The organism is Desmonostoc vinosum (assembly GCF_059505385.1).
Genome location: NZ_JCACKM010000267.1, coordinates 1 through 57,671, shown reverse-complemented (window position 1 = coordinate 57,671; position 57,671 = coordinate 1). Strand labels below are relative to the sequence as shown.

The window sequence follows — 57,671 nt, the reverse complement described above, 5'->3', positions numbered from 1 at the left end:
TCTCAAGCCTTGCTTGTAGCGCGGGTGGAACTTCACCGAAGCGTTTTTGCAAGACCCTGATTAACTGCCGTGCCGCACCTTGCTGGAGACCTTGCTGGAGACCTATTTGCTCACCTTCAGTAAGGATTTGTTGATACCAAGGCGATTCTTGCAATACTGCCATATCCCACCTCATGATTTGTTGCACTAATGGCGTGTCTAACACAAAGCTAGCAAAAAATGCTAGCAATGATTCCAACTGGTTCATCTGTATATCTGCTCGCAGTACCTTTACTGCCTGCCGAATCACGGACGCTTCATTACCTCCTCGCAGGACTGGCACAAATGGTAGCAACGAGGGTATTGGTTGCCGAAACACGATCTCAGCATCGATTTCCCATAAATTAATGACGCGATAATCTTGGATAGCACGCAATCCCATAAATTCTTGCTCGTAACTGTTGACAACAGTTAAGGTAGGAGGGGGCGGTAAAATGTTGATCAGTACTGGATAAATCGGCAGTTTATAGCGTTCTTGAGCTAGTGCTGTATATGCTCTCATACGTAGAGGCATATATTTTGTGTAACGCAACTGTAGTTCGTTAAGCACCAAAAAATCCCCGTGGTTAGCGCTGTATGCTTTAACTAACACATCTGTTTCGCGGCTAATCCACTGAAACTCGGAACCGAGAATTTCTTTCGCTACAACATCAGGATGTTGTGTTACCCATTGCACCCAAGCATCAGGAGCTAGACTAATAAGTCTCTTACCACCGATATCTGCTGCTTTTACCACAGAATTTTTGCTAATAGTAATAGTCTTAAATAATACATTATAAATTTGCCTTTTTAATACAGATAAAACCTAGCTTAGGCGCTAGGGTTATTTCTCACAATTTGCTTTCAATAATTTAACTGATGTCCATTAATAACTATTTATGGTTATATAACTTTTAAAGGATGAAATAATCAAAGGATTCTCATGGTCAAGTCTTTGGATACCCCGCAAGCTGAGTTACTGAAACCAGGTGTGAAAACGCCTGTACAGGAAACATTATTAACACCAAGGTTTTATACAACCGATTTTGATGCTGTGGCGCAATTAGATATTTCGGCACAGGATAGTGAGTTACAGGCAATTGTAGAGGAACTTAGAGCAGATTATAATCGCCATCACTTTGTACGAGATGAAGAGTTTCAGCAGTGTTGGGATCACATTGATGGAGAAACACGCCTCGCTTTTATTGACTTTTTAGAACGTTCCTGTACTTCAGAGTTTTCAGGTTTTCTATTGTTCAAAGAGTTATCGCGCCGCCTAAAGAATCGTAACCCAATTTTGGCGGAAGCCTTTAATTTTATGGCTAGGGATGAGGCACGCCACGCGGGATTTTTGAATAAAGCAATGGCAGATTTTAATCTTTCCCTAGACTTAAGTTATTTAACTAAAAATCGTACTTATACATTCTTTCCGCCAGAGTGGATTATTTACACGGTTTATCTATCTGAGAAAATTGGCTACTGGCGCTATATTTTGGTATATCGTCACATGGAAAAACATCCAGAACATCAAATTTATCCCTTGTTTCGCAAGTTTGAGAGTTGGTGTCAGGATGAGAATCGACATGGGGATTTCTTCAATGCACTTTTGCGATCGCAACCTCAACTATGGAATAATTGGCAAGCACGATTATGGGTGCGTTTCTTTTTGCTGAGTGTGTTTGCTACCCATACGTTGACAGTATTTGAGCGAGCAAAGTTTTATCAGTCGATTGGTATAGATCCGCGTGAGTACAATACCAGAGTGATTGAAGAGACAAATAATACCGCTGCACGGGCGTTTCCTTTGAATTTGAATACAAGTCACCCTGAGTTTTTCCAACGGTTAGAGCAGTGTTCAGATCTTAATGTGAAACTGGCAGAAATTAATCAGAGCGATCGCCCCAAAGCTATCAAGTTCTGCCAAAAATTGCCCATCATTGCATCGATAATTGGGCATCTATTGCGGGTTTACCTCATTAAACCCATTGATGCCGAATCATTAAGAGGTGCAGTTCATTAATTTTGAGCAATAAATGAATAAATCGCTCCAGGTGCAGAGAACGCAGAGGAACACGGGGACTTCCAAATAAAAAAATATCCAAAAAACTGACGCAAAAACCCTCTCTCTTTCTCATGACTCTGTGGTTAGAGTTTGGTAGGGTGCGTTATGGACGGCAGTCTAACGCACCGTAAATCTTTGGTGGTGTGTTATCGCGCCAGCGTAACGCACCCTACTGGCGTGGCACTGTGGTTAGTTTATTTGGATAGTTTACTTGTTGAAAATCTCAGGAAAACAAAACAGAGACGAAAATCTTTAACCAAATTCCGCAACCAAATCATAGAATTTTGGTGTCCTAGTAATCCGTAAGGTTATGCGGTTTTTGACACACAATCGTTTTTGGTTACTTCTAGCTCTTTGCGTCATTGTAGTTGTAGCATGTACACCATTTTTAGAAAAACGTCCTCAGGAAACTACTTTACACAATGCGATCATCTTTGTTGCTGATGGGCTGCGTCCAACATCAATCAATGCCACTGATACTCCGATGTTGCAGGAAATTAGAGACAAGGGTGTAACTTTTGTCAATAGCCACTCTTTATTTCCTACTTTTACAACTGCTAATGCATCCGCGATCGCTACTGGCCACTATCTAGGCGATACAGGAGACTTTAGCAATACTATCAAAGTTAATGCTCCCGTCAAAAGTGCCAAAAATAGCTTAGTCCCCTTCCTAGAAAATAATGCCGTTCTCAAGGAGGTGAACAAACAGTTTGGTGCTAATTATCTTAACGAAACCAGCTTACTAGCGATCGCCAAAAACAAAGGTTTCAGCACAGCAGCAGTCGGAAAAATCGGCCCAGTTTTGATTCAAGATGTGACTCAAGACAAAGGCGAACCAACCATCATCTTTGATGATGCCACTGGCACACCGACAGGAATTGCTCTCAGTCAAGAAATTACTACACTACTAAGCAAAAATTCACTACCCCTAACAACACCATCGCGGGGAGACAATGGCAAAGCCGGCGACAGCAAGATCCCAGGGACAAAAGTTGCTAATGTAGCGCAGCAGCAATATTTTGCTGATGTCACCAATCAGGTAATTTTGCCATTATTCAAACAGCGACAAAAACCATTTGTATTGGTTTATTGGTCTCGTGACCCTGATGGTACACAGCACAACCACGGCGACAGCCTAAACAAACTCGTTCCTGGCATCAACGGCCCCACAGTTCAAGCAGCGCGTCAAAATGTTGACAAGAACTTGGCACAAATTCGTACCACACTCAAAAAATTAGGCTTAGAAGCAACCACCAATATATTTGTTACTGCTGACCACGGCTTCTCGACTATCAGTAAAGAAAGTAAAACTAGTTATGCAGCTACCCTAAGTTATGCAGATGTGCCAAAAGGGTTTTTACCTCCGGGTTTTGTGGCGATAGATTTAGCACATGATTTGCAATTGTCTTTATTTGACCCAGATAACCAAAATGCCCCTGTTAATCCAACTCAGGGGCATTTTTCTAGAAACGGTGTTATCGGTAAAGACCCCAGAAAGCCTGATGTAATTGTCGCTGCTAATGGTGGATCTGATTTGCTCTACTTGCTGAATAAGACTAAAAACAAAGCTGGTACTCAAAAGATTGTTAATTTGTTGCTCAAGCAAGATTATGTCAGCGGCTTGTTTGTAGATGATAATTTGGGTGCGATTCCTGGGACTTTACCATTGAGTGCAATTAAGCTTAGGGGAACTGCGCGAACGCCAATACCTTCAATTGTGGTTAACTTCCGCTCCTTTGATACAGGTTGCGGTAATCCTACGGCATGTGGGATAGAAGTGGCAGATACGGGATTGCAACAAGGTCAAGGAATCCACGGTAGTTTTAGTCGTGCTGATACATATAATACAATGGCTGCGATCGGCCCTGATTTCAAGCAGGGGTATCAAGACCAAGCCGCGGTGAGCAATGCAGATGTCATGCCGACTTTGGCACAGGTGCTGAAATTAAAGTTAACTGCACAAGGTAAGTTAGTTGGGCGGGTATTGAGTGAAGCTTTAGTTGGTGGAGCTGATAATCTGAAGTCTCAAGCTCAAACTTTAGAGTCTCAACCTGCTGCTAACGGTATCAAAACTATCCTCAAATATCAAACAGTGGGGGAAACTCGCTATTTTGATACAGCAGGATTTCCTGGTCGGACTCTAGGACTGTGAACTACGGTCAAGACATTAACTAGTACCCGAAAAAATTGGGTATTCGTCATCCATCCCCATCGAATGAGTACCTTGAAGATGGGGACTTCCGCGAAGCGTTAATGACATCGGGAGTGGGAAACTCTGTGGGCTTAAATTTCTCAGCTTCATGTGTTAGGAATTAACATAAAGCAGTCATCAGCTTTGCTCAGAGGCAGGAAAGGGTGGGTGGTTTTTCTCGCCTGCTCCCTGCTCCCCTGATTTTTCACAATTACGGCTGGGTATAGGGGTGGATAAGAAGAACAATGAGGACTTACACATGAAATTTGCTTTTCGTCTCCAGGAAAGATCGTTTAAGCTATCTGAAAGATTATTTAATTTGTGGTTAAGAGGCGGTAGTGTGCCTAAACATATTAGTTTAATTTCTCTTCTAGTTGTCTGTAGTTTGTGGAGTACGCCACAAGCAGCGCACGCACAGGCATTAATTCCTCATACTCTGCAACTTGATGCAGCGAAGTTAGAAAAGCAAGGATTGAGTTTGGCGCAAGAAGCAGCTCAATTAGCTCAGTTTCAGCAGGTGGAGTTAGCTATACCACGAGCGCGGTTAGCTACTCAACTGGCCCCGAAAATTGATAAGGTGTGGCTGCTGTTAGGTGGATTGCAATTGCAAACTAAAGAGTATGATGCTGCGATCGCTTCTTTAAAACAAGCACAATCCCTAAATCCCAAAAATGCTGATATTCTGTTTGCTTTGGGTTCAGTTAATTTTCAACAAAAAAATTATCAAGCAGCTATTGCCAACTATCAAGAGGGTTTAAAGTTAAAACCCAACGACCCAGAGGCATTGTTTGATGTCGGAAATGCTTACTTTGTTCTCGGTAAATTACCAGAGGCGATCGCACAATACAATCAGGCTGTTTCTCAAAATAAAAAATTCTGGCCGGCAATTAATAACATTGGCTTAATTAACTATGAACAGGGTGATGTCGCCGGAGCAATTAAGCAATGGCAAACTGCGCTCACTCTTGAGAAACAAGCCGCAGAGCCTTTATTGGCTTTGGGAGTAGCACTGTATACAAAAGGCGATCAAAAACAAGGTTTGGCAATGGGAGAAGCCGCACTCCGCATCGATCAACGCTATGCTAGTTTAGATTTTCTCAAACAAAATCTCTGGGGCGATCGCTTACTATCTGATACGAAAAAATTCCTCGAATTACCTCGTATTCAAGCGGCTTTACAGCAACCACAGAACTCATCAGCTCCGAGTCAACAGCCCACTCAGTAAGAGTAAAATTTTACTCAACACACTGCTATGCTCACAGCACTCTCATAACTCTACTCTTGCTACTTGCCGAAAACACCACTTTTATAGTACATATATACTGGTAACACAGGAATTAGTACCAAGAGGTGGAAGTAACACCAATTCGCAATTTAGAAATCTAGATACCGCAAGACAACCTTTTTGGAGAATTGGTATAACCAGTATCGTTAGCAGCCAGAGAAAAGTTAGAGTTCACAAGCGCCATAGCTTTCTGCTCGAACGGTTGAGTAATCGTCAATGCTAATGCAGTTGATGGCAGTTGTCATAACTTGAGCGATCAAAGTTATGCACTGCCTGCTTTGTCAATGGTCGTTTGTGGGTAGAAGTGCCAGAATCTGGTCAACAAACTGTTGGTGGTCAACAACTGGTTTAGAAATGTAGCCATCAGCACCGCTTTGCTTGAGAAAGTTCTCGCGATCGCCTTCCATAGCATGTGCTGTCACCAAAATCACAGGTAAGTTTGCTGTTTTTGGATCAGATTTCAACATTTGTGTAATTTTGATGCCATCAACAGATTTACCTTGATAAACACTTCTAGAAAGAGAAACATCCATTAAAATGAGGTCTGCTTCACCTGATTGGGCGATTTCTATCACTTCTTCGACATTTTCAGTGTGTTTCACATCCAAACCACCGCGCTTGGACAAAATCTTGGAAAAAACCCGCGCATTAATCAGATCATCTTCGACAATCAAAACTGTTTTCATGAGAATTTTACATATAAGGGTGAGGGGGATTCAATGAATTTAAAGAATTTAAAATTCATCTGGGAAAGTTCTGAGTAGAAAAAACCAACTCTTAGACTTTCCCCAAAGGTCAAAATTAGAAAACATAACCATGGGAAGTATCCTACTAGCTACTGAAGTGTATGCAAACTCAAGTAAGAGCAGATTACCATCAGATTACAAAAGCTAGCTGCCTCCTTTTTAGTCGTCAATGTGCATCCCCGTCATCAAGGATAATACTACTGCTCCTTAGCTAGCGACTAACAAGATTTTGTTAGTAATCCCATTTCATCCGTTATGCTGTGTTTGCTACAGTGTCCACTTTCGGCGGTTTTTGTGTAATTGAAATTCAGGGAAAAAACTCATGGCAAAACAGTTAAACCTTCTCTCGACGGGACAGGTAATTACAACAGCCTTGCATACAGAGATGCAACGGTCGTACTTGGAATATGCCATGAGCGTAATTGTCGGGCGAGCATTACCAGACGTGCGCGATGGCTTAAAACCAGTTCATCGTCGTATTTTATACGCAATGCATGAACTCGGTTTAACACCAGATAGACCTTATCGTAAGTGCGCCCGTGTGGTGGGAGATGTACTCGGTAAGTATCATCCGCACGGTGATCAAGCAGTTTATGATGCTTTGGTGAGGCTGGTGCAAGAATTTTCTAGCCGCTATCCTTTGCTTGCCGGACATGGTAACTTTGGCAGCGTTGATAATGATCCACCAGCGGCGATGCGCTACACAGAAACGCGTCTTGCAGCCATCAGCCACGAGGGAATGCTGACGGAAATTGGTGATGAAACTGTGGAATTTGCGGGTAACTTCGATAATTCTCAGCAAGAACCAACAGTGCTACCTGCTCAATTACCGTTCCTGCTGCTCAATGGCTGCACTGGAATCGCGGTGGGGATGGCGACAAATATTCCCCCACACAACTTAGGGGAAGTAGTTGATGGGTTGATTGCTTTAATTGATCAGCCAGATTTACCAGATGAAAAGTTATTCGGGTTAATTTCCGGGCCAGATTTTCCTACTGGTGGTGAGATTGTGGGTGACTCAGGAATACGAGAGGCTTACACCACAGGTAAAGGCGGAATTTTGCTGCGGGGAGTCGCCCAACTCGAAGAGATTGCACCTGTGAGGGGGAGTAAGCGGCGGACAGCAATTATTGTTACAGAGTTGCCTTATCAAGTTAATAAAGCGGGTTGGATTGAGAAAGTAGCAGATTTAGTCAATCAAGGTCGCTTACAAGGAATTTCTGATATTCGGGATGAAAGCGATCGCGACGGGATGCGGGTAGTAATTGAACTCAAACGCGATACCAATCCGCAAGAAATTCTTGGGCATTTATATCATTTAACTGCCTTACAAACAACCTTTGGGGCAATTTTGTTGTGTTTGGTGGATGGACAACCTCGCCAATTAAGCTTACGTCAATTGCTGCAAGAGTTTTTAAATTTCCGAGAACAGACGCTCAATCGTCGCTACAGTTATGAATTGGGCAAGGCGGAAAGTCGGTTGCAGATAGTAGAAGGTTTGCTGAAGGCTTTATCCCATTTAGACGAGGTAATTGAAATTTTGCGGCATTCTCCCGATGGGAGTACGGCAAAAATTACTCTTTGTAGCCGACTTGATTTGAATGAAGTCCAAGCGGATGCGATTCTGTCTATGCCGTTACGCCGGCTGACAAGTTTAGAACAACAAAACTTACAGCAGGAGTTTGCCCAACTCACCGAGCAAATCGATTTGTTGCGGCGATTACTCAGCGATCGCCGGGAATTACTCAAGGGGCTGAAAAAAGATTTGCGATCGCTCAAGCGCAAATACAGCGATTCACGGCGGACAAAAATTATCGAGGAGCAGAAGATAGAGGAGCAAAAAAGCAGAGGATCAGAAAAAGAGGAACGCTCCAAGTCTCCAACTCCAGATCCAAAATCAGAACAGCCACCAGAAGAGGTAGTATTAGAATTTACTCAGCGTGGGTATGTGCGCCGTCTTCAGGCTTCAGGGAAAAAACCGAAAGCAGAAAACGGTTTACACGATCATGACTTCATCATCCAGAGCGAGTCAACTGCCACAGATAAGGAGCTGTTCGTACTAACCAGTGGTGGTAAAGTCTATCCAATTCAGGTAGGCGATATTCCCCCAACTACTGGACGTTCGCCACGAGGAACACCACTGATAACGATGCTTAGTAATACTGCTCAAGGCGCTCAAGAAGCTGTGATTAGACGCTTTTTACTGCCAGAGGATTTAGAAACTACTCAAATGATTCTCTTGACAAGGCAGGGAAGAATTAAGCGCTTGGCTTTGGAGGAATTTGCTGGCTTGAGTCGTCGCGGTATCACAATTTTGAAGCTCAAAGATGATGATGAATTGTTATTTACTCAGTTTGCTACTGCCAAAGAACACCTAATTTTAGCGAGTTCCGGTGGACGCTTATTGAGGTTTGCGGTCAATGACCAAGAATTGCCAGTGATGGGGCGAACTGCGATGGGACTGCAAGCATTAAGACTAGGTAAACAGCAGCAAATGGTTGGCTGTTTAGCTGTGAGTGCAGGAGATAATTTATTGCTAGTGACTGAAGAAGGATATGCCAAGCGTTTGCCAGTGAGTCAGTTAAAACCAGCTAGCCGCGATAATTTCGGCATTCAAGCGCTCAAATTTGTTAGCAAAACCGACAACCTCGCAGCTATGGTCATGGCGAATGGTGAGGTAGCTCTTGTAACTAATAAAGAGCGGGTAGTCCGCTTATTTGTGGAAACAGTGCCGATTTTAGGCAGAGATGGTAAGGGAGAAAGCATCATCCAACTCAACCGTGATGAAAAAATTATCACTGTCGCTGATGTGCGATCGCAATCAAGTTAATGTTCAACTTGCGACCAGCCACAATCCAAGACTTAGAGGTGCTTGTGCAACTGCGCCTTGAACTTCTCAGTGAAGTTGAGGACATCAAAGACGAGACTGATACCATAGCATTAGCAGCAGCAATCCGCAGTTATTTGGCCCAAAAAATACCATCGGATGATTTTCTTGCTTGGATAGCTGAGGTAAATAAACAAGTTGTTGCCACTGGCGGTTTAGTATTTTTCACACGACCCCCTTACAACGGCAATTTTTTAGGTTTAGAAGCTTATTTAATGAATGTCTACACAATTCCAGCATGGCGAAGACAGGGAATTGCTACAGCACTATTAAAAGAAATTCTAAGTTTTGTCAAAACAACTGAGGTCAGACGCCTATGGCTTCACGCCACCGAAGATGGGCAATATCTCTATAAAAAGCTTGGGTTTATCTCAACAACAAAAGAGATGGAAATTCTCTTTATGCTAAAATAATTGATATAAACTCTCATTAAGTAATTCGTAATTCGTAATTCAGTTTTGTAATGGGGCACTCTTACCCAGTCCCCAATCCACTAGGTCTATCTCAGGGTAGATGTTTTATATTGGCTTTTATCAGTTATTTATTTTTAAGTCAAGCTCCGTTAATAAAATTACAAATAACTTGTTGCATTTATGAAAAAATTGTTATATTTAATTTACATAAGACAATAAAACTTAGCAAACATTTTTGGGAGTGCGAACCATGACAAACGCAACCACTGCAAGAGTAACTACACCTGTAGTTGAGGATCGTAACGCTTGGCGTTGGGGCTTTACCCCCCAAGCAGAGATATGGAACGGTCGCCTAGCAATGATTGGCTTTTTAGCAGCAGCTTTGATTGAATTGTTTTCTGGTGAAGGCTTCCTACATTTTTGGGGCATTTTATAAGCATTAGGATACAAAATGACCCATAAACAGAAAAACCTGGAGTGACTATCTACTACCAGGTTTTTTACTTAAGGTTGCTTTGCATTAATTTTTAATTTTCAGTTTTTACCGTTTGCTGTGCTTCTTCTATAATTTTGCGGGCTTTGTCAACACACTCTTCACAAATATGTATATTGTTTGGCCCAGCAACTAAATATTTGACTTCCTCGCTACTTTTACGGCAGAAAGAGCAGTGAAGCTTTTTTTGACTGACACTTGGGGTAGTTGTAGTAGCAGACACATCAAACTCCTAATCTTAACGATTCGGTAAAAATAATAATTGGTGAGAACATGACATGAGCATATCCCCACCAACTAAAATTAATGATTACCGAATATATTCCTTGAGGACGCTGTTACGATTTGGGTGGCGTAACTTGCGGAGTGCTTTCGCCTCAATTTGCCGAATCCGTTCGCGGGTGACGTTGAAAATTTGTCCTATTTCCTCTAAGGTCTTCATGCGACCGTCATCTAAGCCGTAGCGGAGTCGGAGTACATCGCGTTCGCGGGGGCTGAGACTGTCGAGAACTTTTTCTAGGTCTTCACGCAGCAGGTTTTTAGAAACTTGATCTTCTGGGGTTTCGCCATCGGACTCAATAAAATCGCCTAAGCGCGAGTCTTCTTCTTTCCCAATAGGCGTTTCTAATGAAATAGGTAACTGGGCGGATTTAGCAATGAACCGCAATTTCTCGATGGTCATTTCCATGCGAGTAGCGATTTCTTCTTCGGTAGGTTTGCGCCCCATTTCTTGAGACAGCAACTTGGTAGTTTTCTTGATCCGCGAGATAGTTTCGTAGAGGTGAACTGGTAGGCGGATGGTGCGGGATTGATCAGCGATCGCTCGTGTAATTGCTTGACGAATCCACCATGTAGCGTATGTAGAGAATTTATAACCTTTTTCGTGGTCAAATTTTTCAGCAGCACGAATCAAACCTAAACTGCCTTCTTGAATTAAGTCTTGGAAGGACAAGCCGCGATTCATGTACTTCTTAGCAATTGAAACCACAAGTCGCAGGTTGGACTGCACCATCTTATCTTTCGCCCTGCGACCTACATGCAGACGATAACGAAAAGCTGGTAAAGGCAGCTGCACCGCTTCCGCCCATTCACTGTCTTGAGGATCGCGTTCTAACTGCTCATAAAGTCTTTCACGCACCCTTTCTAATTCAAGTAAATCAGCGATTTTTCGCGCTAATTCAATTTCTTCGTCTGCCCGCAACAGCCGAATTCTACCAATTTCTTGTAAGTAAAGCCGAATCGAGTCTTCAGTGTAATGCTTTTTCTTGCTTTGTGTCCGACGACGCGATTTAGCGGCTTTTCCAGACTTTGCGTCGTCCTCATCAGACTGAGGCTCTAAAAACTCATCAATTTCACCTTCATCGCTAATCAGCAAGTCCTCTTCATCTCCGATTAAGAGTTCTTCCAACTCGAGCTCAGGCTGATTTATCATTTCTAGGTCAGGCTGATATATGCTTTCGAGTACGTTGTTAGCCTGGTTCATGCCGCGTTCCTCATGCTCCTTGCAGAATCAATTACTCAAGATGTGTTTACTGCTCTTATATGCGAGCTAATTACCAACCGAAAACAAAGTTTTTAGCTTTTTTGCTAATTATATTCTCGGAAGTTTTGTACCTCTTGAATGAGGTATTTCTTACTTTAGTGTAAGCCACCACTTAAGGTTACTCGCTCACTTTAGTAAAGGCTTCATGTGTTTATTGCACACAAATTTTAGCTGATTGGTCTCAAAAAAGACTCGTCTTACATCGAAAAAATTATTACTTCATACAAACAGATTAAGAGTACTAGTAGATTTTCCTGTAAAGACTGTTCCGATTGTAGCCTGTTTCACAGAAATTGCACTCTTTTGGTGTGTTAATCATGAAGTCATTAAGTAGGTTAAAGCCACTTGTACCAAAAAGACATTAGCAACGGTAGTTGTACCCTTAAATTTTTCTCAAACTTTCCCTAATTGTGGCAGCGTTGTCATTAAATTAAAAGGTAGAACTGCACTTGCATGATTTTAGGTATTATAAAAAACATTTATTACCTAGACCCCATGCACTTTATGTTAATTCAGCTAAGAACTATTAATCCATTTATTTTTACATTTCCTTCATAAATTATTCAGCCCATAGGGCAAAACGTTGCTTTAGCGTTGTTTAGATACAACAAAAGCGTTGGTAGTTGCTATGGTTGACAGTCAACTTTTGCTGTGCCAGTCACCTTAACTAGGGAGCTGAGGCTATGGCAGCATCGGTCTGAATAAAGAGCAGTTGAGATTTAACTAGTCCAGTCTTATTCACACATTAGCGCACTGTTGAGATTTCAACCCTATGAAACTTGACAAACTGTTTTTATTGTATACAACGATATTTTAATCAATACAAAAAGAATTGGGCAGTAGAGATTATTGATGTTATCCTACTGAAAAAAAGTACATTTGATACATACAACATCATCAGCGTTAATGCAGCATTACATGAAGATATTAGCAAGTTTTTAGCCGCTTTGTAGCTATAAGTATTAAAGTCACAACTTTAAATACAAATAATTTAGAGGCTTGGTTTATAAACTTACCCTGAAGTTTTTACGCGTGATTTTGTAAAAACTAGTACTTAGTATTTCAGTATTTTTTATTTTTTTAGGAAAGTGAAAAATTCTAGGCATACACACTTAAGTGCCATTTGGTAGATGACATTGAGCTTTGCTCTCCAAGCATAACAAATACATTTATCACTGGTGGGCAAGATTGATGAAACTAAAATTAGGTTGAATAATTAATTGTTTAAAAGCTTGACAATATGCAAATTATATGAATGCTTATATAGCTATATTTGTGCAAAGGGTGTCAGGGAAAGGTGGGTGATTTTTCTCCCTTACTCCCCTGCTTGTTTATTTTGGGGTAGCGTTGAGACTGGCGGCAAAATTGGGTGGCAGAATCACCTGGTCATTGCTGGCTGGGATATCAGGCTGAGTTACCCTAGCATTGTTAAGTGTAATTGCATTTGCGGCGCTATCAACCGTTATTTTGGCGGAACTACCTTCAAGAGTTTTGACTTGTCCAGATGTCAATTGTTTGGAGGTAATTCGACCAGGTATGACGTGGTAGGCAAGAAGTTTGCTATGTACGGGGATGTATGAAAGACAAAAAAGGTAATGGATAAAAGGTTTTTACCTAATTACTCATTACCTATTATCAACCTCATAATTCATCAGGTATTGATATTAAATGTCTAAATCGGTGAAGTTGAGTTTAGAACCGTAGGTTTCGATAAATTCGCGTCTAGGTGCGACACGATCGCCCATTAAAATGGTAAAAATGCGATCGGCTTCTGCGGCATCTTCAATTTCTACTTGCTTGAGGGTGCGCCTTGCTGGATCCATTGTGGTTTCCCAGAGTTGTACAGGCATCATTTCACCCAAGCCTTTGAAGCGCTGGATGTTGTAGTTGGCGTTGCTGGGAAACTTGGCTATTTCTTGTTGCAATTCGCGGTCATCATAGCAATATTTTGGTTCACTACGTCCTCGTTCTAATTTGTATAGTGGGGGACAAGCAATATATATAAAGCCTTGTTCGATGAGCGATCGCTGATAGCGATAAAAGAATGTTAACAGCAGTGTGCGAATGTGTGCCCCATCGACATCGGCGTCGGTCATGATGACTATGCGGTGATAGCGGAGTTGGGAAGCATCAAATTCTTCACCCTTAACACCCAAACCAAGTGCTGTAATTAAGGCTTGCACCTCGTTATTTTTGTAGATTTTGGCGTCGTCGGTTTTTTCAATGTTAAGGATTTTACCACGTAGGGGCAAAATAGCTTGAGTGCGGCGATCGCGTCCTTGTTTGGCACTCCCACCTGCGGAGTCGCCTTCTACAATATAGATTTCTGATTCGCTGGGGTCACGAGAACTACAATCAGCCAATTTACCAGGTAATGGCGAAGATTCCAGTACTGATTTTCGCCGCACTAACTCTCGTGCATGACGAGCTGCTTCTGCGGCTTTGAAAGCTTGGATGGCTTTATCTAAAATAGAATCAGCAATGCCGGGGTGAAATTCTAGGTATTCGGTAAGCACTTCTCCCACTAGAGAATCGACAATCCCTCTAACTTCAGTGTTACCGAGTTTAGTCTTGGTTTGTCCTTCAAATTCTGGGTCGGGGACTTTGACGGAAATAACGGCTGTCAAACCTTCGCGGACGTGTTCACCGCTGAGGTTGGGTTCATTGTCTTTGATTTTATTGCGTTTGCGGGCGATCGCATTTAATGTTCGAGTCAGAACCGCTTTCAAACCTTCTAGGTGCGTTCCACCATCAACGGTACGAATATTATTGGCAAAGCCCAACACATTATCTGTGTAAGCGTCAGTACACCATTGTAAAGATACCTCTATTTGAACGTTGTTGCGTTCTCCTTGGACATAAATAATTTCCTCATGCAGCGGTTGCTTTTCGCGGTTCATGTAGGCAATATATTCGCGAATACCACCCTTGTATTCATAGGATTCTACCTTGGGCGTATCGCTTTTGAGTACTTCTAGACGATGGTCTGTAAAAGTAATTTTGACTCCAGCATTTAAATATGCTAATTCTCGGAGACGACTTGATAAAGTAATGTAATCAAACTCAGTACCAGTCGTGAAGATTTGCACATCTGGCTTGAAGGTGACTGAAGTTCCGGTTCTGGCTTCTTTGTCAGGCTTGGCTTGTAGTTCAGTAACTGGGACACCCCGCTCATAACGCTGGGTATGAACTTTTTTATCTCGCCAAACAGTAACTTCTACAATCTCAGATAGGGCGTTAACTACGGAAATACCAACCCCGTGTAATCCTCCAGAAACTTTGTAGCCGCCGCCGCCAAACTTACCACCAGCGTGCAATACGGTTAAGACAGTTTCCAAAGCCGATTTCCCCGTGCGCGAGTGAGTATCGGTGGGAATGCCCCGACCATCATCTGTTACGGTTACAGAACCATCGGCGTTGAGATCTACTTCTATGTGAGTGCAGTAACCTGCTAAAGCCTCATCAATAGAATTGTCTACCACCTCGTAAACTAAATGGTGGAGTCCTCTAGGGCCAGTGGAACCGATGTACATCCCTGGTCGTTTGCGGACGGCTTCCAGACCTTCCAGAACTTGAATCTGATCGGCACTGTAACTGCTCGTCATGAAAATTCTCCTGCTGCGTCGTGGGGTTAAAATCGCCCAAAGGCAAATAAAAGTCAAATCACTCCAAAATTGTAGCACAAAAGCCTTGGTGGCGTCTGTAGGGCAATTTTATGGGAGGTTTATGTGGGGGTTGGAGTGGAGGAGTAGGGAGGAGCCACTGCGGTCTTGGGGTCTCCCCAAGTGGAGCAACTGCCGTCAAGTGGCGTTAGGGAGTAGGGAAATAACCATTAATAACTAAACAAATGACCAATGATTAAACTAATTGTGATTTGTGGGGCAACGGCGACGGGGAAATCGGGGTTGGCTTTGGCTTTGGCGATGCGGTTGGGTTGTGTGATTTTGAGTGCTGATTCCCGTCAAGTGTACCGCAAGTTTAATATTGGTACAGCAAAACCAACCATAACTGAACAAAAATTAGTACCGCACTATTTAATAGATATCTGCGATCCTAGAGACACGATGACGGTAGCAGACTACCAAGAGCAAGCACAAGCCTTAATCGCATCTATTCCTGTGTCGCCTCTGTTTTTAGTTGGGGGTACTGGTTTATACATACGTTCGATTGTTCAAGGCATGAAGATCCCTAGAGTTGCACCACAGATGGAATTGCGATCGCAACTCGAATCTTTAGATCAAATTCAACTCTACGCAATGTTACAACAAGTTGATCCCGTTGCAACACAAAAAATTCATCCTCACGATTCTGTGCGGACTTTGCGGGCGTTGGAGGTATTTTATGTAACGGGATATTCTATTTCTCAACAGCAAGGGGAAAATCCACCAAATTACCCAATTTTGCAAATTGGCTTGGATTGTGATGTTGCCAAGTTAGGCGAGCTTATTCACAAGCGCACTGAGCAAATGATAGCAAATGGTTTAGTTGCTGAGGTGGAATATATTTACCAAGAATATGGTGCTGATTTGCCTTTATTAAATACCTTGGGTTATCAAGAAATCAAGCAATATTTAGCAGGGGATATTTCTTTAAATCAGGCAAAAGAATTAATCGTTTTACATACACGGCAATTTGCTAAGCGACAGCGTACTTGGTTTCGAGCATATCCACAAATTGAGTGGTTTGATGCAGATAATTCTGATTTATTAAATCAAGTTTGGCAAAGAATAAATGAGTTTATCGGTTGCCCTAGCGCATGACAATTTTTTGCTCACGCCAAGACGCAAAGGTAAAAAGTTATTTGCGTCTTGATAAGTGTTTTAAATAATTCGTAATGACGCGACGCTCCTATGTCGCTCTAAGCGAAGCTATGCCGTAGGCTTTACGCTAACGCTATCGAGGACTCGCTACCGCTACGCTAACGTAATTCGTAATTAAAGAGTATCGGGATCAATGCCCATAGCTCGTAATCTTTGTGCGAGTAATTGGGTACGTTGTTCTGCCTGTTCGGCACGCTGGCGTTCCTGTTCGGCACGTTCATCTCCAGTTGACAAAACAGTATTATCTTGGTAGCACCAGCGCAACCAAGTATCTTGCCTGCCTTCAAATTCACCTTGCCACAGAGTTATACCCAAACCAACTTGTTCTAACCAAGTTTCCGAAGTTTCAAAGTAGCGTCTTCCCCTAAGTTCATAGACACGCAGTACTTTTTCTCCTAATTGCTGATTTGGGTCATATACGATATAGTAACTAGCGCGCATGTGTTCATAAATTTGCAGTTTTTTTCCTAGTTCATCACCTTCTTGATTAGAAACAATTTCGATGACAACTTCTGGAGGTTTGCCAAACCGCCAAACCATATAACAACGATTTTGTTTTGCCCACCAATTTTCAGGCGCTTGGACATCTAAGCTGAGAAAAATATCAGGCACAATTGCAGGCTGTTCGTCTGCATGATAAACACCAACATTAGCTGCTGCTAAAAATATCTGGTTTTTTAAAGAACTGTAAAGAGAACCAACTAACAGACGTTGTTGTTTTTCAGATGCAAAATTGTCCACAGGTGTATCGTCTTCGGTGACTAGCTGGTTGGCATCTGGTACATAGTAATCATCATCATTGATTAAAAGTTGCTCAACCATGATTTTATCCAGTATTTGAGGGCGTTATTTTTATATTAGTTTAAATTTATTTATTACTTGAGAGTCTGATTGAGTGGGAAATCAAAGGATGCGATCGCCTAGTCATGGCATAGTAGCAAAGTCGAGATAATGCGACAATAGTAATCACAATGATTAACCATACCTGTAACAAAACTATGACAGACGCAAACAAAAATTAATCCCTTACTTGTACTGGATTTCAGAAATTTGTGATCATCTACCTTAACTATAAAAAACTATGCTTACCCAAGATAAAAAACAACGCAACTGGCAACCAATAATTAAAGCATTCGAGGCTGTACTTGGCAAAAATGGTGTAGTGCAACGTCGTGAAGAATTAATTACTTACGAATGTGATGGTTTAACTAGCTATCGCCAACGTCCAGCTGTGGTGGTGTTACCTAGAACTACAGAACAAGTTGCCCAAGTGGTAAAAATATGCAACCAATATTCTGTCCCTTTCATCGCCCGTGGTTCTGGTACTGGCTTATCTGGCGGTGCGTTGCCATTAGAAGATTCTGTTTTAATTGTGACTTCCTTGATGCGGCAAATCCTGAATGTTGATTTGGACAATCAGCGTGTTATAGTCCAACCAGGAGTAATTAATAGTTGGGTAACACAAACTGTTAGTGGTGCTGGATTTTACTACGCACCCGACCCCTCTAGTCAGATTATTTGTTCTATTGGGGGCAACATTGCCGAAAATTCTGGTGGAGTACATTGTCTGAAATATGGTGTTACTACTAACCACGTTTTAGGATTGAAAATTGTCACACCTGAAGGAGAAATTGTTGATTTGGGTGGACAAATACCGGAAATGCCGGGTTATGACTTAACAGGTATTTTCGTAGGTTCTGAAGGGACTTTAGGTATTGCGACAGAAATTACTTTGCGAATTCTCAGAAGCGCAGAATCAATTTGCGTACTGTTGGCAGATTTTACTAGTATTGAAGCTGCTGGAGCGAGTGTTTCGGATATCATCAGCGCTGGGATTATTCCTGGTGGTATGGAAATGATGGATAACATTAGCATTAATGCTGTTGAAGATGTTGTTGCAACTAATTGTTATCCCCGCGATGCGACTGCGATTTTATTAGTAGAAATCGATGGCTTAGAAGTAGAAGTTGCCGTCAATAAACAACGTATTACTAAAATTTGTAAAGAAAATGGAGCGCGTAATATCACCAGTGCTAGTGATCCAGAAACTAGATTGAAATTGTGGAAAGGACGCAAAGCTGCGTTTGCAGCTGCGGGACATTTGAGTCCAGATTATTATGTGCAAGATGGTGTTATTCCTCGGACTCAATTACCTTATGTTCTGCAAGAAATTGAAAATCTCAGTCAAAAATATGGTTATGCGATCGCTAATGTTTTTCATGCTGGCGATGGCAATCTTCACCCCCTAATTCTTTTTGACAATTCTGTACCTGGGGCATTAGAAAAAGTCGAAGAAGTTGGTGGAGAAATTCTCAAACTTTGTGTAAAAGTCGGTGGCAGTATTTCTGGTGAACACGGCATTGGTGCCGATAAAAAGTGCTACATGCCAAATATGTTTAGCCCTGCTGATTTAGAAACTATGCAATGGGTGCGGCAAGTATTTAATCCCAAAGGTTTGGCAAACCCAGAAAAGATATTTCCTACTCCACGGACTTGTGGTGAATCAGCAAATGCATTAAGTGTCAAGCAGTTTGAAGGAGTAGAAAGATTTTAAGCAATAAAAATGCCAGATAAGTAGAGACGCGCCATGGCATGTTTCTACTTATCAAAACCTATTGGTCTAAATAGTGGTATCGCGGCGATCAATAATAGTTACTGGTGAGTTATTTTCAGCTGTCCTAGCAGGGTTATTGTGATTAATTTCAGCAGCATTGGGTGAGTCAAAAATACTAAACTGCTGAATATCCCGATTTCTCAAAATAGTTTCAGCACGTCGTACTTCTTCATTGGTACCTTTGATAATTACTAAATAATCACCACGGGATAATCCCTCATTGTAAACTCTGGCTTGTTCTTCAGACATTTCTAAACCCGTCAGCCCACCCAACAACCCACCAGCCGCTGCGCCAATACCGGCACCAGCAGCGGTTGTAGCCAGGGTAGAGGCTATTTCACCAGCGAATAGTATCGGCCCTACACCAGGAATCGCTAAGGTACTTAAACCCACAATTAAACCAGTTATACCTCCTAATACAGTACCTGTAACGGCTCCAGTAGCAGCTTTTTCATCGGCTGGATTAGTGAACTCTGGTGAGGAAACATCACGATTCTTAGCAATTACAGAAACTCTATCCATCGGAAAACTAGCATCTTTGAGCGCGGAGAGTACATACTCTACATCACTACGTTGAGAAAATAAGCCAACTGCTCGCTGACGATCGCTCACAACCATTTTTTTCGCCTTTGTTTAGAGAAAACAATCAAGAAAGCACAAAATAAATACTTTTCCTTCTTTACTATTTGCGTCTAAATTTGTTTAACTTTCATCGACCGCAGGTGTAAGCTATGTATCTATCGGTAGATGGTTTATGTGAGAAACTGGTTAGTAGAAATTGGAAATTGGGAATTAAGAGAACGCGAGGAGTGTAAATGAAAGTTTCTCCGCGTCCCCGCGTCTTCCCCCGATATCAGGGGAAATTGCCCCTAAAATGTTCGGTTCTACGCCTGTCACTAGTACACAAATAACTATAACCTCGTATTAGTAGCAAAATGCCTACCTTAAATGCTGTTAGTCGCTCTTCAATTAAGGGGTAAAAACCTGTGTACGAATGGATATTGCCAAGTTTGAGCGAAATTTTAGCTGAAAGTCAAGCAAGTGTGACTGAATGTTTACCTGTCAAAGCAGAGCGACAGTGGCGTGTAAGTCTGGCAGCTACAGAGCATCTGCTACTGAATACTTTAGCAACTGATTCAGCCGATACAACTCAGGGGTTAGTCTTAACTGCACCAGCACCATTATTTAGTCAGCCAGAACTAACTCAAAGTTTACAAACAGTAACTTTTACAGCCAAACCATTTAACCCGTTGGCACTGATGCCTTTTCAGATGCCAACAGCGATCGCTACAGCAGATGATATTCCCCAAGAGTCGGTACTGCCTTTACTACCTGCCGATCCTCTGGCGTCTGAACAGTTTTGCTTGGTGTTCACAAATAAATTTAGATTAGTGCTAGTTTTAGCAGAACACAAGAACGGTAAAAAAGTATTTTCATTTTCCTTTGAGCCGGAAGTAGTTCAGCAAGCATGGCGATCGCTTGGCGCACGCGTTATACTAACTAACCCAGAATATTTTGCTGAACTGGATACATTAATACAAAATTATTGTCCAGTAGCACCAGATTACCGTATAGTCATGCAGTTTAGCCGACTACTCCTTGAGGAAGTATCAGAGGACTGGGGACTAGGGACTGGGGATTGGGGACTAGGAAGAGGTAGAGCGGAAGGAAACAGGGAGCAGGGAGCAGAGAATTATGTTCTATCACCTACTACTGCTAGTTACTCTGTTTGTTCCCCAATTCTCCATGAGCTGAGCGAAGTTGTACCCCTACGGGGAAGCAAGCTACGTGAAGCGTCTGCGACAGGAGAAGCCCAATCCTCAGTACCCGATGTAGAATTACTCCAAGCTTTTGCTCACGAAGTTCGCACTCCTCTAACAACGATTCGGACTATGACTCGCCTACTCCTGAAACGAAGAGATTTGCCTGCAAATGTGATTAGTCGTTTAGAAATTATCGATCACGAGTGTACCGAGCAAATTGATCGCATGGAGTTGCTGTTTAAAGCGGCGGAACTGGAAACTAGCGCTGCTGTTAAATCTTCAAAAACTCAACTCACACCGATGTCTTTAGATCAAGTGTTGCAACAAAGCATTCCTCGTTGGCAGCAAGCAGCACAGCGGCGGAACCTGACGCTGGATGTTGTTTTACCTCAACAACTGCCCACGGTAGTGAGCAACCCCACTATGCTAGATCGGGTATTAACGGGTTTGATGGAGAATTTTACCCGCAGTTTACCCTCTGGTAGCCACATTCAAGTCCAGGTTATCCCAGCAGGCGATCAACTCAAGTTACAGTTATCGCCCCAGCCTCACTGCAAAGACACAAGCAAAACGTCCACATCTGCAACACCAATTCGCAAAGCCCTTGGTCAATTACTGATGTTCCAACCAGAAACAGGTACGATTAGTTTAAATATCTCTGCAACCAAGCATCTATTTCAAGCGATCGGTGGGAAGTTGATTGTACGTCAACGTCCACACAATGGTGAGGTATTAACTATTTTCCTACCTTTAGAAGTTAACAATTAAGTAATTCGTAATGACGCTCGAGGACTCGCTACCGCTGACGCTTGAGGACTCGCTAACGCTAACGTAATTCGTAATTAAATTTTGTAATGGGGATGGACTTTTGCAAGAAGTCTACTGACAGATTATTGCTTTGAAATGAAGGTACAGATTTTGGTGAGTAAAACCACAGGCGATCGCCACCTCACTCTGTATCAACAAAACGACTAGTGGTAGTTTGGAGTTATCTACCATCGCTGACTTGTGTCGTTGGCTATTCTTGACAAGTTAGCTGTTCTTGAATTGAAGCACAACGAAATGTCAGCCACACGTCAGTCCTGGTCTAACCTTCAGCCTATGCCTGCTCAACGCTCTGCGCTTTCCCTACAACGAGAATTTACAGAGCAGGAGTATGAACTTATCTGCCGTGGCTTGATTCCAGAGCGTATGGAAGATAAGTGGTTTATCTTCGTTGAGGGGGATACCCTTTACATGCATCGAAGTTGGACAGGATATTGTATTTATCGACTCAGTTTCATCAGAGATGACACAATATACGTAGTAGGCGATGCCTTCGTCAATCGCGATACCAGCCAGTATTCTGGAATTGACGATCGCTACGATGAAAGATTGGTGATGTTTCTCATTGATAGCTTGCTGCTTGGAGAACACTCCCCGTTACCGATCACGGCTCATGTGCCAGCAGGCATTGCTACAGAACTGCATCTTCACCATGTTGTAGGGGCGGGGCAAAGAGCAGAAGAAATACCAAAGGAGATCACAATCTTGGGAATACTGGGGTGGTTGTGGCGGTGGCTGCTATGGCTCGTCAAGAACTGATTACTCAATAATTCGTAATTCGTAATTCATAATTCGTAATTAAAAAAGGAATCGCAAAATGTCCTCTTTATGTGAATGGTATGCTGTTGGCTTTGATGACAGTGCGATCGCGTTGCAAGTGAATCCACCAAACGGTATCGCTTGGCAAGAGACGATTCAATGGGAGCGAATTATCCGGGTCTGCTTTCAGACTGGAGACTGGTCAGAGTCGGATGTCATTTATATCTTCACAGACGAGCGACCAGAAAGTTATGTCATTCCAACTGAAGCCCAGGGTGGACAAGCATTATGGTACAAAATCCTAGAGCGAAAGTTATTTGATGCCGAACTGGCTATTGAGGCAGCGACAACGACAAACGAGCTGTTTTGTTATCCACTTTTCACATTACCCACGTTAGAGAATCGCTAAGGCATCAAGTAAAAATAAGTAGTGCGAGCATCTTGCTCGCGCGGGCAAGATGCCCGCACTACAAATATTAAATTGTTCAACTTATTTTTACACGAATCCTAAGCGAGTAAAACCAGGGAGATGACTATGAATCCTGATCAAAGGCTTTCTGACATCCGTTACGACCTCAAGACTGCACTGGATAGCGAGGAAGAATATCTCGAAGAGGGTGCGATGGGTACTTATTGGCCGAAGTCATACGCTACGTATGCAGCCGAACAACTCAAAAGTTTGTTCAAAGCTTCTGAGCCAACCACCGCAGAAATTGCTTGTTGTGTGGAAGCGATCTCTGATCCTGAACGAATCAGCAAAGGCAGATCTAAAAAATTGCTGCTCCAGCTTGGAGAACAAAGCCGCCCCATTCTCGATGCACTTGCCAATTCAACCGACCCTCAACTCCGCATTTTTGCCGTCGAAACTGCCAATACATCCGTCAATCCGTCATACTTCAATCCTCTGTACTGGGGTATAAATTTAGAGCAGCAGCTACTCAACGACCCAGACGAAAATGTCCGAATTGCCACAATCTTAGCTTTGAAGCCGGCGATCGCTCATAATGCCAGATATATACAAATGAGTCTTCAAAAACGTATCAACAATGGGATGACCAATTTATTTCACCAGCTTCTTGCTCGACTGAATGATACTTCAGCAAAGGTGCGTACCGCAGCAGCAGAAGTTCTGTGTGTTTGGAAAACTGCTATATAAACCCTAAAAAAGTCTAGACATTTACAGGACTTACTTCAATGGGAGCATGGGAGCGGTTATCCCTCAGTAAGCTTTCACGATCAAGCCATATCAACTTAGAACAACCTCCACAATGGTTGTGTTGCGTTCTTAGAGGTTGTTTGAAAAGTCTAAATTAATACTAACCCCGGCGATTAGAAATCGCGACTATACAGACAAAACCCACCTCCGTGTTTTCTACGGAGGTGGACTTCGCTTGTGTAGTAGCGAATTATATTCACCCAAAACTTTTAAAACATCCTCTTAATTACGAATTACGTTAGCGTTAGCGTTAGCGAAGCGGTAGCGAGTCCTCGAGCGTCAGCGGTAGCGAGGTACGAGCGTCATTACGAATTACGAATTACGAATTATTCATTGTCGCTCCTTGAGTGTCTTTAATACTTGGCAATTGCACTGTAAAACTAGAGCCTTCATGTAGTTTACTCTTAACAAAAATAGAACCACCACAACGTAAAAGTACCTGCTGTACTATGGTTAATCCCAAGCCAGCACCGCCATGATCTTCTGTTACACCTGTACGTACTCGGTAAAAGCGGTCAAAAATTTTGGGAATTTCGTTTTCGGCAATGCCTATGCCCGTGTCGCGAAATTCCAATTGAACATAATCGCCATGAACGCGGGCACGCACCCATACTTGACCACCGTTAGGGGTAAATTTAATACTGTTGTGCAATAAATTAATGACAATTTGCCGCAGTCCGCCACTGATACACTGAACGGCAGGAAGTTCTGTGGGTACAGTGTAGGCTAGCATAATTCCTTTTTCTTGAGCTACAGGTTGGTAAGTGCTGACTACTCCAGGTACAATATCGCAAAGACGTACTGACTCTAAGGTTGTCTCATCTAAACTACGCTCTAACTGTACTAAATCCAATAAACCCGTAATCAAAGAATTTTGGCGATCGCACTGAGTATTTAGCATCTGTAAATAACGCTGTCGCTGTGGGGGTTTAAGATTAGGAGAATTCAACAACGAGAGCGCTGTCTTCATGTGGGTTATGGGTGTACGCAGTTCCTGACAGACATTTTTTAAGTACTCATCTTTGATTTGCTCTTTATTTTGTAAGTCTTGATTTTTTTGCTCCAATTTAGTAATCCGTGCGGTCATGATTTGACGATTAATTTCGTCTTGTCGCTGGAGTTGTTTTGCTAACAATTGAGTTATTAATGCTGGTTCTGGCGCACTAGGGCAAATAAAATCAGCAGGTACGATTGGGGATGCCGCTGGTACAGTTGCTTGTTGCATACCATTTAGTACTTGCTGAATTATTCTGCCATCAACGGTCGTAAGCATCAGCAATTTTTGGGTTTGATTATTTCCCTCTTCAACGGGTTGGTTTTTATTTTTTTTCGACGGCCGATGAGCTAAAATTAAACTGCTAAATTGTGGCGACAACACCATCAAAAAGTATTCCCGCTGTAATTGACTTTGTTGTGGTAAAAGAATGTGGACATAAGGAAGAGATGAAGGGGATAAAGCAGATGAGGAAGTATTTTCTTCCCTTGCTTGTTGATCCTCTACCGCTTCCTTATCTTCCTCTTTCTGAGTTTCTTCAACTTGACAACTATAAATCAGGCTAGACACACCAACTGAGAGTTTATAGCGTGTTAGTTCTGATTGCCAAATTTTTTCTGGTGGTAGCTTCACCCACAAAGTTGCTGCAATCTGCTGTTCAATGAGTAAATCAATATGAACTCTCAGCAGCGATAGCAGAGTAGGAAGACTGACAGACAGTGGTTGAGGAGGCGCTTGCACTCCCAAAGCCAACTGATAAATTGACAGATCCTTAGCCAGAGTAAAATTCATGATTCCAGCAAAATAAGGAACATAGAGAAGGATGAAGCAAGAAAGGTGCTGATTTAGATTTTCACCTGTATGTGTGTATTTTTTCCAAAATATCCATGTAAATACACATGGGGAATTGGGAATGGGGAATTGGGAATAGTCATTTGTCATTGTTTATTCTCCGCGTCCCCGCGTCCCCGCGTCCCCCTCATTTTTGAATTTTGAATTGTTACCCCCTCACTCCTAACCCTTAGCCTGTAGGGCATCACGCGCATGTTCTCGGTCGTCGAAGTGGATTTTTTCGGTACCAAGAATTTGGTAGTCTTCGTGACCTTTGCCGGCAAGTAATACGCCATCACCGGGTTGTGCTTGGAGGATGGCGGTACGAATGGCGGTAGCGCGATCGCCGATCACAATCGGCTGTATTGTTGTGGGTATTCCTGCTAAAATGTCCTCTAAAATTCGTTCTGGGTTTTCTGTGCGGGGATTATCTGATGTGACAACTGCTACATCAGCTAATTCGGCGGCGATTTTACCCATTTTCGGGCGTTTGGTGCGATCGCGATCGCCACCACACCCAAACACGCAGATCATCCTACCAGGAATAAACGGACGTGCAGCTTTGAGCAAGTTCTCCAAACTATCCGGGGTATGAGCATAATCTACAATCACGCTGATATTTTGCTCAGAACTAATTTGTACCCGTTCCATGCGTCCGGGAACTCCCGGAAACTCAGGTATCACAGATGCTACTAACTGCAAATCTAGCCCTAAGTGTAAAACTGCTCCTACCGCCGCTAAGAGATTTTCTAGATTATACTGCCCTACCAGGGGTGAGCGAAAAGCTACATCACCTTTTGGTGTATGCAATTTACCGCTGACACCATGAGGTTGATAATTCAAGTCACTCATCCATAAATCAGCACTGGCATCATTGACGCTGTAACTCCAAACCCGTTCTGAATCTAAAGATGCAATCAATCGCTTGCCGTAAGAGTCATCAGCATTAATGATTGCCCGTCCTTTAAGATAGTCAGGACTAAACAACAGCGCTTTGGCATGAAAATAATCTTCCATGTTGTGGTGATAATCCAAATGGTCTTGGGTGAGATTGCTAAACACCCCCACCTCAAACTCACATCCGAAAATTCGGCCCTGTGCCAAAGCATGAGAACTGACTTCCATCACCCCAAACTCACAACCAGCACTCACAGCCTCCGCTAGTTGCTGTTGTAGTTCCACAGCAAACGGCGTAGTGTGAATAGCAGTTTGTTCAAAACCAGCCCAACGAGTATAAAGAGTTCCCATCAAAGCTGTAGATTGATTGGCTTTGTTAAGCAGAAATTCAATTAAGTGAGTAGTTGTAGTTTTGCCATTAGTTCCAGTTACCCCCACCAGTTGGAGTTTTCGCCCTGGATAATCGTAAAAAGCAGATGCAATCTGGGCACAAGCTTTAGTCATGTTACTGGCGCTGACCACAACAGCCTCAGATGTGGGAGGATGTTTTTGGATGGCATCAGGAGAAACGATCGCCGCTACAGCACCGGATGCGATCGCACTTTGCCAAAATTCTCCACCATCTACCCGTGTTCCTGGCATCCCAATAAATAAATCTCCCACACCACAAGCATGGGAATTCGTCTTCAAACCCTTAACTTCCGTATCTGCCAAAGCCAACTGGTTAGGCAATTGCTCAACACTGTCTACTACTGCTAGTAATTCCCGCAATTTCATCTTGTGAACCTCGTCACACGCTTCTCTTGCGCCTATTCTGCATTATTTTTTTATTCTTGGATATATTTACATAGCATTTGCTCCAACTGTTGCACGCTAGCACGCGGAGAAGGACGCGGCAAAAGTATTTCCCTCACCTCCTCCTTGGCGTCCTCCGTGCCTTGGTGAGTCCAGCCCCCGTCTTGGCGGTTTCCGTCACGATAGCGCAGCGTTAGCGAGTCATCGAGCGTCTGGGGGACTGGTGTTAGCGTAGCGTTAGCGACCTTAGGAGCGTCACCCGTTCGCGTAGCGTCTCCGACAGGAGAAGGGCGGTTCGATAAATAAACTACAGGCACCTCATACTGATACATTTGAAACCAATCTTCACGAGTCGTAATATCTCTAACTTCTAACCCTAGAGACTCAAAACTTCCCATCTCAATAATTTTTTCTAGCTTTTCCTGCAACCCTTCGCACAAATGACATCCAGGTTTACTGTATAAAATTAACTGCATTTTCTCAAGACCAATACTGCCATGTTCAAAAGACCTAATACATATCATCCTTGCAAGTCATAATAATATGCATAATTCTAGTTATAAGGTTGCTAATTTTAAATTGGAGCGAAGCGACCATGACTCAAGTTAAATCTCAAATCACGCTACAAGAATTTCTTGCCCTACCAGACGGGGATATCACCTACGAATTAGTCGATGGCCAGCTCAAACCCAAAATGGCACCAAAAAGATTTCATTCCAGGCTAATAGGCACAATTTATACACTTGTAACACCGTGGGCGCAAAATCGCGGTGAAGTTGGTATCGAGTGGGCAGTCACTTCAAAACGTAAAGGTCGAGATTGGGTACCAGTGCCAGATTTACTTTATGTTTCCTACTCTCGATTCAAGAGTGATGTCATTGAGGACGAAGCTTGTTCGATACCTCCAGACTTAGTGATTAAAATTATCTCTTTTGATCAAAGCTTCGGAGAAATGAGCGCCAAAGCCACAGACTATCTCAATGCAGGCGTAATGAGAGTTTGGGTTGTAGATCCAAAATCTAAAACAGTGACTATTTTTTATCCTGATGCACCACCTCAAACAAAAAGTGATGTAGATAGTTTAGAAGATTCCTTACTTGAAGGATTGCAAATTACACCACAACAAATTTTTCAACAAGCAGGAATTCCTTAACAAGGCTGATTTTATTTTCTGATTATAGGAGCGATCGCCTGATGTATCTTTTGTAAAGGCTGACCGATTGAAGAAGACCAAACGCAACTTTGTAGAGATGGTTCCCGACTTAATGGTTAAGGTTAAATCTAAAACAGACAGAATCAAACCACTTGAAGAAAAGATTCAGCTATTCTTGCAACTTGGGTCTGTAGTCGGTATGCTGATTGACCCTGATAAATTGACAGTTACGGTTTATCGGTTAAGCAATATTGCAGAATGGCGACACACTTGCATTACCTGACTTGCTACCAGGTTGGGAACTGGCAGTATTAGAACTATGGCCACCTGAATTTGAATAAGTTACTCTGACAATGAAATTGCAAATTTAGCCCTTGGTGTTGATCAGGGGCTTAGTTATGTTTGTGACATTTTTGAGTGCAATAATTTTGGATTATACAATCTTTTATTGTTTCGGTAATTACGTAGATAAACATAAGCTAGAAAGATTTTTTACCGGGGTGATAGGTCAGCATTAGAGAGTGGGTAAGTTACATCTAGAACTCAGCAAGTCACTTTTACATCCCGAATTTACCGGAGAGACCCATCATGCTTAAGCCAGAATTACAAGCCAAATTTCTAAATCACCTCAGCAATCGTAAGAATAAGAACGAAGAAGGTTTTACACTAATTGAACTACTGGTTGTAGTAATTATTATCGGTGTATTAGCTGCGATCGCGCTGCCTTCACTATTAGGTCAAGTTAACAAAGCCAAGCAATCAGAAGCAAGAAACTACACTGGTACAGCTAACCGTTCTCAACAAGCCTTCTTCCTAGAATATCAAAGGTTTGCCACTGACCTTTCTGAATTACAAGTAGGAATTAAAACACCATCTGATAATTACACTTATGATATCAAAACTGCTAATGGCAGTGGTAGTGTCGCTAGTGTTGCACAATTTAGAGGAATAGCTAGTAAAGCTGCACTTAAATCTTATTATGGATTAGTAGGTACGCAACTAGGAGATAGTGCTACTTCTGAGGCATTAACAGTAGCAATAGCTTGTGAGTCGAAAGCTCCTTCTCAGTCTGTAGATCCAATCAGTACATTTTCTTCAGTTTGTGACTCGACAGGTTATGTTTCTCTGTCTAGGTAAAAAAATACAAGAGTTTTGCTGCTCATAAGTGTGAGCAGCATCGCATCAAAAGTTTTGTTTAATTGGGTAATGTTTTTAAACATTGCCCAATTTTTGCAATTTCCTGAAATTGAGATTATCTATCTGACAACTTTCTCACATCTCCCTAATATTTGAAATTTAACTATGCTCTCTTTAACCTCCTCAAGCCAATGGCATCTGCGTACTGAAAAATATTTACTAGCAGGAAATTACAACCAAGCTGCTAGTCTTTATGAAGAAGCAATTACCATAGAGCCTGATGTTAAATCATACTATTGGTATTTAGGATTAATGTTACTCTTGCAAGGGCAAGATGTAGAAGCCCAAACAACTTGGTTAATGGCAATAATGGCAGGAGAGCCAGAACAAGTTGAAGTTTGGAATACCGAATTAGTTGAGGTTTTACAAACAGAAGCTCAACGCCAGGAAAAGTTAGAAGAATATTTTACAGCTGAGAAAATTCGCCAAAATATTAAAGAAATTTTTCCTCAAGATATTCACAATCTATTGCATCTACTACAACTAGCTATCAAGTTAGAAATTTATACAGGTCAAAATTTACAAGAACTAGGGATAATTGAAATTCTCAAATCTGAGTCAAGGGTCGAAGTTAACTTAAAACTTTTGATGGAAGCTCTGAATACCGTTTTAGATTATGCACCAGCTCATCCCTCAACCCTAGATTTTGTCGAAGCTTGTTTACCATATTGCAAAAACAACACACAAGCTTTACTAATTACTTTATTGCCTGCTGCCTTAGAAATTGGTTATTCTCAAAAGCAATTTGGTATTGCAGTACAGTTATGTGAGCTTTATTTAAAAATAAGTCCTCAGAATACAGAAGTTATCGGTCATTTAGCTAGTTTTTATCAAAATGCGGCTGAATATGAAAAAGGTATAGAAACTGCTAAATTATTCTTTTCACTAGTACAGGAATTAGCTGATCAAGTTTTTGCTAATCGTCAAATTCTCCGTGGATTAATGACAGCAGGTGGACATTGGGAAGAATCTTGCTCTGTGCATAAAAAGCAAGAATCATTGGTAAAATTGCTCATAGATGAAAAATCTACACAACTTGATACAGCTAAAATATCCAGATTATTTAATGCTAATTTCTTCACTCCATATATTGAGGACGACCCTTTAAAAAACCGTAGTATTCAAAATCAGTTAATGCAGCTTTGCCAAGCAAATATAGTTCAGAATGAACAAGAAACAATAAATCGATATTTTCAAGGTAATTTAGAAAGAAAAAAACACATTAAGTCGGCAAAACAATTAAAGATAGGATATCTATCACATTGCTTGAGGAGTCATTCTGTAGGTTGGCTAGCGCGATGGTTATTTCAGCATCATGACCGAGATAAATTTCAAGTTAATGGTTATTTTATTAATACCAATCCGGTCTGCGACCCTTTGCATGAATGGTATCTTACCAAAGTTGATAAGATTTACAAATCAAATGAGTCTTTGCAACTTGCTGAAGAAATTTATCAGGATGAAATTGATATTTTAATTGATTTGGATAGTATTACTCTAGATACTACCTGTGATGTTATATCTCTCAAACCTGCACCTGTTCAAGTTACTTGGTTGGGTTGGGATGCTTCAGGAATTCCAGCAGTAGATTATTTTATTGCTGACCCCTATGTTTTACCAGACTCAGCGCCAGAATACTACAAAGAAAAAATTTGGCGTTTACCTCAAACCTATATAGGTGTAGATGGTTTTGAAGTGAGTGTGCCTACAGTCCGTCGTGATCAATTAGATATTCCTGATGATGCAGTAGTCTATTTCTGTGGACAAAGAGGCTTTAAGCGACACCCAGATATTACCAGACTGCAATTGAAGATTCTTAAAGAGGTTCCTAATAGCTACTTATTAATTAAAGGAATATCTGACGAAGAATCTATTAAAAACTTTTTTGAAGAATTAACAGAAGAAGAAGGTATAAATTATTCAAAACTGCGATTTCTTCCCATCGTTATGTCTGAATCAATTCACCGAGCTAATTTAGGTATTGTCGATATAGTATTAGATACCTATCCCTACAATGGAGCTACAACAACCCTAGAAACATTGTGGATGTGTATTCCTATGGTGACGCGAGTAGGCGAACAATTCGCTGCGCGTAATAGCTACACCATGATGATGAATGCAGGCGTTACAGAAGGCATTGCTTGGACAGATGAAGAATATGTAGAATGGGGTGTGCGTTTAGGGAAAAATGCTGCTTTAAGACAACAAGTGGCTTTTAAGCTAAAAGCATCGCGGCAAACTGCGCCTTTATGGAATGGCAAACAATTTACTCGTGAAATGGAGAACGCTTACGAGCAAATGTGGCATAAGTATATTAGTGACAGTTAAAAATGAATATGGAGAAACAGAAATGTTTTTTAGGAAAGGGATAAGACTTAGCTTGTTTACTTGCAGAAGTAAGGTAATGTGTCAGCAGAAAGCATCGTAATATAAAAATAAGAAATATAATTATGGCTAGATATGTCTGCTAAAGATATTTTCCATGAAGTTGTTAAAACAGCTTTACGGAAGGATGGTTGGTATATTACTCATGACCCACTCTCAATTAGCGTAGGTGGCGTGAATGTATCTATTGATTTAGCGGCAGAAAGACTGATTGCGGCAGAACGGGAAGGAGAAAAAATTGCTGTTGAAGTTAAAAGTTTTTTGGAGAATTCATCTGCAATCTCAGAATTTCATACAGCATTAGGACAGTTTATCAACTATAGAGGTGCATTAAAACGACGACAGCCAGAGCGTGTTTTATATTTAGCAGTACCTTTAACAACTTACAAAACATTTTTTCAACTTGATTTTCCTCAAGCCATGCTCGAAGAGAATACAGTCAAAATGATTATTTATGATATAGAACAAGAGGTAATTGTCAAATGGAGAAATTAGCTCGATATCGCCAGATTATACAGCAGATATTAAAGGAATATACTAAGCAAAAACCCGCTAATGGAAATATAGAAGTTGAAAATATTTTTGACACAGAACGTGACCATTATCAAATAGTCCATGTAGGCTGGGAGGGACAGGATTGGGTACATAGTTGTATCATCCATATAGATATTAAAGGTGAAAAAGTTTGGCTCCAATGGAATGGCACAGAGGATGATGTTGCAGCAGATTTAGTTAATATGGGAGTACCTAAAGAAGATATTGTGCTAGGTTTTCAGTCTCCTTTTATGAGGAAATTTACAGAATATGCAGTGGGTTAATTTCAGATAATTTGTAAGTCTAAAGTAAAATCAACTAATAGGTCTTCTCCAGATAAACTTGTTGGAGACTCTAATACTTCTTTTAGTTGTCCTTGTCAATAAATTTCGACAAGACGTGTTTTTCTGTCTATAAGCCAACCTAGCTTGACTTCAGCATTCATACAGTTTGACGATATTGTTAAAGTTAATAGTGATAGCAGTCACGACAATAGAAGATATAAATGTGATCTTAAGATAGTAGCAATTATAGCTATGGTTTTATTGTGGCGATCGCTCATTACTATCTTACTGCAAGCGATAACTGCTTACTCAAGTTCAAAAAACTATATTATCCCTAACTTAGCTAAAACTATCTATTTTGTAGGCTGTTAGATGTTCAGCTTTTAAGTGAGCAATTATTTCTTTATTTTCAATTGCTAAAATAATTCGAGCATCGATTTTTGGTAAAATAATTTTCCATTGCTTCTCAGTTATCTGTCCTAGCAGAGATATTTGTGGGCCCTCTGTGATGTCTATATCTTCTTCCATTATCAAACTCATGGTTAAAGAAGACAAAAGCAAATTAGCTTCCTCTTCTGAAATATTGTGTATATCTATTAGAAGAGTTGTATGATTTTTATTTGGATGCGTAGCAAGAGTGGAAATCACGCTTGCTAGCTCTTGATATAGTAAATCTTCTGGCTGTGACCAGTCAGGGAAAATAATTAAATTAGTATTTCCTAAGCATAAATTTGGACTTAGGGAATCTATAAGATAGTTATTAAATATTTCTTGAAATAAGCTGCCTATTTTATCTGAGTAAGAACGGCTATCTAGAAAACTAGGATTACCCTGCATTTTATCTTTGATTTCGGCGCTCTTTTGTTGACGTAGCTCAGGGTTAGTACCAAGTGCGATCGCAAGTTTAATATAATCTTCTTCATTATTGGTAATTAAATCATATCTACCAAGCTCTCGTAAAAGTGATGCTCCTTTGCGAGAACGAGAAGTTTCTGTTTCCATTACCACCGTTGGTAAACCTACTTCTAAAGGATCTACCAGCGAAGTCATACCAGAATAAGGATAAGAATCTAAGTAGATATCGCTCAGTTTCAAATGTTCTTTAACATCTTCACGATTTGGTACTGGTTCAAGAATAAGCAACCTATCTTCATTAAGACCATATTGAGCAAAAGTATTAAGTATACGCTTACGAAATGCAATGCAGGGATAGGATGATGACCAATTAGGATTAAACGGATAAAGTAACAATAAAGAATTAGGTACACTAGCGATTATCTTTGCCCAAGTTACTTCTTGCTCTGGGATTATTTTGTAGTAATTAGCTCCCGAAGCATAAACTATTATATTATCATTAATTCCTAAACTTTGTCGACAAATATTTTTTGTAGCAAGTATTTGTTTTTCGGTTGCAAAATTAAAGCATTGGGGAGGACTATCTAATGTAATTAATTTTTCCGTGTAATGCTGTTGTGCATTACCTTCAATTTCAGAAAGCTTACTCGAAATATAATAATCTATGTGACGCATACCTGTTGTTACAGGCGAATTAGCATCAACTATCTGGATTCGAGCTAGCCTGTGCAAGGAAAGCAAAGTAATTTGATGAGTGACTGCGGTAATGTTTGTAGCAATAAACAGGATATCAAGGTCTACTTCTCGGATAGCTTGCACTTGAGCTATTAAATCTGCTGACAATTTAATAACGGTGTCAGCATGACCAACACAATACCGTTCTAAACGATGATTAGTCATGATAAATGTAAAAAACACTACCTCAAATAAATCTCTATTTAAATGTTCATACACAGACAAAGCAGCAAAAGTTTCCGTCTGTGGCAAAAAATGGCTAGCAAGAATTCCTACCTTAATTTTCGTTCTTTCAGGCGATCTTTCTGAAAAAGAATACTCAATATTATTAATAGTTTGTCGTAAGTATGATTCTATAATGTCTGCACGTTTAGTATAAATATCTTTGACATTTTCTTGATTAAAATATAAAGGAATAAAATTAGCTATTTGGGTAAAACATTCAGCAACATTACGCCACAATTCAACATGAGTATTATTGATAATATTCGTATGTAGATAGTTAATCCAATCTTCCATATACTTATAGTAACTATCTACTTCACCTCTCTCCTGAAAATAAAGAGGAGATTTTAAATTAAATTCGAGATAATCGTATAGTAGCCAGTTAGGAATTTGAGTCAAATCATACACTGGCGGTAACTGGTGAGGACGACAATATAGCATTGCTACTAACAGATATTGAATTGCATTCGATTCATCAAATCCTTTAGCAACTTTGGCTAATACTTCAGTAACAAAGCTTTGCTCGCTTTTTGTTAGTGATTCATACTTAATTCCAGTATTAAGTATTGCTTTGTAAGCTTCACCATATTTTGTCACATATAGCTTTTCAATCTGATTTTTTTCTGTAATTAGCAATATTTCAGCCATTTGCCTTCTTAAAGAACCTAATTCCTCTAGGTCAGATTGGGAAGTTTTGTTATTGTGATATTTTTCTAAAAGATTATTTAAATTATTAATTAATTGATAAGTTGTGATAAAATTATCTATTTTTACTTCTTCTATTAAAATATTTGATTTAGTTTCACTCTCAATAATCTGTTTCCAATTTGTTATTGCCTGTTTATTTTCGTATTCTAAAATAATTCTTGCTGTGAGCTTAGATAGTAAGGCTATCCACTGAATACTAGATAAAGAGCCTAATAAAGAAATTTCTAATCCTTCATTAATATCTATATCTTCTTGCATCAGCAAATTCATAGTTACACTAGATAGCAAGATTGCAGCGTCCTCGCTATTAGTATCGCTTGTATCGATAATTAATGTAATTTTTTGTTCATTTGAAGATGCTGCTAATTTTTTAATTACTTCTTGCAAATCTAAACTAATTAACTCTTCTGACTGTGACCAATCTGGGAAAATAATTAAATTAATCTCATTTAAATTTAGATATAGTATAGAAGCATCAATGAGAGTAGCACTTACAGTATTAGCCATTACTGACCAAGAAAACTTTTTCGCTTGTGCTAAACCCGCAGAAATTAATGATTGACGAACATTTGGTTTTTGTACTTCGCACAGTGCATTTGCTAGCCCATTTACATCATTATGATTGATATATATAGCTGCTTCGCCAGCTACTTCTGGAATTGAAGAATTAGGACAAGTAATTACAGGGCAGCCACAAGCCATTGCTTCAATTAAAGGCATTCCAAAACCTTCATATATAGAAGGATAAACTAGTGCAATAGCACCAGAGTAAGCTATTGCTAATTCTTCATCACTGAGTTGTAGTGTATGAACAGTACTGTCTGATGTGTAAGTTCTCACTTCAGGTGTTAATATACTACTACTTCCTGTTAAGATAATCTCAAACCCATAGCTGTTAGCAAGTTGTGCAAAAGCTTGGAAGAATAAAATAATATTTTTATTACGACCGCTAGTACCAACTAATAAGAAGTAAGGTTTAGTGATACCATACTTATTTTTGAAAGCATTAATAGTTGAAGTGTTAGCAGGTGACAGTGAGCTTTTAACTCCACAATAGGCTCTAGTTATAGATTCTATAGGTATGTGAGTAAAACATTTTGCTAGGTCACATGCCGTATTTTCTGATACTGCTATATAAGCAGATGCATGTTTAATACCATAATGTTTTGCTTGCCACATGGGATTACTTATATCCCATCCTAAGACTTCTGGAATCATGTCATGAGCCATGAACACAGAAGGCGTTGTAATTGGGGTAGTGTAATAAGAAGAAATAAATACATCTGCATCTTCTTCATCACATACTTTCTGTAATATTGCTCGATCAGCATCAAGGTTACTGTAATCATAAGTTGGTACAGTACGGTATTTAATGCCAGGAACTTTGGGAGCAGTTCCAGCACGATCAAGTACGATAATATGCTTGCTAAATCCGTTTTTCGCCCATTCTTCTAATAAGGATGTCCAGACGCGCGCAATACCACTTTGGTAAAGCTGAAAGAACACCCCGTCAATAATAATTATTGGTGATAATTGTTCTTGTTTGGTAATAGTATTATTTTTTAAAGGTGCATTAGCTATTTTTTTGAGAAACCCATTTGTACACCAAGTAAGATTATATCCAAAGAAGTCACAAAAGTTTCCGTCAATTTCGTATTCATCTGGATGAGCTGATAAAAACTCTTTTAAAGCCATATGTGGCCCACTATTATATCCAGAATCTTGTGTTAAATCAGATATAATTCCATCTTCAATTACAATATATTCTCCCGTTTTAATATACGGATGAAAAAACTCTAATACATGACGACTGGTTTCATAAACATGGTCTGCATCTTCTATCACAAGTAGAGGACGTGGTAATGAATTTATGAAATCTGGTGTGAGTATGTCTGATAATACTCGACCATTACCTTCCATATAAGTCACACGAGAATGTTTAACTGAAGTAACTTTGACTATATCAATAGAATAAATGTGACCATCAATACTAAAATTATTGAGCATATCTCCAAACCATAAGGCACTTCCACCATCTTTAGAACCAATTTCAATAATTGTGCGTGGTTTTAACTTCCAAAATAAGAGTGGATATAGTGCAAAATCGAAAGGGTTTTTAATCATTGGTACCCCTCGATAGGAATAGTTATGACCAGCATGTTGAATCGACAGCATCGTTTCACGTGGAAGAGTTGTGTGCCACGGACGTTGATGTGTCGGGATTTTAGTTGTAACTGGTTTAGAAAGTACACTGGCTAAAACTTTGTACTGTTCTTGGGCTTGGTGATTTGTTGGGTTTAGTTCTAGTTCAGCTTTTATTGCTTCAAATCCTTCTTCATTTCTGCCTACATTACATAAACAAATACACCTGATATAATGCATTCCTGGTACATAGATGCCCTGTCTTGCAGATTTCTCAGCCATTCGTAATGCTTCGACTATTTTACCGCCGTTGAACAAAGCGATCGCTTCTTGCAGCATTGCCTGTACTTGTTGAAAATCTACTACCTGATTTGATAAACCACTCACGTGATAGTTTTGCAGATGCTTTGGTAAATTCCAATTAACTTTTGGATCGGGCTGGTGTTGCACTGGCTCAATATTTCCGCGCCAAGCAACTCCCATAATTTGCATAGTTTGGTAGACCATTGTATTCCACCCTTTTTGCTTTAGATAGTCTAAACCTTGAGCAACATCAGGGGAATTCAAATCATGAAATAAAATTAAAGCATCTGCTTCTGCTAATTGTTCACAAACAATTGCGTCATTGAGTGGCCCTGGTGCTTCATGATTACCATCAATAAAAATTAAAGACCACTTACGTTGTAATTGTTTGGCTAGCTCACCCACTTTTTGTGGGCTATAACCAGCAACAAGATTCACTGAGTTGAGAACACCAGCAGTTTTTAAAGAATTACTTACACTTTCATAAATATTTTCTGTAGCTAGTAAAGGATCAATTACATCTAATTCAACTCCAGCCAGAGCCATATGACAAGCAGACCAACCAAGCCAACAACCAACTTCTAATGCTGTTTTGCCCTTGAATTTAAGAGCAGTGTTGTAAAGAATATGAGCTTCATCTCGACTGAGAAATCCAATACCTTGCTGTCTTTGATCGATGTACCAGTTATGAGGAACTTCACGACGTAGATAAGGCCAACTAGAAATATTTGTATCTCCTACAATCATGTTAGGAAAAGATTGGTCTGGTTGAATGATTTCAAACCCAGGTGAAACATAATCTCCATTTGGTAGTAAAGCATGTTCAATCACTACCATTGTTTGTTTAATCATCCGTTCTTCCCTAAACATGTTTTCTGCTCTTTGCTTGCAATCTTCCCCAATAGACAGACGTAACTGAGGATTGTTTACCCACTCTTCAATGGTTTCTACTAATTCTTTAACTGTGGCTTGTGGATTAAGCTTAGGGTCGGGAAGTAACTTGCCAGTCTCTCCTAATTCTTCAGGAATTCCACTGACTGCTGAAGCAATGACTGGTAATCCTTTTGCCATTGCTTCCATAACACATAAAGGCATACCTTCTAACATAGAAGGAAACACAAAAATATCAGCAGCATTCAACAAATCTAAAATATCAGAACGCTGTCCTAAAAAAATCACTTTTTGACTAATTTCTAATTGCTCAATAGCTTTTTGTAATTCCGTTTCTAGTTGAGGTTCAAAAATTCCAGCACCTGCCCAAACAAAGTAAAGTTTAGACCACACGGGACTAAACATAAGTTGCCGGATTGCTTCTAATTGATATTGGTATCCTTTTCGCGATTCTATACGCGCGGAAGTAAAGCAAACTACAGCATCTGAAGGTATATTTAATGCTTGTCGCAAGCGTTCACGCACATGTGAATTATGTTCGGTGAAAAATTCATAAGGTCTGCCATTATAAATTACCTGACCTTTATCTTTAGGAAGGTTAAATATTTGATGTAATAATCTCAGATTTTCAGATGAAACTGCAATGACTGCCTTAGCTTCTATATATTGATACGATAACTCATCTAAGTATGCAGCGAAGCGCTCTGCTAGATATGGCTCGACAAGATGCTCAACAATAATGTATGGTATACCAAGCCTAAGCGCAATTTGCTTAACAGCTAAATTAGAGAAAGGATTAGAATTACTGCAAATAATTAGATCTGGTTTATTACCTGGTATTGAAAAAATATGTGGTAAATTATTTAAGGTATTTTTGTCCATCCATAGATGCTCAATACCTAAATCTTTTTGATGAGTAATTAACTTATCGTTAGATGCTAAAGGTTGTAGGCTAGTCACTCGATAGCTTGATTTTATCAATCCGTATAAAATTGAATTATTGTATTGTGCAACTCCACCAACGCCTGGATCATCTGTAGATAATAATATATATTGACTCATATTTACTAATTAGTTTTGATTAATTTAAATCAAATAACAATTTTATTTTTTGATGATAGTAAAATTTTATCGATCGCCTCCACTTTCTCCACTCTCTATCTTCTTCACCTGCTCCAAAACAACTTTGTAATCTTTCCTTTCAGGATGCAATTTCACCAATTTTTCTAAAAGCGGAATAGCACCCTTGCCATCCTTTAATTGCAACCGCAACAAAGACAGTTTTTCCAAAGCAAGTTGGTTTTCTGGTTCGCGTTGTAAAACTAACTCATAACCCCACATTTGTTGCTGCAACGAAGGGTCAACAGATGCGGCTGCTGACTTGGGACTGGGATTGTGAATCGCCCGTTGTATTGCTGGAACCGCTGCAAAGGCTGTGGAACCAACGAAAGACACTATTGACACGATCGCTAATATCTTTTTTTTCCGCTCAATCTGTTTATTGCGGGAAACTAGGTAATCATCCCCTGAACTAGCCATGTATTAATAATTGCTGCGTTAAATACTTAGGTATCAGCAATCCTCCCGTTTAGAGGATACCCACTTGTTTACCAAAAACTAACATCTAGTCCACAAATTTTTTACATGAACTTTAAAAAGAGACTGGAGACAGTTACTATCTCTGACTGCAACTTGGTATGAGAGGCATTTTTATTACGTCCCAAGAGGGCAATGAAGTATTAGACGCAGAAGCCCCTCGTATCAACACGAAGTAAGTTTGAAGTTTTATAAACGCCAAGAACGCCAAGAATTTGTAGAGTGTGTAAGTACTAAGCTAATCTTCATTCAAATTACATCTCTGTGTCCCCGTGTCCTATTCTTTGTGGTGATGAAATCTGATTCCTAAGAAAATATCATAAACAAACTCAAAGAAGTCTTTTCTTTCTAGTAATCCTGAAGTCTGATAACAGCCTTTTTCATCTAAAAGAGGCTTCATTAAATAATATGTTGGCTGATAATTATACCAGGGAATAGAAGGCCACAAATGATGAATTAAGTGGTAGTTTTGTCCTAATATTAAAATATTGAGAATTCGACCAGGATAGACGCGGGCATTTTTCCAGCGATCGCGCTCTGCAAAGGGACGATGAGGTAAGTAGTCAAAAAATAATCCCAATGCTATGCCTACCACAAACGCCGGGATGAACCAAAAGTTGAGAATATATCCCAAAAAGTGGTATTGGACGGAAATGTAAACAATTGTAACGACAATTAAGCGACTAATAAACCATTCCAGTAGCTCATATTTACGCCATAGTTGCCGCTGAAAGAAAAATACCTCGTGGTACAAGAACCTAACCGCAATTAGCCATAGCGGCCCACCTGTGGAGACGTAATGATCTGGGTCGTCTTTGGGATGGTTGACATGACCATGATGCTGCAAGTGTACCCGTGTGAAGACTGGAAAGGCAAAAGCTAGCATCAATGCACTACCATGCCCTAACATGGCATTGATCACCCGGTTGCGATGGGCAGATTGGTGACAAGCATCGTGAATTACAGTCCCAGCACAATGCAAGGCTAGAGTATTAACGCTAAAACATAGCCAGTGCGGCCACTCCCAAATCCAGTAACCAAAGTTAGATAACACCAGCATTGCCACAGTTGCTAAAAATAACAATTGTGTGGGATTAAGATCACCGGGGGGCGCTAAATATTCCTTAGGCGGGATTGTCAGTGGCTTTTGTGCCTCCGACGTCAGCATTCTCGACTCCTTTTTTATCAAATATTAAGAATATACGATAAACATGAGGAAATATAAACTTTTGTTTACCAAGATTTATCCACAGCTTTGCTTATCAGCTGGCGAATAGCGCTATGATTCCAAACGAGACTTAAGTCTTTGCTGATAGGTTGAGTGTGGCAAATACCAAGTGGTTGCTCAGATAAACTCCTTTTTAGAGAGAATGAGGGGGACGCGGGGACGCGAGGACGCGGAGAATAACCAATGACAAAGGACAAATGACAATTCCCCATTCCCAATTCCCATTCCCAATTCCCCAATTTCTCGATATGCCAGTGACTGAAAAGGAGATGCCACTTCAAGTTACGATGACTCCCTAGGTAGCTCCTTAGTTTCAGCCCTTATGCAATTAATATGCAATTAAGAGATTCTCTACGTCGGACAAAAATTGTCGCTACTATCGGCCCCGCAACTAGCAGCCCAGAAATGCTCAGGGCGATTATTGAAGCGGGAGCAACGACACTACGTTTAAATTTTTCCCATGGAACTCATGCAGATCATCAGCGTAATATTCGCCTGATTCGGCAAACTGCTTTTGAGCTAAATCAGCCAGTGGCGATTTTGCAAGACTTGCAGGGCCCAAAAATTCGCTTGGGGAAATTTGAGAATGGGTCTATAGTGGTGGCAAAAGGCGATCGCTTCACCTTGACTAATCGCCCGGTTATTGGCACGCAAGAAATTAGCTGTGTGACTTACGATTATTTGGCTGATGAGGTTCCAGTTGGGGCTAAAATCCTCCTCGATGATGGGCGAGTCGAAATGCTTGTGGAGGATATTAACCGCGACAAAGGTGATTTGCATTGTCGCATTACTGTGGCTGGTAAACTCTCTAACAATAAAGGGGTGAACTTTCCAGGAGTTTACTTATCAATTAAAGCCATGACCGACAAAGACCGCGAGGATTTGATGTTCGGTCTCGACCAAGGTGTCGATTGGGTAGCGCTTTCTTTTGTCCGCAACCCCATGGATTTGATCGAAATTAAAGAGCTAATTTCGAGTACTGGCAAACAAGTACCTGTCATCGCCAAAATTGAAAAGCATGAAGCTATTGAGCAAATGGAGGCAGTTCTGGCTTTATGTGATGGGGTAATGGTGGCTAGAGGCGACTTAGGTGTAGAGTTGCCAGCGGAGGATGTGCCGGTGCTGCAAAAGCGGCTGATTGCCACGGCGAACCGCTTGGGAATTCCCATCATCACTGCAACTCAGATGTTAGATAGCATGGTGAGTAATCCCCGTCCCACTCGCGCGGAAGTGTCGGATGTGGCAAACGCGATTTTAGATGGTACGGATGCGGTGATGCTTTCTAATGAAACTGCTGTGGGTAATTACCCAGTAGAAGCAGTGGCAACGATGGCGCGAATTGCGGAACGTATTGAGCAAGAAGAGTCACACAACCCTAACTCACGTTCTGTGAGAGATACTAGGCGATCAATTCCCAATGCTATTAGTCAAGCTGTAGGTCAAATTGCAGAGCAATTGGGAGCATCGGCAATTATGACTCTAACGCAAACTGGGGCAACAGCTCGTAATGTTTCTAAGTTCCGTCCCCAGACACCGATTTTGGCAGTGACACCCCATGTCAATGTTGCACGACAGTTACAGATGGTATGGGGAGTAAAACCTTTGTTGGTACTAGGACTGCCTTCTACGGGACAGACGTTTCAAGCTGCTATCAATGTGGCTCAAGAAAATCAGCTACTCTCTGAGGGGGATTTAGTGGTGATGACTGCTGGTACACTCCAAGGGATTTCTGGTTCGACGGATTTGATTAAGGTGGAAGTGGTAACGGCGGTGCTTGGCCATGGAATTGGTTTAGGACAGGGTTCTATCAGTGGTCGGGCCCGTGTGGCTCACACTGGTATGGAAGTTGGTAATTTTAATCCTGGTGATATTTTAGTTGCCCCCCGCACTAATGCTGATTTTGTGGATGCAATTCGCAAGGCTGGCGGGATTATTACTGAGGAGGAAAGTCTCACTAGCCATGCGGCGGTGATTGGTTTACGTCTCGGTGTACCTGTGATTGTTGGTGTAGAAAAGGCAACGCAGGTAATTCGGGATGGGGCAATTCTGACGCTGGATTTGCAACGGGGTTTGGTTTACTCTGGGGCAGTGGGAACTCCTTAAACAATTCGCAATCAGGAAAACGAGGGTTTTATAGTGGGGTGGGTTGATGTTAACTTGCCCCTGTTAAATTTATTTTTATCTCACGCAGAGGAGGACACTTGCGTGCGGGGGTTCCCCTCGTTGAGCAAAGTGTCCGTCGCGCAGAGAGTATGAGGAGTTCTAAATTTCAAGACGCTAAGAAACTGATGGTAACTATTAGAAATAAATATACATACGTTTAACTTATTGAGATTAGAAGAAATATAAAAGCTGGATTTAACCCATGAGAGTAAATATGCTTCAAACTAAGAAATAGTGAACACCAATTTTTTCATGGGGGAATTATTTATGAGTTTGATTGATGGTGTATTGCTAACTCTGCTAAGTACTGGTGCATGTTTGACTTTGCCTAAGTTGCTATCTTTAATATCTGCAAAAAGCAGAAATAGTGTAGCATTATAGGCTGATAGACTTCTTGCAAAATTCATGCAAGGGGTCTAATGTTCTATTTACGATTTTCACGTCGCCACTTTCCCCGCACTAAGCGAATTTCATCATAGGTATAGCTTTCACCTAGCTGTTCTTTAATTGGGGTGAGGGAAATATCACCCAGAACTTCTAGGAGTTGCCAAATTTTCTGCTGACGTTCGAGCGGTACTAACTGATTTAAATCTATGGATTGGTTCTTCTCGATTAAGTCTGCAAGATGACGAATAATTGTCGTAGGACGAATGTTACGCTTCTCGGCAATTTCCTTCACACTCAAACCTTGTTGATGTAACTGTAATGTAAATAGTTCTGTGTCGGAAGGTAAGTTGAGGGAAGGTGTGGAATTAACTGGTTGTTCTATGACTCCTGGTTGACGATAAGCACGAATTTCGGCAAGGAATTTTTCACCATACTGGGATAGTTTGTGGCTACCAACACCAGAAAGTTTGGCGAACTCTGCTAATGTCTGAGGTTGTACCTGTGCCATTAATTTCAAGGTTGAATCATGGAAGATTACATAGGGTGGCACAGACTGTTCATCGGCTAATTGTTTGCGGAGCGATCGCAATCTCTGCAATAATATTTCTGACTCGGTGGCTTTTTGATTATTCTCTGTCAAGGTAATCTTTTGAGCTACAGGAACAGCAAGCGAAACGGTACGCTGTCGCCGCATCACTTCCCAACTTAAGGCATTAAGTTTTAATACAGAGTAACCGTCAGCAGTTTGTTCTAATAATCCTTGATGTAAAAGTGATCGCCCCAATATTCGCCACTCATCTAAAGTTTTATCTTTGCCTATGCCGTAAGTAGATAGTTTATCGTGTTCATATTGGGTAATCTTCTGATTTTTAGATCCCCGCAAAACATCGATAATGTGTAACATCCCAAATCTTTCTTTACAACGAGCCACACAAGATAAAAACTTCATGGCTTCAATTGTCCAGTCTTGCATTGGTTTGGGATGACGGCAATTGTCACAGTTACTGCAATCACCTGCAAAACGTTCGCCAAAATATCCTAACTGAATTGTCCGCCGACAATCTGTACCTTCGGCATAATCTATCATCTGTCGCAGTTGTTGCTTAGCAATTAACTGTTCTTGCGGATCAGTTTTTTGATTAATACTCCATTCAATAGTTTTAATATCACCAAAGCTGAAAAAAATTGTACAGCGAGACGTCTCTCCATCTCTGCCGGCCCTGCCTGATTCTTGATAGTAACTCTCGATGTTTCGTGGAATGTCAAAGTGAACTACTAGCCGCACATCTGGTTTATTAATACCCATGCCAAAGGCAATTGTTGCTACCATAAAACGCACATCGTCACGAATAAATCGAGTTTGATTATTGGTGCGTTCTTCGTCAGTTAATCCGGCATGATAAGGCAAGACGGAAATCTGATCGTTTTGCAATTTAAAGGTGAGTTCATCAACTTTTTTACGAGTCAGACAATAGATGATTCCTGAACCTTCGGTTTCTCGAATTAGTTCCAACAGTTCAGCGTATGCATATTTTGTCTTGGAACGAACTTCGTAATAGAGGTTTTGGCGATTGAAACTGGCAATGTGGATGCTAGGTTGCTTTAGTCCCAGTTGTTGAATGATATCAGAACGGACGCGATCGGTTGCTGTAGCTGTGAGGGCAACTGTAGGTATGTCTGGGAAACGTTTTCGCAGAGATTTCAATTGGCGGTATTCTGGGCGAAAGTCGTGTCCCCATTCAGAGACGCAATGCGCTTCGTCAATGGCAAAGGTAGAAATACCAATTTTTTCGTGTACTAAATCTAGAAATGGCAGGAACCTTTCACTGAGAAGACGTTCGGGGGCGACGTATAGTAGTCTAACTTTACCATTGAGAATGGCTTCTTCACGCGATCGCACTTTATAAGCGTTGAGGCTGCTATTGAGAAATGTGGCGCTAATATTATTATTTCGCAGTGCTTCTACTTGGTCTTGCATCAAAGCGATTAACGGTGATACCACCACAGTTAATCCTTTTTTGATTAAAGCAGGTAGCTGAAAGCACAGAGATTTTCCTCCACCCGTAGGCATCACAACCAATAAATCCCGATTTTGCAAGGCATCTTCGATAATTTGCCGCTGTCCAGGGCGAAACCTGTCGTAACCGAAGTGATATTTTAGCGCTTGTTCCAAATTGGGATACTGAAGCATAGCGATCGCTTTTCAGTGTTATCTGTGTGAGTGGTTATTGAAGATATCAGGATTTTAACTCAGATAATCGGTAACTTTGGTAAGACTTAGGTATTTAGATGAATAATTGACAGTCCTAGATTGTTTAGGAATGCTAGCATTTCATTATAGAATCTTGAGTTAACAATGACACAGGAACTAATAGATTTAAAGCAAAGTATCTTAGAAGGTCGTTATCATGACGCCTTAGAGATTATTGATGATTTAGAGGAGATGAGTAAGCAGGCGACTCTCCGAAAAATAGAAGCATTTTTAGTTAGATTATGTATTCATCTCATGAAAAATCAAATTGAACAGCGTTTAACCAACTCTGGGATTGCTTCTATCTCTGACTCAGTAATTCAAATTGCTAAATTAAATGTTAAATCCAATCAAAAATCTTATTTTATTCAAGCTGATGAATGGCAAGAATATTTAGAAGAAGCAATAGAAATAGCAATTAGGCCAGCTAGTGTGGAAATTTTTGAGGGTAGTTTAAAACCTAGTCAAGTTTCACAAAGACTGAATCGAGAAGTATTGATTGATTATACTCAAAATCTTTTGCAATTAACTTATAAATATCAGCCTAAAACATTACCAGATATGATGGATAATTATTTAGCAGAATTACCCGGAGGGAAAGATTGGTTTGAGCAAATTTAAACATATAAAATTGGAGCGATCGCTTAATATTATTAAATACTAATACTGCCCGTAAAAATCCTCATCTAGAATTTGTTCAACCGAAAAAGGACAAACAATTGGATACTCGCTTTCCTCTGGGACACAAACCCCAAATTTAGCTAGCTTACTTTCTTTTATCGCTAGCTTTCGACCATCTGGATAAGCTTTTTCTATTGCTTCTAGCAAAAAACTTTTGAGAGAAGGAGTATCTGCCAAATTATTCAGAACTCGTTGACGATGTTCGAGTATCGAACTGTACCAACTTCCTTTCATCATCTCAGGCGTATCATGTTGAACCATTAACTTTAATAAATGTGCCAACAAAATAGTCAAATTACTCTTGAGAGCATTTTTCTCCGCCTTTCCCAAATCAACTAACTCCTCAATCAAATGCTCAATGTCAAGCGATTCAAATTCCCGATTTCGTAACTGTCTAATTGTTTGCTCAATCCAATATTGCAAATCGCGCTCGTATAGGTTATTAGACATTTTTCAAATTCACTCCATCTGATTGCAATAATATTTCTACATCATAAGAAAAAGGGCAATCATCAGGAAATTTAGCTGCATATTCCTTACTCATGTTTTTCCGTGCATTTTGATAACATTTATTATATATAGTTAAGAAATAATTACGCAGACTAGGAGAGTCTTGAAGAATCAAGCTTAATTCCTGTTGTGTGCGGCTAATTGTTGCTTCCCAACCACCATAGCATTCTGGTAAATTTACATACTTGCGTTTTAAAGCGTGTTCAAATAGAGTTGTAAAACGACTTTCTAATTCTCGTTTATCTCTTTTACCCAATGCTTCTATTTCCTCAATTAAGTTTTCCCAATCTACATTGCTATAATCTTGGGATTTTAAGCTGCTGACAGTATGCTCAATCCACAAAGCAAAGTCTGTTGCATAAAGAGTTTTTACTGGTGATTGAGTCATGATGAATTAAAAAACGTGGGTGATTTAGTAATAGTTTAACCCAAAGGGTAAAAGGGGCTGGAGATTAAAATGGAAAATGCTTCAGTATGAAGAAGGTGTCGCCAATGACTTGGTAGCTGCTGGAATTCCCAAACAGCAGATCGTTCTTGGCTTTAGACCGCCTGAACAGCGAAAATTTACAGAATTTGCTATTTTTTAAGTCAGTTTTATGAACTAAATTTTTGTTGGTTTTAGCCATGCAAAAACCTCTGTAACTGTTAAATTCAGTTGTAAAAATTCAGGTACAGGCAATACTTCATCCCCAGTCATCTCTAGAGGTTGCTGTCCTGGCAAAAATACCAGTACTAAGCGTTCATCTGCATCTATTAACCATCCTAATTGAGTGCCGTGTTTTAAACAGTGGAGAATATTTCTAATTACTTTAGTTGTATTCTGTTCTGGTGAAAGAATTTCAATTGTCCAGTCAGGGTAAATTTCAAAGGTATTTGCAAATTCCCCATTACTATCAAAGGGAATTCGTTCCCAAGCAAATACACTCACGTCTGGGACAATCGAACGTCCGCCAAATGTACAGCGTAATTCTGGAAAAGCTAAGGCAATTTCTTGTGGTTCAGCAATTTGGTTAATTGCATGACAAAGTTTTAGTTGTAGGCGGGAGTGTTTGCCTTGTGGCATTGGTTTTTGGTAGATACGACCATCGATAAATTCACTAGCAGGTTTTGTTTCTGGTAGTTTGAGGAACTCTGCTAAAGAAATTGGTTTATGCAGCGTGGTTGTCATAGCCGTGCAAATGCCATATCTTAGTTGAAATCAAAGTTACTTGACTACAATTTTAAAATAAGCTCAGATAGATTTAGACCAATTTTTATAACTGTTGTAACCTATGACTACAAACATACACTTTAATGCTAGGGTCAATAATGGCACAATTGAAATTCCCATCGAGTACCAGGATGAAATACGCAGCGCTGAAATAGTGCAAATCGTTATTTTAAAAACCTCGCCAAAAAAGAAACACTTTTTGCAAACGGGTATTATTGCCCAGTTAACCGCGAATCCTATTCAGATAGCAGGTTTTAAACCATTCCCTAGAGAAGAATGACAACCAACCTATACATCGGTTGTACTTGGGTTATTAAGATATTCTCTTAATTCTTGAATTGCTTCGGTAGCAGTCTGAACTTTGAGCCTACCTGCTTGAAATTCAGCAATTGAAGCTGCTGCATCTGACGCAATTTCATCTCCCCGACTTTCAATAATTCGGTTTTTGAGAATTTGTACCAACATTTCTTGCTGCTCTAAAGGCAGTTCTATTGCCGCATCTAAAACTCTATCTAAATTACTCAATTGCTTCATCCTTTTAATATTAGTGCCGTACTTTTTAACGTAGCTACAATAATGGCGATCGCAGATGGGGCGATCGCCTATTATTCTGGATATTGCTGCTTAAAATCAGCTAATATTTGTTGAATTTCTTCTGCTGAGATGTCTTCTTGTTCAGACTTGGAATAGATGGTTACTAAAATAATATTTGTATCTGTCTTTAAATAATAAATTACTCGATACCCACCACTTTTACCCTTTTGAACATCACTATTTTTGACCCGTAGCTTAAAAATTGTATATCCAACTCCGGGTATCTTGTCTCCTGGTAATTCTCCTGATTGCAGTTGTTCTATTATTGGTTGAATATCATTACTAATATTCCGGTATTTTTTGGCTAAAATATGCAAATTACGTTTAAATTTAGCGGTGGCTTCGACTTGAATCAAAGGTGGTTCACTCTGCATCAATACCTTCCCACAGTTGAGATACAGGTATAGTATTTCCGGTCATCACATCGTACCAACCTTGACGAAAACTTTCACTGGCAGACTCAACAAGTTCATCATCCTCTTCATTCTCTTCCATGATTAGGACAATGACTCGTACGCGGCTGTGTTTTGCTATAGTCAACGGTTTGTCTAAAGAAATTTGACCCCATTCGTTCACGGTTCCTTTGACTTCAATTGCTTTCATTGTCATGAATCTAAGTTGTGTTGTTAATAGTATAGGACTATAATCTAATCGCTGCGGTTCATTTCCCTCAACAGCACTAGTGAGTAATGGCGACTTCTTCTTTTTGCGGAGTAATTCTATAAACTTGTCGCCTAGAGTCCATGTAGCATCACCAATATTTTCGCCGATTTTCTCCTGCGCTTTAGTCAAAAGTGTAGTAGCGATCGCAGTAGCCACAGCGGTCAAGCTCACAGTTATCATAAATCCACTACAAATAATGTCAAGGTCTAGTTTACTCGTAAACTCACTGATCATGCAGGCGATCGCATTCAGCACTATAATTAGCGTTGCATTACAGCTTTCGTCTAAATTGATATTTTCAGAATACTAAAAATTTTCAGTCAATAATATGTCTACATCATTAGAAAAAGGGCAATCATCTGGGAATTTTGCTGCATATTCCTGACTCATATTTTTCCGTGCATTTTGATAGCATTCATCATATATAGTTAAAAAATAATTACGCAGACTGGGAGAGTCTCGAAGAATACGGCTTAATCTCTGTTGTGTACGGCTAATTGTTGCTTCCCAACCGCCATAGCATTCGGGTAAATCTACATACTTTCGTTTTAAGACGTGTTCAAATAAAGTTGTCAACCGATTTTCTAATTCTCGCTTATCTCTTTTACCCAATGCTTCTATTTCCTCAATTAAATTTTCCCAATCTACATTGTTATAATCTTGGGATTTTAAGCTACTGACAGTTTGCTCAATCCATAATGCAAAATCTGTTGTATAAAGAGTTTTTACTGGTGATTGAGTCATAATGAATAAAACTTAAGAGCAATTTAGAAATAGTTTAACGCACGAGCATCATTAATAAGTTTTACTTAAGTGTTGTAACAAATACATAAACATTTGCCACAAATAAACAAGCATTCGTAACGATTACGAGTTATATGATAAGGAATGCACGAGTATTTGTAACGATTACGAGTTGTGTGGTAAGGAATGCATAAATTTTACTTTTCAGACATCCTTTTACAACTAACCGTCTGATTGACTCAGTGCTGTCCAACACTTAAAACCGTACAAGTGTCAAAATATTATGTGTAAACTTTATTCACAAACTCACTTATGCCGAAAGCAATTTGGAATGGCACAGTTTTAGCCGAAAGCGATAACACCGTAGTTGTGGAAGGCAACCATTATTTCCCGGCTGACGCTATTAATAAGCAATACTTTCAAGAAAGTGGCACTCATACTACTTGTCCTTGGAAAGGTGTTGCTAGTTATTACAGTATCGAAGTTGATGGGCAAGTCAATAAGGACGCTGCATGGTACTATCCCACTGCTAAGGAAAAGGCTAAAAATATTGAAGGCTATATAGCTTTCTGGAAGGGTGTTAAGGTTGAGGCTGATTAGATGTTTTTTTGGCAATCTTGAATAAATTGCGAATTTATAATTTGGGTATTAAGAGTTAGGTTAATTCTTAATACCTATTTTATTTTTGCGCCTTTGCGCCTTTGCGCGAAACAAAAAAAATTCCATAACGAACCGCCAAGATGAGCCAGTCGCGTGAGCGGGTTTCCCGACTTGAGCGAACTGGCGTGCCAAGAGCGCCAAGGAAGAAATGAGAGATTAAAATAGTTTGAGATAGTTTTAATAGAGAAGTAACTGATTAATTGTTGTTTGCAGTTTTTCTCGTAGTTGTTGTGCGCGTTGATAGGCGGCTGTGCGTCCTTCTACTTTGGCAGCGGCTTCTAAGGGTTGAATGAAGTAATATAGTCTAGTTCTATTTGCCCAAACTCCCATTGAGGGAAATAGAACTAAAAGAATCATTAAGGGTGATATGGGTAAAAATGGTAATTTAAATATTTGTTGCAATCTCTTAAGATTAATAGTCCAAGGATGTAGAGATTCGCTACCGATGCAAGCAACTGGGAGAATTGGTATATGATAGCGATCGCTTAACTGCATGAAGCTGCCATCGAATTTTTGCAGTTGATAGCGTTTACCCCAACCTTTCAAGGGGCCGCGTAAACCTTCGGGTGCATATAAAAGAGTTGTACCTTGAGCAAGTGCTGCTTCAAAGTCATCTAATTCTGCACGCACAGCACCTAATACTTGTAGCCATTTAGGTGGTAGCCACCAAATCATCCAAGGATGTTCAAATAATGATACGCTTGCTAGAGGTTGGGCTACCCATCCTTGTGTTTTACCTAATAGATAACCCAAGCTCATAAAGTCCCAAGGAAAACACATTCCCGCATGGTTCATCGCCACAATCATTGAACCTGTTTGCGGTAAGTTTTCAACTTGTTGTAATTCTCCACGAAAATAATACTTAACTATCGGCGCAAGAACTTCTTCACGAAAAACTTGTTGATATTGTGGATCAAATTCACCAACATCTTTTCTTGGTGAACGACAACCAAGACGTAGCCAACGAATGATTAATGCTAAATAAAATCCACCAGGAAATAAAAATAAACCGTATTCCAGCCAATTCCAACCATCAGGATCGGCTTGATAATGTTGCCAGTGACGATTAAATATAATTAACCATCCTGGAGGATACCACAAGCAAAACCAATCAAACCAGCTAAATTTATAGCCTTCATCTGATGCTTGTTTTAATTCAGTGTTTAGGAGGTTTTCAGAGTGTTGATTAATCACAACAGCAATGCAGATTAGGCAAAAATTCGTGTTGAGTTATCATAGCTTCCCATTAATGCTGTTTGCATCCCACTCTAGGCGTAAAATTAGTCACGTTCTTAATTAGTAAGATTTACTCTAAGCTAAAAAACATCTAAATTACATAATCAAATTAAATAAAACTCTTGTGGGGTGGGCATCTTGCCCGCCCTAATTATGCAAGTTATATGTGGAACAGCTTATCCCCTGTCCTGACACTTCCCGCCTGACAATCGCGTAACCAAGCCTTAATTCCTTGGGCAACAGTACCATTACTGCTATCGCGTGGCGGAGATGGCGGTTGTTTGGCTGGATAAGAACCTGTTTGGGAAAACATCATTACCAGACGCCAACCACTGTTAGTTTTTGTTAACAATAGCCGATGGAATTGTTGTAATTCTAGTACTTTCTGATTGATATACTGCCGTTCTAAAGTAGTAAAAAACACCTGCTTAACTTCTGATGCAGGTCTTTCAGGAGCATTCGCAGAATATCCTTCCACACTTAGAGGTAAAGGTGTAAACTCCGGTTTTCCTGCTGCTAGCATATAGCTATAAGTGTCACTCCTTCTTTGAAGGCGGCGGGCGCGTTGACTAGCACGGTTGGCATAGTTAGGTAAATCGCGCAATAACTGAGTTGTTAATATTTCTAGCTTTTGCTGAGAACATAAAGACCTTACCCCATTTTTTCCATCTTGTTTTTGTGCTGACACAGTAGGGGTAAGGTTTTTTGAAAATGCCGGATACTCAAGGCTATTTAAGATGAAAAGCCAAAAGCCGCAAACTAAAAGCCATAAGCGATAATGTTTGTCCTTAACCTTTGCCTTCATGCCAATGTAGTTCAATAATTCGTAATTCGTAATTCGTAATTCGTAATGACGCGACGCTCCTGCGTCGCTAACGCTGACGCTCGTACCTCGCTAACGCTATCGAGGACTCGCTACCGCTGCGAAGTGCGTAATTAAGTTTTGTAATGGGGATTTGACCCCAACACAAAACTTAAAGGTTATAGAACCGGGGAACTTAAACCCACGGAACTTGTTAACTCGTCAGAAATTCTCTTCCAGGCTAACTCAGGATCGGGGGCGGCGGTGATGGGACGCCCAATTACCAGATAGTCTGCGCCTGCTTTGATGGCTTGCGCTGGAGTAAGCGATCGCTTTTGATCTGTTTGATCTGCCCAAGTTGGCCTAACACCAGGACAAACCAGCAAAAAATTATCCCCACATATTTGCCGTAGCTGTGACGCCTCAACAGGTGAACAAACCGCCCCATCCAAGCCCGACTCTTGAGCTAATAGTGCCATTTGTAGAGCATATTCTGGCAATTCTAGAGGAATTTTTAAATCAAACGCCAACTGCCTAGCCGAGATACTGGTTAACAGTGTAATGGCTATTAATTGCGGCGGTTTGACACCTGCTTGTGCAGCACCTTCTTTTGCCGCCTCAGTAGCAGCTTTGAGTGCATCTCGACCACATGTAGCATGGATAGTCAATAAATCTACACCATAACGAGCGGCACTACGACAAGCGCCAGCGACAGTATTGGGAATGTCATCAAACTTCAAATCTAGGAAAATCCGCTTTTGTTTAGATTTGAGTTCTTGTAGAATTTTCGGCCCAGTGCTGGTAAACAACTCCAAACCGACTTTCCAGAAACTGACATGCGCCAATTGATCTACAAGAGCGATCGCCCTCTCCTCATCAGCCACATCCAAAGCTACAATAACCCTTTGTTCCACTTTCATTATCCTTACTCCCGGTCACTGAGCGTAGTCGAAGTGCCATTCCCCATTAATTCACCAACCGCATAAACTTATTTTTGCCAACTTGCAAAACTCGCCCGTACAACTCATCAGCAGAGGCAAAAGTAGCATCAACATCGGTAATGCGATCGCCATCTAAGCGCACTCCTCCCTCTTGAATTTTGCGCCTACCTTCCCCAGTACTTTTACACAAGCCACTGGCGTTGAGGATATAAGCTAATTTAGCGGGGAACTGTGGCACATTCACCAGAGAAAATTCAGGAACTGCCCCTTCTTTACCGCCACTTTTCGCGGCTTCTTTAGCCTCATTGGCTGCGGTTTCACCGTGGTATTGTTTGACAATTTCCCATGCTAAAAGCATTTGGCGATCGCGGGGATTTTCTGGCAATTTATCCAAAGATAAATCTGTCAACAGTTCAAAATACTGTTCTAATAGATTGTCTGGCACTCCTTGCAACTTCTGATACTTTTGTCCTGGATGTTCTAACAATCCAATATAATTACCTAGAGACTTAGACATTTTTTGCACTCCATCCGTGCCAATCAAAATCGGCAACAGCACCCCAAACTGGGGTTTTTGTCCAAAATGGCGTTGCAAATCTCTGCCTACAGCAATGTTAAACTTCTGATCAGTCCCTCCCAATTCCACATCTGCCTCAATCGCCACCGAATCAAAACCTTGCATTAACGGATAGAGGAACTCATGGATAAAAATTGGATTCTCTTTTTTATAACGTTCGGCAAATCCTTCCTTGGCCAACATTTGTCCCACTGTCATCGTGGAGAGTAACTCTAAAACTTTACCTAAGTCGAGTTGAGAAAGCCATTGCGAGTTATAACGCACCTCCAACCTACCTGGTGTGTCAAAATCCAAAATAGGACGTACTTGGTCAAGATAAGTTTGGGCATTCTGCGCCACATCGGCTTGTGTCAGTTGGCGACGCACCTCAGACTTACCAGTCGGATCGCCAATGCGTGCTGTAAAATCACCAATTATTAAAACTGCCGTATGACCTGCATCTTGAAAAGCTCGCAGTTTCCGCATTGGTATGCTATGACCAAGATGGATTTCTGCACCTGTAGGATCAATACCATATTTGACCCTTAATGGTTTGTTTGTAGTTACCAAACGTTTTTCTAAACTTTCATTTTCACTGTCAGCATCAATTGGTTGTGGGAAGACTTCTGCTGTCCCACGATGCAGCCAAGCAAAATTTTGCGTCATACTAGGAGATTCACTGTTAGCTATGCTTTGTACTTTAGAAGTTAAGTCGGTTATATTCACTAGCAATTTCTGATCCGCTTTCTCATCTGCCAAACTACTATAATTGCAAAAAATTAACCGCCTTGTTTCGTCCAATGAATTACAGTTATATTTACAAGTGAGGAAGTGAAACCGCCGTGTCGTCGTCTAGGACTTTTGAAGATAAGCAGCCGCAACGTAAGGCTTCATCAGGTTTCGAGTTTTTGAAAGGAGTAGGTCAGATCACTGGCGGTACTCTCCTATCAATTACTATGCTGGCAAGTTCTATTGTAGCCGGAGGACTGGTTGGTTTAGCCATTAGTTTTCGTAACTTGCCAGATGTCAGACAATTACGTAATTTCTTTCCCTCAGAAACTACTTACATCTATGATGTCAAAGGCAAACTACTAACGAGCATTCACGGTGAAGCCAATCGAGAAGTAATATCCCTAGATAGGATTTCCCCGAATTTAAAACGGGCAGTATTAGCAAGCGAAGATGGTCACTTTTATAATCATCACGGTATTAATCCTACAGGCGTTGGCCGTGCTGTAGTAGTTAACTGGGTAGCAGGTGGAGTTAAAGAAGGTGGCTCTACTGTTACTATGCAGTTGGTGAAAAATCTGTTTTTGACTCGCAAGCGTGCCTTTACCCGCAAGTTAGCCGAGGGAGTATTGGCAATTCGCTTAGAGCAAATTCTCAGCAAAGACCAAATTTTAGAAATGTACCTCAATCAGGTTTATTGGGGACATAACAATTATGGGGTACAGACAGCAGCCCGCAGTTACTTTAATAAATCATCAGAATACTTAACTCTAGGTGAGTCAGCAATGATGGCGGGTTTGATTCAAGCACCAGAAGAATTCAGCCCGTTTATCAGCATGAAGGCAGCAAAACAGAAGCAAAAAGAAGTTCTGGGGCGGATGCTGGAATTAAACTGGATCACCCAGCAAGAATATGATAATGCCCTCAAGCAAGAAATCAAACTTGGTAAAATTAAGTCCTTCCAGGGTAGTGCCCTACCTTATGTCACCAATGCCGTAGCCCAAGAGTTGGCTAAAAAGTTTGGCCGTGAAGCACTGCTAAAAGGCGGGATGCGCGTGCAAACTACTGTGGATGCCGATTTTCAAGTCATGGCAGAGCAAACAGTTAGTAAGTGGCATAAAACACTTTTAGGGCAGGGATTATCGAAAAATCAAATGGCTCTGGTGGCCATAGATCCACGCACACATTATATTAAAGCATTGGTGGGTGGTGTCGATTCTAAAACTAGCGAATTCAACCGCGCCACTCAAGCCCAGCGCCAGCCGGGTTCTTCTTTCAAACCATTTGTGTATTATGCTGCTTTTGCTACTGGTAAATATGCACCAGACACAACGGTAGTAGATGCTCCAGTGAGTTACCGAGATGGTGACGGTTGGTATTATCCCAAAAACTATGACGGTGGCTTTAGTGGTGCGATGTCAATTCGCACTGCACTGGCACAATCACGCAATATTCCTGTCATCAAGATTGGCAAATCTATAGGTATGAATAAGGTTGTAGAAACCTGCCGTACCTTGGGAATTATGAGTCCAATGGAACCTGTGACATCGCTACCGCTGGGTGCAATTGGTGTTACACCTCTAGAAATGGCTAGCGCTTACGCTACCTTTGCTAATTATGGCTGGCAGTCGCCACCAACGGTAATTGTTCGTGTCACCGATAGCAGTGGTAATACATTACTAGATAATACACCCAAACCTCAGCAAGTTCTTGACCCTTGGGCATCCGCAGCAATTATTAATGTGATGCAATCGGTAATTACTGATGGTACAGGTAAGAGTGCTGCGATCGGTCGTCCAGCTGCTGGCAAGACGGGAACAACCTCCTCTGAAAAAGATATTTGGTTTGTCGGAACTGTACCACAGTTAACAACTGCTGTGTGGGTGGGGAGGGACGACAACAGACAATTAGCTAGCGGTGCAACTGGTGGTGTGATGGTGGCTCCCATCTGGCGCGATTTTATGCAAAAAGCACTCAAGAACACAAAAGTAGAAAGCTTTAAGCCACCTTCTCAATTTCCTCGCCCGAAATCTAATTAGAGGGACTGGGGACTGGGGATTGGGGACTGGGGACTGGGGATTGGGGATTGGGGACTGGGGATTGGGGACTGGGGACTGGGGATTGGGGACTGGGGATTGGGGACTGGGGACTGGGGA

At 40.7% G+C, this 57,671-nt stretch carries 49 protein-coding genes and 4 pseudogenes (1 of these 53 running past the window's edge); 25 read left to right on the top strand and 28 right to left on the bottom strand.

What is annotated here, in order from left to right; translation table 11 throughout:
* Positions 1 to 775 carry the 5' portion of an Rpn family recombination-promoting nuclease/putative transposase gene (locus AC5JMF_RS28920; RefSeq protein ID WP_495799146.1) on the bottom strand. 89 nt of this gene lie to the left of the window's left edge, so 775 of the gene's 864 nt are visible here — the first part of the coding sequence; it begins with the start codon at positions 773 to 775; the stop codon falls past the left edge of the window.
* A 186-nt stretch (positions 776 to 961) separates the two neighbouring features.
* On the opposite strand from AC5JMF_RS28920, the gene acsF reads away from it, so the two are divergent.
* From acsF to AC5JMF_RS28900, 4 genes are all read left to right on the top strand, one after another.
* A complete protein-coding gene (acsF, locus tag AC5JMF_RS28915) occupies positions 962 to 2,038 on the top strand; it encodes a magnesium-protoporphyrin IX monomethyl ester (oxidative) cyclase (RefSeq protein ID WP_495799145.1) in 1,077 nt (358 codons plus the stop codon).
* A gap of 147 nt (positions 2,039 to 2,185) precedes the next feature.
* Positions 2,186 to 2,386 carry a hypothetical protein gene (locus AC5JMF_RS28910; protein WP_495799144.1) on the top strand — a complete coding sequence of 67 codons (201 nt, stop codon included), beginning with the start codon at positions 2,186 to 2,188 and terminating at the stop codon, positions 2,384 to 2,386.
* 4 nt (positions 2,387 to 2,390) lie between these two features.
* Positions 2,391 to 4,232 carry an alkaline phosphatase family protein gene (locus AC5JMF_RS28905; protein WP_495799143.1) on the top strand — a complete coding sequence of 614 codons (1,842 nt, stop codon included), beginning with the start codon at positions 2,391 to 2,393 and terminating at the stop codon, positions 4,230 to 4,232.
* Positions 4,233 to 4,611: 379 nt separating this feature from the next.
* On the top strand, positions 4,612 to 5,496 hold the full coding sequence (locus AC5JMF_RS28900; protein ID WP_495799172.1) for a tetratricopeptide repeat protein: 885 nt from the start codon (positions 4,612 to 4,614) through the stop codon (positions 5,494 to 5,496).
* Between the two features lie 341 nt (positions 5,497 to 5,837).
* Here the strand turns inward: AC5JMF_RS28900 and AC5JMF_RS28895 are convergent, their stop codons facing one another.
* Positions 5,838 to 6,242 (bottom strand): response regulator, encoded by a 405-nt coding sequence (locus AC5JMF_RS28895; protein WP_495799142.1) that lies wholly within the window; start codon positions 6,240 to 6,242, stop codon positions 5,838 to 5,840.
* Between the two features lie 382 nt (positions 6,243 to 6,624).
* On the opposite strand from AC5JMF_RS28895, the gene gyrA reads away from it, so the two are divergent.
* The 3 genes from gyrA (at position 6,625) to AC5JMF_RS28880 (ending at position 10,038) form a co-directional block, all read left to right on the top strand.
* On the top strand, positions 6,625 to 9,132 hold the full coding sequence (gyrA, locus tag AC5JMF_RS28890) for a DNA gyrase subunit A (RefSeq protein WP_495799141.1): 2,508 nt from the start codon (positions 6,625 to 6,627) through the stop codon (positions 9,130 to 9,132).
* A complete protein-coding gene (locus tag AC5JMF_RS28885) occupies positions 9,132 to 9,602 on the top strand; it encodes a GNAT family N-acetyltransferase (RefSeq protein WP_495799140.1) in 471 nt (156 codons plus the stop codon). The genes gyrA and AC5JMF_RS28885 overlap by 1 nt, the downstream gene beginning before the upstream one ends.
* Before the next feature lie 250 nt (positions 9,603 to 9,852).
* A complete protein-coding gene (locus AC5JMF_RS28880) occupies positions 9,853 to 10,038 on the top strand; it encodes a high light inducible protein (protein ID WP_495799139.1) in 186 nt (61 codons plus the stop codon).
* 91 nt (positions 10,039 to 10,129) lie between these two features.
* On the opposite strand, the gene AC5JMF_RS28875 is transcribed toward AC5JMF_RS28880, so the two are convergent.
* The 4 genes from AC5JMF_RS28875 to gyrB all read right to left on the bottom strand — a co-directional run bounded on the left by AC5JMF_RS28875 (position 10,130) and on the right by gyrB (position 15,243).
* Positions 10,130 to 10,318, bottom strand: a complete 189-nt coding sequence (locus AC5JMF_RS28875) for a ClpX C4-type zinc finger protein (protein WP_495799138.1) — start codon at positions 10,316 to 10,318, stop codon at positions 10,130 to 10,132.
* Between the two features lie 87 nt (positions 10,319 to 10,405).
* Entirely contained in the window at positions 10,406 to 11,578 is a 1,173-nt protein-coding gene (gene rpoD / locus AC5JMF_RS28870) for an RNA polymerase sigma factor RpoD (protein ID WP_495799137.1), read from the bottom strand.
* Positions 11,579 to 12,969: 1,391 nt separating this feature from the next.
* Positions 12,970 to 13,212 carry a fasciclin domain-containing protein gene (locus AC5JMF_RS28865; RefSeq protein ID WP_495799171.1) on the bottom strand — a complete coding sequence of 81 codons (243 nt, stop codon included), beginning with the start codon at positions 13,210 to 13,212 and terminating at the stop codon, positions 12,970 to 12,972.
* A 90-nt stretch (positions 13,213 to 13,302) separates the two neighbouring features.
* Positions 13,303 to 15,243 (bottom strand): DNA topoisomerase (ATP-hydrolyzing) subunit B, encoded by a 1,941-nt coding sequence (gene gyrB, locus AC5JMF_RS28860; protein ID WP_495799136.1) that lies wholly within the window; start codon positions 15,241 to 15,243, stop codon positions 13,303 to 13,305.
* A gap of 249 nt (positions 15,244 to 15,492) precedes the next feature.
* Between gyrB and miaA the strand changes: the two genes are divergently transcribed.
* Positions 15,493 to 16,398 carry a tRNA (adenosine(37)-N6)-dimethylallyltransferase MiaA gene (miaA, locus tag AC5JMF_RS28855; RefSeq protein WP_495799135.1) on the top strand — a complete coding sequence of 302 codons (906 nt, stop codon included), beginning with the start codon at positions 15,493 to 15,495 and terminating at the stop codon, positions 16,396 to 16,398.
* 174 nt (positions 16,399 to 16,572) lie between these two features.
* Here miaA and AC5JMF_RS28850 read toward each other — a convergent pair whose 3' ends face one another.
* Together AC5JMF_RS28850 and AC5JMF_RS28845 are read right to left on the bottom strand one after the other, a co-directional pair.
* Positions 16,573 to 17,280 carry a Uma2 family endonuclease gene (locus tag AC5JMF_RS28850; protein ID WP_495799134.1) on the bottom strand — a complete coding sequence of 236 codons (708 nt, stop codon included), beginning with the start codon at positions 17,278 to 17,280 and terminating at the stop codon, positions 16,573 to 16,575.
* 46 nt (positions 17,281 to 17,326) lie between these two features.
* Complete coding sequence (locus AC5JMF_RS28845; RefSeq protein WP_495799133.1) at positions 17,327 to 17,473, bottom strand: hypothetical protein; 147 nt, start codon at positions 17,471 to 17,473, stop codon at positions 17,327 to 17,329.
* A 66-nt stretch (positions 17,474 to 17,539) separates the two neighbouring features.
* Between AC5JMF_RS28845 and glcD the strand changes: the two genes are divergently transcribed.
* Positions 17,540 to 19,012 (top strand): glycolate oxidase subunit GlcD, encoded by a 1,473-nt coding sequence (glcD, locus tag AC5JMF_RS28840; RefSeq protein ID WP_495799132.1) that lies wholly within the window; start codon positions 17,540 to 17,542, stop codon positions 19,010 to 19,012.
* Between the two features lie 66 nt (positions 19,013 to 19,078).
* On the opposite strand, the gene AC5JMF_RS28835 is transcribed toward glcD, so the two are convergent.
* Positions 19,079 to 19,690, bottom strand: a complete 612-nt coding sequence (locus AC5JMF_RS28835) for a DUF1269 domain-containing protein (protein ID WP_495799131.1) — start codon at positions 19,688 to 19,690, stop codon at positions 19,079 to 19,081.
* A gap of 368 nt (positions 19,691 to 20,058) precedes the next feature.
* On the opposite strand from AC5JMF_RS28835, the gene AC5JMF_RS28830 reads away from it, so the two are divergent.
* From AC5JMF_RS28830 to AC5JMF_RS28815, 4 genes are all read left to right on the top strand, one after another.
* Positions 20,059 to 21,603 carry a sensor histidine kinase gene (locus tag AC5JMF_RS28830; RefSeq protein ID WP_495799130.1) on the top strand — a complete coding sequence of 515 codons (1,545 nt, stop codon included), beginning with the start codon at positions 20,059 to 20,061 and terminating at the stop codon, positions 21,601 to 21,603.
* Between the two features lie 294 nt (positions 21,604 to 21,897).
* Positions 21,898 to 22,419 (top strand): hypothetical protein, encoded by a 522-nt coding sequence (locus AC5JMF_RS28825; protein WP_495799129.1) that lies wholly within the window; start codon positions 21,898 to 21,900, stop codon positions 22,417 to 22,419.
* Positions 22,420 to 22,477: 58 nt separating this feature from the next.
* Positions 22,478 to 22,828, top strand: coding sequence for a hypothetical protein (locus tag AC5JMF_RS28820; protein WP_495799128.1), 351 nt, complete (start codon positions 22,478 to 22,480; stop codon positions 22,826 to 22,828).
* A gap of 126 nt (positions 22,829 to 22,954) precedes the next feature.
* A complete protein-coding gene (locus AC5JMF_RS28815; protein ID WP_495799127.1) occupies positions 22,955 to 23,575 on the top strand; it encodes a HEAT repeat domain-containing protein in 621 nt (206 codons plus the stop codon).
* Positions 23,576 to 23,954: 379 nt separating this feature from the next.
* On the opposite strand, the gene AC5JMF_RS28810 is transcribed toward AC5JMF_RS28815, so the two are convergent.
* The 3 genes and pseudogenes from AC5JMF_RS28810 to AC5JMF_RS28800 all read right to left on the bottom strand — a co-directional run.
* Positions 23,955 to 25,421 (bottom strand): DICT sensory domain-containing protein, encoded by a 1,467-nt coding sequence (locus tag AC5JMF_RS28810; protein WP_495799170.1) that lies wholly within the window; start codon positions 25,419 to 25,421, stop codon positions 23,955 to 23,957.
* Positions 25,422 to 25,643: 222 nt separating this feature from the next.
* Positions 25,644 to 27,134, bottom strand: coding sequence for a UDP-N-acetylmuramoyl-L-alanyl-D-glutamate--2,6-diaminopimelate ligase (locus AC5JMF_RS28805; protein WP_495799126.1), 1,491 nt, complete (start codon positions 27,132 to 27,134; stop codon positions 25,644 to 25,646).
* 311 nt (positions 27,135 to 27,445) lie between these two features.
* Positions 27,446 to 27,628, bottom strand: a pseudogene (locus AC5JMF_RS28800) (glutaredoxin family protein); the annotation flags it as partial.
* Between the two features lie 119 nt (positions 27,629 to 27,747).
* On the opposite strand from AC5JMF_RS28800, the gene AC5JMF_RS28795 reads away from it, so the two are divergent.
* The 6 genes and pseudogenes from AC5JMF_RS28795 to AC5JMF_RS28770 all read left to right on the top strand — a co-directional run bounded on the left by AC5JMF_RS28795 (position 27,748) and on the right by AC5JMF_RS28770 (position 32,705).
* Positions 27,748 to 28,305 carry a Uma2 family endonuclease gene (locus AC5JMF_RS28795; RefSeq protein WP_495799125.1) on the top strand — a complete coding sequence of 186 codons (558 nt, stop codon included), beginning with the start codon at positions 27,748 to 27,750 and terminating at the stop codon, positions 28,303 to 28,305.
* Between the two features lie 31 nt (positions 28,306 to 28,336).
* Positions 28,337 to 28,646, top strand: a pseudogene (locus tag AC5JMF_RS28790) (Uma2 family endonuclease); the annotation flags it as partial.
* Between the two features lie 247 nt (positions 28,647 to 28,893).
* Positions 28,894 to 29,442 (top strand): type IV pilin-like G/H family protein, encoded by a 549-nt coding sequence (locus tag AC5JMF_RS28785; RefSeq protein ID WP_495799124.1) that lies wholly within the window; start codon positions 28,894 to 28,896, stop codon positions 29,440 to 29,442.
* A 165-nt stretch (positions 29,443 to 29,607) separates the two neighbouring features.
* Positions 29,608 to 31,830, top strand: coding sequence for an O-linked N-acetylglucosamine transferase, SPINDLY family protein (locus AC5JMF_RS28780; protein ID WP_495799123.1), 2,223 nt, complete (start codon positions 29,608 to 29,610; stop codon positions 31,828 to 31,830).
* Positions 31,831 to 31,962: 132 nt separating this feature from the next.
* Positions 31,963 to 32,382, top strand: a complete 420-nt coding sequence (locus AC5JMF_RS28775; protein WP_495799122.1) for a XisH family protein — start codon at positions 31,963 to 31,965, stop codon at positions 32,380 to 32,382.
* Positions 32,370 to 32,705 (top strand): XisI protein, encoded by a 336-nt coding sequence (locus tag AC5JMF_RS28770; protein ID WP_495799121.1) that lies wholly within the window; start codon positions 32,370 to 32,372, stop codon positions 32,703 to 32,705. The genes AC5JMF_RS28775 and AC5JMF_RS28770 overlap by 13 nt, the downstream gene beginning before the upstream one ends.
* A gap of 2 nt (positions 32,706 to 32,707) precedes the next feature.
* Here AC5JMF_RS28770 and AC5JMF_RS28765 read toward each other — a convergent pair.
* From AC5JMF_RS28765 to crtR, 4 genes and pseudogenes are all read right to left on the bottom strand, one after another.
* Positions 32,708 to 32,866: pseudogene (locus AC5JMF_RS28765) on the bottom strand (Uma2 family endonuclease); the annotation flags it as partial.
* A gap of 178 nt (positions 32,867 to 33,044) precedes the next feature.
* Positions 33,045 to 39,626, bottom strand: coding sequence for a CmcI family methyltransferase (locus tag AC5JMF_RS28760; RefSeq protein WP_495799120.1), 6,582 nt, complete (start codon positions 39,624 to 39,626; stop codon positions 33,045 to 33,047).
* A gap of 66 nt (positions 39,627 to 39,692) precedes the next feature.
* Positions 39,693 to 40,103: a tetratricopeptide repeat protein gene (locus tag AC5JMF_RS28755; RefSeq protein ID WP_495799119.1), complete on the bottom strand. Its 411-nt coding sequence runs from the start codon at positions 40,101 to 40,103 to the stop codon at positions 39,693 to 39,695.
* Positions 40,104 to 40,437: 334 nt separating this feature from the next.
* Complete coding sequence (gene crtR / locus AC5JMF_RS28750) at positions 40,438 to 41,328, bottom strand: beta-carotene hydroxylase (protein WP_495799118.1); 891 nt, start codon at positions 41,326 to 41,328, stop codon at positions 40,438 to 40,440.
* Between the two features lie 393 nt (positions 41,329 to 41,721).
* On the opposite strand from crtR, the gene pyk reads away from it, so the two are divergent.
* Positions 41,722 to 43,491, top strand: coding sequence for a pyruvate kinase (gene pyk, locus AC5JMF_RS28745; protein WP_495799117.1), 1,770 nt, complete (start codon positions 41,722 to 41,724; stop codon positions 43,489 to 43,491).
* Positions 43,492 to 43,975: 484 nt separating this feature from the next.
* Here pyk and recQ read toward each other — a convergent pair whose 3' ends face one another.
* Positions 43,976 to 46,129 carry a DNA helicase RecQ gene (recQ, locus tag AC5JMF_RS28740; protein ID WP_495799116.1) on the bottom strand — a complete coding sequence of 718 codons (2,154 nt, stop codon included), beginning with the start codon at positions 46,127 to 46,129 and terminating at the stop codon, positions 43,976 to 43,978.
* A 165-nt stretch (positions 46,130 to 46,294) separates the two neighbouring features.
* Here recQ and AC5JMF_RS28735 point away from each other — a divergent pair, with 165 nt between their 5' ends.
* On the top strand, positions 46,295 to 46,810 hold the full coding sequence (locus AC5JMF_RS28735) for a DUF29 family protein (protein ID WP_495799115.1): 516 nt from the start codon (positions 46,295 to 46,297) through the stop codon (positions 46,808 to 46,810).
* A 39-nt stretch (positions 46,811 to 46,849) separates the two neighbouring features.
* Here AC5JMF_RS28735 and AC5JMF_RS28730 read toward each other — a convergent pair whose 3' ends face one another.
* Together AC5JMF_RS28730 and AC5JMF_RS28725 are read right to left on the bottom strand one after the other, a co-directional pair.
* Positions 46,850 to 47,320, bottom strand: coding sequence for a DUF29 domain-containing protein (locus AC5JMF_RS28730; RefSeq protein ID WP_495799114.1), 471 nt, complete (start codon positions 47,318 to 47,320; stop codon positions 46,850 to 46,852).
* Positions 47,313 to 47,768: a DUF29 domain-containing protein gene (locus AC5JMF_RS28725; RefSeq protein WP_495799113.1), complete on the bottom strand. Its 456-nt coding sequence runs from the start codon at positions 47,766 to 47,768 to the stop codon at positions 47,313 to 47,315. The genes AC5JMF_RS28730 and AC5JMF_RS28725 overlap by 8 nt, the downstream gene beginning before the upstream one ends.
* An 88-nt stretch (positions 47,769 to 47,856) precedes the next feature.
* On the opposite strand from AC5JMF_RS28725, the pseudogene AC5JMF_RS28720 reads away from it, so the two are divergent.
* A pseudogene (locus AC5JMF_RS28720) lies at positions 47,857 to 47,967 on the top strand (element excision factor XisI family protein); the annotation flags it as partial.
* Positions 47,968 to 47,981: 14 nt separating this feature from the next.
* Here AC5JMF_RS28720 and AC5JMF_RS28715 read toward each other — a convergent pair.
* Positions 47,982 to 48,548, bottom strand: a complete 567-nt coding sequence (locus AC5JMF_RS28715) for a Uma2 family endonuclease (protein ID WP_495799112.1) — start codon at positions 48,546 to 48,548, stop codon at positions 47,982 to 47,984.
* 103 nt (positions 48,549 to 48,651) lie between these two features.
* On the opposite strand from AC5JMF_RS28715, the gene AC5JMF_RS28710 reads away from it, so the two are divergent.
* Entirely contained in the window at positions 48,652 to 48,870 is a 219-nt protein-coding gene (locus AC5JMF_RS28710) for a hypothetical protein (protein WP_495799111.1), read from the top strand.
* A gap of 8 nt (positions 48,871 to 48,878) precedes the next feature.
* Here AC5JMF_RS28710 and AC5JMF_RS28705 read toward each other — a convergent pair whose 3' ends face one another.
* From AC5JMF_RS28705 to AC5JMF_RS28690, 4 genes are all read right to left on the bottom strand, one after another.
* Positions 48,879 to 49,124 (bottom strand): hypothetical protein, encoded by a 246-nt coding sequence (locus AC5JMF_RS28705; protein ID WP_495799110.1) that lies wholly within the window; start codon positions 49,122 to 49,124, stop codon positions 48,879 to 48,881.
* 71 nt (positions 49,125 to 49,195) lie between these two features.
* Complete coding sequence (locus AC5JMF_RS28700; RefSeq protein WP_495799109.1) at positions 49,196 to 49,558, bottom strand: type II toxin-antitoxin system RelE/ParE family toxin; 363 nt, start codon at positions 49,556 to 49,558, stop codon at positions 49,196 to 49,198.
* A complete protein-coding gene (locus tag AC5JMF_RS28695; RefSeq protein WP_495799108.1) occupies positions 49,548 to 50,027 on the bottom strand; it encodes a type II toxin-antitoxin system RelN family antitoxin in 480 nt (159 codons plus the stop codon). Before AC5JMF_RS28695 ends, AC5JMF_RS28700 begins: the two co-directional genes overlap by 11 nt.
* A gap of 126 nt (positions 50,028 to 50,153) precedes the next feature.
* Complete coding sequence (locus AC5JMF_RS28690) at positions 50,154 to 50,591, bottom strand: DUF29 domain-containing protein (RefSeq protein WP_495799107.1); 438 nt, start codon at positions 50,589 to 50,591, stop codon at positions 50,154 to 50,156.
* 312 nt (positions 50,592 to 50,903) lie between these two features.
* Between AC5JMF_RS28690 and AC5JMF_RS28685 the strand changes: the two genes are divergently transcribed.
* Positions 50,904 to 51,191: a DUF427 domain-containing protein gene (locus AC5JMF_RS28685; RefSeq protein WP_495799106.1), complete on the top strand. Its 288-nt coding sequence runs from the start codon at positions 50,904 to 50,906 to the stop codon at positions 51,189 to 51,191.
* A 237-nt stretch (positions 51,192 to 51,428) separates the two neighbouring features.
* On the opposite strand, the gene AC5JMF_RS28680 is transcribed toward AC5JMF_RS28685, so the two are convergent.
* The 4 genes from AC5JMF_RS28680 to tyrS form a co-directional block, all read right to left on the bottom strand.
* Positions 51,429 to 52,445, bottom strand: a complete 1,017-nt coding sequence (locus tag AC5JMF_RS28680; RefSeq protein WP_495799105.1) for a lysophospholipid acyltransferase family protein — start codon at positions 52,443 to 52,445, stop codon at positions 51,429 to 51,431.
* A 202-nt stretch (positions 52,446 to 52,647) separates the two neighbouring features.
* Positions 52,648 to 53,292: a hypothetical protein gene (locus AC5JMF_RS28675; protein WP_495799104.1), complete on the bottom strand. Its 645-nt coding sequence runs from the start codon at positions 53,290 to 53,292 to the stop codon at positions 52,648 to 52,650.
* A gap of 176 nt (positions 53,293 to 53,468) precedes the next feature.
* Positions 53,469 to 54,209, bottom strand: coding sequence for an orotidine-5'-phosphate decarboxylase (gene pyrF / locus AC5JMF_RS28670; RefSeq protein WP_495799103.1), 741 nt, complete (start codon positions 54,207 to 54,209; stop codon positions 53,469 to 53,471).
* Positions 54,210 to 54,255: 46 nt separating this feature from the next.
* Positions 54,256 to 55,452, bottom strand: coding sequence for a tyrosine--tRNA ligase (tyrS, locus tag AC5JMF_RS28665; protein ID WP_495799169.1), 1,197 nt, complete (start codon positions 55,450 to 55,452; stop codon positions 54,256 to 54,258).
* A 176-nt stretch (positions 55,453 to 55,628) separates the two neighbouring features.
* Between tyrS and AC5JMF_RS28660 the strand changes: the two genes are divergently transcribed.
* Positions 55,629 to 57,554, top strand: a complete 1,926-nt coding sequence (locus AC5JMF_RS28660) for a transglycosylase domain-containing protein (RefSeq protein WP_495799102.1) — start codon at positions 55,629 to 55,631, stop codon at positions 57,552 to 57,554.
* Positions 57,555 to 57,671 lie beyond the last annotated feature (117 nt).

What these genes read in the sequence shown, in the direction of transcription:
- acsF (WP_495799145.1), top strand. Translation starts at nt 962, where the DNA reads ATGGTCAAGTCTTTGGATACCCCGCAAGCTGAGTTACTGAAACCAGGT.
- AC5JMF_RS28910 (WP_495799144.1), top strand. Translation starts at nt 2,186, where the DNA reads ATGGACGGCAGTCTAACGCACCGTAAATCTTTGGTGGTGTGTTATCGC.
- AC5JMF_RS28905 (WP_495799143.1), top strand. Translation starts at nt 2,391, where the DNA reads ATGCGGTTTTTGACACACAATCGTTTTTGGTTACTTCTAGCTCTTTGC.
- AC5JMF_RS28895 (WP_495799142.1), bottom strand. Translation starts at nt 6,242, where the DNA reads ATGAAAACAGTTTTGATTGTCGAAGATGATCTGATTAATGCGCGGGTT.
- gyrA (WP_495799141.1), top strand. Translation starts at nt 6,625, where the DNA reads ATGGCAAAACAGTTAAACCTTCTCTCGACGGGACAGGTAATTACAACA.
- AC5JMF_RS28885 (WP_495799140.1), top strand. Translation starts at nt 9,132, where the DNA reads ATGTTCAACTTGCGACCAGCCACAATCCAAGACTTAGAGGTGCTTGTG.
- AC5JMF_RS28880 (WP_495799139.1), top strand. Translation starts at nt 9,853, where the DNA reads ATGACAAACGCAACCACTGCAAGAGTAACTACACCTGTAGTTGAGGAT.
- rpoD (WP_495799137.1), bottom strand. Translation starts at nt 11,578, where the DNA reads ATGAACCAGGCTAACAACGTACTCGAAAGCATATATCAGCCTGACCTA.
- gyrB (WP_495799136.1), bottom strand. Translation starts at nt 15,243, where the DNA reads ATGACGAGCAGTTACAGTGCCGATCAGATTCAAGTTCTGGAAGGTCTG.
- miaA (WP_495799135.1), top strand. Translation starts at nt 15,493, where the DNA reads ATGATTAAACTAATTGTGATTTGTGGGGCAACGGCGACGGGGAAATCG.
- AC5JMF_RS28850 (WP_495799134.1), bottom strand. Translation starts at nt 17,280, where the DNA reads ATGGTTGAGCAACTTTTAATCAATGATGATGATTACTATGTACCAGAT.
- glcD (WP_495799132.1), top strand. Translation starts at nt 17,540, where the DNA reads ATGCTTACCCAAGATAAAAAACAACGCAACTGGCAACCAATAATTAAA.
- AC5JMF_RS28835 (WP_495799131.1), bottom strand. Translation starts at nt 19,690, where the DNA reads ATGGTTGTGAGCGATCGTCAGCGAGCAGTTGGCTTATTTTCTCAACGT.
- AC5JMF_RS28825 (WP_495799129.1), top strand. Translation starts at nt 21,898, where the DNA reads ATGTCAGCCACACGTCAGTCCTGGTCTAACCTTCAGCCTATGCCTGCT.
- AC5JMF_RS28820 (WP_495799128.1), top strand. Translation starts at nt 22,478, where the DNA reads ATGTCCTCTTTATGTGAATGGTATGCTGTTGGCTTTGATGACAGTGCG.
- AC5JMF_RS28815 (WP_495799127.1), top strand. Translation starts at nt 22,955, where the DNA reads ATGAATCCTGATCAAAGGCTTTCTGACATCCGTTACGACCTCAAGACT.
- AC5JMF_RS28810 (WP_495799170.1), bottom strand. Translation starts at nt 25,421, where the DNA reads ATGAATTTTACTCTGGCTAAGGATCTGTCAATTTATCAGTTGGCTTTG.
- AC5JMF_RS28805 (WP_495799126.1), bottom strand. Translation starts at nt 27,134, where the DNA reads ATGAAATTGCGGGAATTACTAGCAGTAGTAGACAGTGTTGAGCAATTG.
- AC5JMF_RS28795 (WP_495799125.1), top strand. Translation starts at nt 27,748, where the DNA reads ATGACTCAAGTTAAATCTCAAATCACGCTACAAGAATTTCTTGCCCTA.
- AC5JMF_RS28785 (WP_495799124.1), top strand. Translation starts at nt 28,894, where the DNA reads ATGCTTAAGCCAGAATTACAAGCCAAATTTCTAAATCACCTCAGCAAT.
- AC5JMF_RS28780 (WP_495799123.1), top strand. Translation starts at nt 29,608, where the DNA reads ATGCTCTCTTTAACCTCCTCAAGCCAATGGCATCTGCGTACTGAAAAA.
- AC5JMF_RS28775 (WP_495799122.1), top strand. Translation starts at nt 31,963, where the DNA reads ATGTCTGCTAAAGATATTTTCCATGAAGTTGTTAAAACAGCTTTACGG.
- AC5JMF_RS28770 (WP_495799121.1), top strand. Translation starts at nt 32,370, where the DNA reads ATGGAGAAATTAGCTCGATATCGCCAGATTATACAGCAGATATTAAAG.
- AC5JMF_RS28760 (WP_495799120.1), bottom strand. Translation starts at nt 39,626, where the DNA reads ATGAGTCAATATATATTATTATCTACAGATGATCCAGGCGTTGGTGGA.
- AC5JMF_RS28755 (WP_495799119.1), bottom strand. Translation starts at nt 40,103, where the DNA reads ATGGCTAGTTCAGGGGATGATTACCTAGTTTCCCGCAATAAACAGATT.
- crtR (WP_495799118.1), bottom strand. Translation starts at nt 41,328, where the DNA reads ATGCTGACGTCGGAGGCACAAAAGCCACTGACAATCCCGCCTAAGGAA.
- pyk (WP_495799117.1), top strand. Translation starts at nt 41,722, where the DNA reads ATGCAATTAAGAGATTCTCTACGTCGGACAAAAATTGTCGCTACTATC.
- recQ (WP_495799116.1), bottom strand. Translation starts at nt 46,129, where the DNA reads ATGCTTCAGTATCCCAATTTGGAACAAGCGCTAAAATATCACTTCGGT.
- AC5JMF_RS28735 (WP_495799115.1), top strand. Translation starts at nt 46,295, where the DNA reads ATGACACAGGAACTAATAGATTTAAAGCAAAGTATCTTAGAAGGTCGT.
- AC5JMF_RS28730 (WP_495799114.1), bottom strand. Translation starts at nt 47,320, where the DNA reads ATGTCTAATAACCTATACGAGCGCGATTTGCAATATTGGATTGAGCAA.
- AC5JMF_RS28725 (WP_495799113.1), bottom strand. Translation starts at nt 47,768, where the DNA reads ATGACTCAATCACCAGTAAAAACTCTTTATGCAACAGACTTTGCTTTG.
- AC5JMF_RS28715 (WP_495799112.1), bottom strand. Translation starts at nt 48,548, where the DNA reads ATGACAACCACGCTGCATAAACCAATTTCTTTAGCAGAGTTCCTCAAA.
- AC5JMF_RS28710 (WP_495799111.1), top strand. Translation starts at nt 48,652, where the DNA reads ATGACTACAAACATACACTTTAATGCTAGGGTCAATAATGGCACAATT.
- AC5JMF_RS28705 (WP_495799110.1), bottom strand. Translation starts at nt 49,124, where the DNA reads ATGAAGCAATTGAGTAATTTAGATAGAGTTTTAGATGCGGCAATAGAA.
- AC5JMF_RS28700 (WP_495799109.1), bottom strand. Translation starts at nt 49,558, where the DNA reads ATGCAGAGTGAACCACCTTTGATTCAAGTCGAAGCCACCGCTAAATTT.
- AC5JMF_RS28695 (WP_495799108.1), bottom strand. Translation starts at nt 50,027, where the DNA reads ATGATAACTGTGAGCTTGACCGCTGTGGCTACTGCGATCGCTACTACA.
- AC5JMF_RS28690 (WP_495799107.1), bottom strand. Translation starts at nt 50,591, where the DNA reads ATGACTCAATCACCAGTAAAAACTCTTTATACAACAGATTTTGCATTA.
- AC5JMF_RS28685 (WP_495799106.1), top strand. Translation starts at nt 50,904, where the DNA reads ATGCCGAAAGCAATTTGGAATGGCACAGTTTTAGCCGAAAGCGATAAC.
- AC5JMF_RS28675 (WP_495799104.1), bottom strand. Translation starts at nt 53,292, where the DNA reads ATGAAGGCAAAGGTTAAGGACAAACATTATCGCTTATGGCTTTTAGTT.
- pyrF (WP_495799103.1), bottom strand. Translation starts at nt 54,209, where the DNA reads ATGAAAGTGGAACAAAGGGTTATTGTAGCTTTGGATGTGGCTGATGAG.
- tyrS (WP_495799169.1), bottom strand. Translation starts at nt 55,452, where the DNA reads ATGACGCAAAATTTTGCTTGGCTGCATCGTGGGACAGCAGAAGTCTTC.